The organism is Paenibacillus castaneae (assembly GCF_002884445.1).
Taxonomy (GTDB): domain Bacteria; phylum Bacillota; class Bacilli; order Paenibacillales; family Paenibacillaceae; genus Pristimantibacillus; species Pristimantibacillus castaneae.
Genome location: NZ_KZ614144.1, coordinates 511,300 through 568,970, shown reverse-complemented (window position 1 = coordinate 568,970; position 57,671 = coordinate 511,300). Strand labels below are relative to the sequence as shown.

54 protein-coding genes, 1 pseudogene and 1 riboswitch (1 of these 56 running past the window's edge) are annotated in these 57,671 nt (G+C 43.2%); of the genes and pseudogenes, 23 read left to right on the top strand and 32 right to left on the bottom strand.

Annotated elements, in window-relative coordinates:
* Positions 1–200: 200 nt before the first annotated feature.
* Positions 201–1,319: pseudogene (locus CEF13_RS02435) on the top strand (exosporium glycoprotein BclB-related protein); the annotation flags it as partial.
* Positions 1,320–1,443: 124 nt separating this feature from the next.
* Here the strand turns inward: CEF13_RS02435 and CEF13_RS02430 are convergent.
* Positions 1,444–2,031, bottom strand: coding sequence for a hypothetical protein (locus CEF13_RS02430; protein ID WP_102709256.1), 588 nt, complete (start codon positions 2,029–2,031; stop codon positions 1,444–1,446).
* Between the two features lie 182 nt (positions 2,032–2,213).
* On the opposite strand from CEF13_RS02430, the gene ilvA reads away from it, so the two are divergent.
* Complete coding sequence (ilvA, locus tag CEF13_RS02425) at positions 2,214–3,482, top strand: threonine ammonia-lyase IlvA (protein ID WP_102709255.1); 1,269 nt, start codon at positions 2,214–2,216, stop codon at positions 3,480–3,482.
* A 488-nt stretch (positions 3,483–3,970) separates the two neighbouring features.
* Here the strand turns inward: ilvA and CEF13_RS02420 are convergent, their stop codons facing one another.
* Entirely contained in the window at positions 3,971–4,948 is a 978-nt protein-coding gene (locus CEF13_RS02420; RefSeq protein WP_102709254.1) for an aldo/keto reductase, read from the bottom strand.
* A 185-nt stretch (positions 4,949–5,133) separates the two neighbouring features.
* On the opposite strand from CEF13_RS02420, the gene CEF13_RS02415 reads away from it, so the two are divergent.
* From CEF13_RS02415 to CEF13_RS02405, 4 genes are all read left to right on the top strand, one after another.
* Positions 5,134–6,327: an MFS transporter gene (locus CEF13_RS02415; RefSeq protein ID WP_243864685.1), complete on the top strand. Its 1,194-nt coding sequence runs from the start codon at positions 5,134–5,136 to the stop codon at positions 6,325–6,327.
* A 15-nt stretch (positions 6,328–6,342) separates the two neighbouring features.
* Complete coding sequence (locus tag CEF13_RS02410; protein ID WP_102709253.1) at positions 6,343–6,951, top strand: TVP38/TMEM64 family protein; 609 nt, start codon at positions 6,343–6,345, stop codon at positions 6,949–6,951.
* Positions 6,952–7,057: 106 nt separating this feature from the next.
* Complete coding sequence (locus CEF13_RS28665; RefSeq protein ID WP_166742865.1) at positions 7,058–7,201, top strand: hypothetical protein; 144 nt, start codon at positions 7,058–7,060, stop codon at positions 7,199–7,201.
* A gap of 23 nt (positions 7,202–7,224) precedes the next feature.
* Positions 7,225–7,524 carry a transposase gene (locus CEF13_RS02405; protein ID WP_102709252.1) on the top strand — a complete coding sequence of 100 codons (300 nt, stop codon included), beginning with the start codon at positions 7,225–7,227 and terminating at the stop codon, positions 7,522–7,524.
* Positions 7,525–7,618: 94 nt separating this feature from the next.
* Here CEF13_RS02405 and CEF13_RS02400 read toward each other — a convergent pair whose 3' ends face one another.
* Together CEF13_RS02400 and CEF13_RS02395 are read right to left on the bottom strand one after the other, a co-directional pair.
* A complete protein-coding gene (locus CEF13_RS02400; protein WP_102709251.1) occupies positions 7,619–8,692 on the bottom strand; it encodes an FUSC family protein in 1,074 nt (357 codons plus the stop codon).
* A complete protein-coding gene (locus CEF13_RS02395) occupies positions 8,689–9,816 on the bottom strand; it encodes a DNA alkylation repair protein (protein ID WP_102709250.1) in 1,128 nt (375 codons plus the stop codon). Before CEF13_RS02395 ends, CEF13_RS02400 begins: the two co-directional genes overlap by 4 nt.
* A gap of 354 nt (positions 9,817–10,170) precedes the next feature.
* Here CEF13_RS02395 and mscL point away from each other — a divergent pair, with 354 nt between their 5' ends.
* Positions 10,171–10,626: a large-conductance mechanosensitive channel protein MscL gene (gene mscL, locus CEF13_RS02390; protein ID WP_102709249.1), complete on the top strand. Its 456-nt coding sequence runs from the start codon at positions 10,171–10,173 to the stop codon at positions 10,624–10,626.
* The gene (locus CEF13_RS02385) at positions 10,619–11,254 is read left to right on the top strand and encodes an NUDIX hydrolase (RefSeq protein WP_102709248.1); all 636 of its coding nucleotides are present in this window, start codon (positions 10,619–10,621) and stop codon (positions 11,252–11,254) included. Before mscL ends, CEF13_RS02385 begins: the two co-directional genes overlap by 8 nt.
* 619 nt (positions 11,255–11,873) lie before the next feature.
* Here the strand turns inward: CEF13_RS02385 and CEF13_RS02375 are convergent.
* The gene (locus CEF13_RS02375) at positions 11,874–12,287 is read right to left on the bottom strand and encodes a hypothetical protein (RefSeq protein ID WP_102709246.1); all 414 of its coding nucleotides are present in this window, start codon (positions 12,285–12,287) and stop codon (positions 11,874–11,876) included.
* 179 nt (positions 12,288–12,466) lie between these two features.
* Here CEF13_RS02375 and CEF13_RS29110 point away from each other — a divergent pair, with 179 nt between their 5' ends.
* From CEF13_RS29110 to CEF13_RS02350, 5 genes are all read left to right on the top strand, one after another.
* Positions 12,467–12,892: a hypothetical protein gene (locus tag CEF13_RS29110; RefSeq protein ID WP_243864686.1), complete on the top strand. Its 426-nt coding sequence runs from the start codon at positions 12,467–12,469 to the stop codon at positions 12,890–12,892.
* A 124-nt stretch (positions 12,893–13,016) separates the two neighbouring features.
* Positions 13,017–13,913 (top strand): manganese catalase family protein, encoded by an 897-nt coding sequence (locus tag CEF13_RS02365; protein WP_102709245.1) that lies wholly within the window; start codon positions 13,017–13,019, stop codon positions 13,911–13,913.
* A 55-nt stretch (positions 13,914–13,968) separates the two neighbouring features.
* The gene (locus tag CEF13_RS02360) at positions 13,969–14,214 is read left to right on the top strand and encodes a hypothetical protein (RefSeq protein WP_146022667.1); all 246 of its coding nucleotides are present in this window, start codon (positions 13,969–13,971) and stop codon (positions 14,212–14,214) included.
* A gap of 196 nt (positions 14,215–14,410) precedes the next feature.
* A complete protein-coding gene (locus CEF13_RS02355; RefSeq protein ID WP_102709243.1) occupies positions 14,411–14,629 on the top strand; it encodes a hypothetical protein in 219 nt (72 codons plus the stop codon).
* Positions 14,630–14,867: 238 nt separating this feature from the next.
* Positions 14,868–15,614 (top strand): class I SAM-dependent methyltransferase, encoded by a 747-nt coding sequence (locus CEF13_RS02350; protein ID WP_102709242.1) that lies wholly within the window; start codon positions 14,868–14,870, stop codon positions 15,612–15,614.
* A 57-nt stretch (positions 15,615–15,671) separates the two neighbouring features.
* Here the strand turns inward: CEF13_RS02350 and CEF13_RS02345 are convergent, their stop codons facing one another.
* The 5 genes from CEF13_RS02345 to CEF13_RS02325 all read right to left on the bottom strand — a co-directional run bounded on the left by CEF13_RS02345 (position 15,672) and on the right by CEF13_RS02325 (position 24,562).
* On the bottom strand, positions 15,672–16,958 hold the full coding sequence (locus CEF13_RS02345; RefSeq protein ID WP_102709241.1) for a putative bifunctional diguanylate cyclase/phosphodiesterase: 1,287 nt from the start codon (positions 16,956–16,958) through the stop codon (positions 15,672–15,674).
* A 198-nt stretch (positions 16,959–17,156) separates the two neighbouring features.
* Positions 17,157–17,885: a response regulator transcription factor gene (locus CEF13_RS02340; protein ID WP_102709240.1), complete on the bottom strand. Its 729-nt coding sequence runs from the start codon at positions 17,883–17,885 to the stop codon at positions 17,157–17,159.
* Positions 17,886–17,987: 102 nt separating this feature from the next.
* Positions 17,988–21,848, bottom strand: a complete 3,861-nt coding sequence (locus CEF13_RS02335; protein WP_243864697.1) for a response regulator — start codon at positions 21,846–21,848, stop codon at positions 17,988–17,990.
* A 169-nt stretch (positions 21,849–22,017) separates the two neighbouring features.
* Complete coding sequence (mgrA, locus tag CEF13_RS02330; protein WP_102709238.1) at positions 22,018–23,013, bottom strand: L-glyceraldehyde 3-phosphate reductase; 996 nt, start codon at positions 23,011–23,013, stop codon at positions 22,018–22,020.
* Positions 23,014–23,116: 103 nt separating this feature from the next.
* Positions 23,117–24,562 (bottom strand): HD-GYP domain-containing protein, encoded by a 1,446-nt coding sequence (locus CEF13_RS02325; RefSeq protein WP_243864687.1) that lies wholly within the window; start codon positions 24,560–24,562, stop codon positions 23,117–23,119.
* A gap of 295 nt (positions 24,563–24,857) precedes the next feature.
* Here CEF13_RS02325 and CEF13_RS02320 point away from each other — a divergent pair, with 295 nt between their 5' ends.
* Positions 24,858–25,988 (top strand): foldase protein PrsA, encoded by a 1,131-nt coding sequence (locus CEF13_RS02320; protein ID WP_102709237.1) that lies wholly within the window; start codon positions 24,858–24,860, stop codon positions 25,986–25,988.
* Positions 25,989–26,067: 79 nt separating this feature from the next.
* A complete protein-coding gene (locus CEF13_RS02315) occupies positions 26,068–26,943 on the top strand; it encodes an aldose epimerase family protein (RefSeq protein ID WP_102709236.1) in 876 nt (291 codons plus the stop codon).
* 105 nt (positions 26,944–27,048) lie between these two features.
* Here CEF13_RS02315 and deoC read toward each other — a convergent pair whose 3' ends face one another.
* The 3 genes from deoC to CEF13_RS02300 all read right to left on the bottom strand — a co-directional run bounded on the left by deoC (position 27,049) and on the right by CEF13_RS02300 (position 29,834).
* On the bottom strand, positions 27,049–27,738 hold the full coding sequence (gene deoC, locus CEF13_RS02310; protein WP_102709235.1) for a deoxyribose-phosphate aldolase: 690 nt from the start codon (positions 27,736–27,738) through the stop codon (positions 27,049–27,051).
* 146 nt (positions 27,739–27,884) lie between these two features.
* Positions 27,885–29,084: an MFS transporter gene (locus CEF13_RS02305; RefSeq protein ID WP_166742867.1), complete on the bottom strand. Its 1,200-nt coding sequence runs from the start codon at positions 29,082–29,084 to the stop codon at positions 27,885–27,887.
* 297 nt (positions 29,085–29,381) lie between these two features.
* The gene (locus CEF13_RS02300; RefSeq protein WP_102716161.1) at positions 29,382–29,834 is read right to left on the bottom strand and encodes a cupin domain-containing protein; all 453 of its coding nucleotides are present in this window, start codon (positions 29,832–29,834) and stop codon (positions 29,382–29,384) included.
* Positions 29,835–30,039: 205 nt separating this feature from the next.
* Between CEF13_RS02300 and CEF13_RS02295 the strand changes: the two genes are divergently transcribed.
* The 8 genes from CEF13_RS02295 to CEF13_RS02260 all read left to right on the top strand — a co-directional run bounded on the left by CEF13_RS02295 (position 30,040) and on the right by CEF13_RS02260 (position 36,992).
* Positions 30,040–30,402 carry a hypothetical protein gene (locus tag CEF13_RS02295; protein ID WP_102709233.1) on the top strand — a complete coding sequence of 121 codons (363 nt, stop codon included), beginning with the start codon at positions 30,040–30,042 and terminating at the stop codon, positions 30,400–30,402.
* A gap of 47 nt (positions 30,403–30,449) precedes the next feature.
* Positions 30,450–30,941 carry a cation:proton antiporter regulatory subunit gene (locus tag CEF13_RS02290; protein ID WP_102709232.1) on the top strand — a complete coding sequence of 164 codons (492 nt, stop codon included), beginning with the start codon at positions 30,450–30,452 and terminating at the stop codon, positions 30,939–30,941.
* A gap of 2 nt (positions 30,942–30,943) precedes the next feature.
* A complete protein-coding gene (locus CEF13_RS02285; RefSeq protein WP_102709231.1) occupies positions 30,944–32,185 on the top strand; it encodes a cation:proton antiporter in 1,242 nt (413 codons plus the stop codon).
* A 183-nt stretch (positions 32,186–32,368) separates the two neighbouring features.
* Positions 32,369–33,043, top strand: a complete 675-nt coding sequence (locus tag CEF13_RS02280) for a response regulator transcription factor (protein WP_102709230.1) — start codon at positions 32,369–32,371, stop codon at positions 33,041–33,043.
* Positions 33,040–34,431 carry a sensor histidine kinase gene (locus CEF13_RS02275; protein WP_102709229.1) on the top strand — a complete coding sequence of 464 codons (1,392 nt, stop codon included), beginning with the start codon at positions 33,040–33,042 and terminating at the stop codon, positions 34,429–34,431. Before CEF13_RS02280 ends, CEF13_RS02275 begins: the two co-directional genes overlap by 4 nt.
* Positions 34,432–34,616: 185 nt before the next feature.
* Positions 34,617–35,531, top strand: a complete 915-nt coding sequence (locus CEF13_RS02270) for an ABC transporter ATP-binding protein (protein ID WP_102709228.1) — start codon at positions 34,617–34,619, stop codon at positions 35,529–35,531.
* A complete protein-coding gene (locus CEF13_RS02265) occupies positions 35,528–36,241 on the top strand; it encodes an ABC transporter permease (protein WP_102709227.1) in 714 nt (237 codons plus the stop codon). Before CEF13_RS02270 ends, CEF13_RS02265 begins: the two co-directional genes overlap by 4 nt.
* Before the next feature lies 1 nt (position 36,242).
* Positions 36,243–36,992 carry an ABC transporter permease gene (locus tag CEF13_RS02260; RefSeq protein ID WP_102709226.1) on the top strand — a complete coding sequence of 250 codons (750 nt, stop codon included), beginning with the start codon at positions 36,243–36,245 and terminating at the stop codon, positions 36,990–36,992.
* 51 nt (positions 36,993–37,043) lie between these two features.
* Here CEF13_RS02260 and CEF13_RS02255 read toward each other — a convergent pair whose 3' ends face one another.
* From CEF13_RS02255 to tuaD, 19 genes are all read right to left on the bottom strand, one after another.
* Entirely contained in the window at positions 37,044–38,765 is a 1,722-nt protein-coding gene (locus CEF13_RS02255) for an ABC transporter ATP-binding protein (RefSeq protein ID WP_102716160.1), read from the bottom strand.
* A complete protein-coding gene (gene infC, locus CEF13_RS02250; RefSeq protein WP_102716159.1) occupies positions 38,765–39,253 on the bottom strand; it encodes a translation initiation factor IF-3 in 489 nt (162 codons plus the stop codon). The genes CEF13_RS02255 and infC overlap by 1 nt, the downstream gene beginning before the upstream one ends.
* Positions 39,254–39,398: 145 nt before the next feature.
* The gene (locus CEF13_RS02245) at positions 39,399–39,917 is read right to left on the bottom strand and encodes a VanZ family protein (protein ID WP_102709225.1); all 519 of its coding nucleotides are present in this window, start codon (positions 39,915–39,917) and stop codon (positions 39,399–39,401) included.
* A gap of 628 nt (positions 39,918–40,545) precedes the next feature.
* Entirely contained in the window at positions 40,546–41,271 is a 726-nt protein-coding gene (locus tag CEF13_RS02240) for a hypothetical protein (RefSeq protein ID WP_102709224.1), read from the bottom strand.
* A gap of 166 nt (positions 41,272–41,437) precedes the next feature.
* Positions 41,438–42,343 (bottom strand): copper amine oxidase N-terminal domain-containing protein, encoded by a 906-nt coding sequence (locus CEF13_RS02235; RefSeq protein WP_102709223.1) that lies wholly within the window; start codon positions 42,341–42,343, stop codon positions 41,438–41,440.
* A 361-nt stretch (positions 42,344–42,704) separates the two neighbouring features.
* Positions 42,705–42,857, bottom strand: a complete 153-nt coding sequence (locus CEF13_RS28660; RefSeq protein ID WP_166742868.1) for a hypothetical protein — start codon at positions 42,855–42,857, stop codon at positions 42,705–42,707.
* A gap of 175 nt (positions 42,858–43,032) precedes the next feature.
* Positions 43,033–43,185, bottom strand: a complete 153-nt coding sequence (locus CEF13_RS28655; protein WP_166742869.1) for a hypothetical protein — start codon at positions 43,183–43,185, stop codon at positions 43,033–43,035.
* A gap of 47 nt (positions 43,186–43,232) precedes the next feature.
* Positions 43,233–43,317: riboswitch (cyclic di-GMP riboswitch) on the bottom strand.
* 199 nt (positions 43,318–43,516) lie between these two features.
* Positions 43,517–44,515, bottom strand: coding sequence for a GDP-mannose 4,6-dehydratase (locus tag CEF13_RS02230; protein ID WP_102709222.1), 999 nt, complete (start codon positions 44,513–44,515; stop codon positions 43,517–43,519).
* Positions 44,516–44,984: 469 nt separating this feature from the next.
* Entirely contained in the window at positions 44,985–46,427 is a 1,443-nt protein-coding gene (locus CEF13_RS02225) for an oligosaccharide flippase family protein (RefSeq protein WP_208414633.1), read from the bottom strand.
* A gap of 92 nt (positions 46,428–46,519) precedes the next feature.
* Positions 46,520–47,635, bottom strand: coding sequence for a glycosyltransferase family 4 protein (locus CEF13_RS02220; protein ID WP_166742870.1), 1,116 nt, complete (start codon positions 47,633–47,635; stop codon positions 46,520–46,522).
* Between the two features lie 261 nt (positions 47,636–47,896).
* Positions 47,897–48,979 (bottom strand): glycosyltransferase, encoded by a 1,083-nt coding sequence (locus CEF13_RS02215; RefSeq protein ID WP_146022665.1) that lies wholly within the window; start codon positions 48,977–48,979, stop codon positions 47,897–47,899.
* The gene (locus CEF13_RS02210) at positions 48,954–50,180 is read right to left on the bottom strand and encodes an O-antigen ligase family protein (protein ID WP_102709218.1); all 1,227 of its coding nucleotides are present in this window, start codon (positions 50,178–50,180) and stop codon (positions 48,954–48,956) included. Before CEF13_RS02210 ends, CEF13_RS02215 begins: the two co-directional genes overlap by 26 nt.
* Before the next feature lie 40 nt (positions 50,181–50,220).
* Positions 50,221–51,261 carry a glycosyltransferase gene (locus tag CEF13_RS02205; RefSeq protein ID WP_166742871.1) on the bottom strand — a complete coding sequence of 347 codons (1,041 nt, stop codon included), beginning with the start codon at positions 51,259–51,261 and terminating at the stop codon, positions 50,221–50,223.
* Positions 51,262–51,360: 99 nt separating this feature from the next.
* Positions 51,361–52,467, bottom strand: coding sequence for a glycosyltransferase family 1 protein (locus tag CEF13_RS02200; protein WP_208414610.1), 1,107 nt, complete (start codon positions 52,465–52,467; stop codon positions 51,361–51,363).
* Between the two features lie 787 nt (positions 52,468–53,254).
* A complete protein-coding gene (locus tag CEF13_RS02195; protein ID WP_102709216.1) occupies positions 53,255–54,154 on the bottom strand; it encodes an ATP-grasp fold amidoligase family protein in 900 nt (299 codons plus the stop codon).
* Positions 54,155–54,181: 27 nt separating this feature from the next.
* A complete protein-coding gene (locus CEF13_RS02190) occupies positions 54,182–55,267 on the bottom strand; it encodes a glycosyltransferase family 4 protein (protein ID WP_102709215.1) in 1,086 nt (361 codons plus the stop codon).
* A complete protein-coding gene (locus tag CEF13_RS02185) occupies positions 55,264–56,154 on the bottom strand; it encodes an NAD-dependent epimerase/dehydratase family protein (protein WP_102709214.1) in 891 nt (296 codons plus the stop codon). The genes CEF13_RS02190 and CEF13_RS02185 overlap by 4 nt, the downstream gene beginning before the upstream one ends.
* 48 nt (positions 56,155–56,202) lie before the next feature.
* Positions 56,203–56,823 carry a sugar transferase gene (locus CEF13_RS02180; protein ID WP_102709213.1) on the bottom strand — a complete coding sequence of 207 codons (621 nt, stop codon included), beginning with the start codon at positions 56,821–56,823 and terminating at the stop codon, positions 56,203–56,205.
* Positions 56,824–56,827: 4 nt separating this feature from the next.
* A protein-coding gene (gene tuaD, locus CEF13_RS02175) for a UDP-glucose 6-dehydrogenase TuaD (RefSeq protein ID WP_102709212.1) crosses the window boundary here: on the bottom strand, positions 56,828–57,671 show its 3' portion. It continues 539 nt past the right edge of the window; only the last 844 of its 1,383 coding nucleotides appear in the window; the start codon falls outside the window, past its right edge — the gene reads right to left on this strand; it ends in the stop codon at positions 56,828–56,830.

Sequence of the window (57,671 nt, the reverse complement as noted above, 5' to 3'; positions counted from 1 at the left end):
CGCTGAGTAAATTAAGCAATAACAAGAAACGTATCATAAGAAGATTAATCAGAAAATGGGCTGCAGAACGTCGCTGCGCTAGAAGAAAGAAGCACGGGGAAGAAACTATTATTGTGAATAAGAACACGAACACCGTATCTCAGAAAGTTAATGTTACGGTTAGAGCAGGTCGTAACCGCTATAAGAGTCGTAGAGGAGCTGCCGGCGCCACAGGTGCGACTGGCGCTACCGGCGCGGCTGGCGGTGCCACTGGGGTTACTGGTACCACTGGCGCTACTGGTGCCACTGGAGCCACTGGTGCTACTGGTGCTACTGGAACCACTGGAGCCACTGGAGCCACTGGTGCTACTGGTGCTACTGGTGCCACTGGCGCTACTGGTACGACTGGAGATCCTGGTGTCACCGGAGCTACTGGTGTTACTGGCGCTACTGGAGCCACTGGTGCTACTGGTGCCACTGGAGATCCTGGTGTCACCGGAGCTACTGGCGCTACTGGCGCTACTGGTGCCACTGGTGCTACTGGAACTACTGGCAATACCGGAGTTACTGGAGCGACTGGCACTACCGGCGCGCCTGGCGGCGTCATTGGGGCTACTGGCGCTACTGGAGCTACTGGCGCTACCGGAGCTACTGGAGCGACTGGAGATCCTGGTGTCACTGGAGCTACTGGCGCTACTGGAGCTACTGGCGCTACTGGAGCTACTGGTGCTACCGGAGCTACTGGAGCTACTGGAGATCCTGGTGTCACTGGAGCTACTGGCGCTACTGGATCTACTGGCGCCACTGGTACCACTGGTGCAGGAGCCATCATACCATACGCTTCCGGAGGACCTGCGATTTTGACGACTGTTTTAGATGGATTGATAGGAACTACTAGCTTAATAGGCTTTGGTTCTTCTGCTACTGGCATCTCACTTATCGGGGGAGCTATTGATCTTACGGGCACATTAGCAGGACCACTTATTAACTTTGCATTCTCCACTCCACGCGATGGGACGATTACTTCTCTTGCCGCGTACTTCAGTACTACAGCAGCAATCACCTTAGTAAGCTCAGCTGTAACCATTACAGCTCAGTTATTTAGCTCTGCCACTCCAAATAATATCTTTACCCCTGTTCCAGGCGCCCTTGTGACGTTGTCACCACCGCTTACTGGAATAGTAGCTTTAGGAACAATCAGCAACGGCATTGCGACTGGACTATCAATACCGGTTACTGCCCAAACTCGATTATTGCTAGTATTCTCTGCAACTGCCACTGGTGCTTCGTTAGTCAATACAGTAATAGGATACGCAAGCGCAGGCTTGACTATCGCTTAATTAGTAAAGCTACTTTAGAGCCACATGTTGTCAAGAATGAAGCTTTATCACTAAAACAGCCGAACAGGGTTTCTACCCTCCTCGGCTGTTTTGCTGTTTTGGTCTCTTCAACTGACTTCATTGATTAAAGTCTTATCTGAAATTGCAGCTTGAACAGTATTTTGATCTGCCCTTTCTCGAACTGAACGTCCTTTACGGATACCACATTCTGTGCTGGCAAATCCAGCGTAACAACTATTGTTTCCAGCTTGCTTAGCGGCAGCTCTGTTCCCTTTATGGATAACGACTCAGGTCTTAAAACAAGATTTGGCGACTGCCACTGAAGCGAATAAACCGCATCAAGCGCAGCTGGAATACGCTCTTTATAAGTGACGTTCAAATGAGCGATAAGCTTATTCTCTTCCAACTCGAAGGCAGCACCGTCCAAGCTTACATCCTTCGCTATTTCAATATTGGGATGATCGGAAGAGGAACTCGCATATTTGGCTTTCAAATTCATTTTGATCAGATCGTTAATGTCCGATTCAGTAAGAACCAGCTCTGGCTTTAATTTTCTGACCATATCCATTGCTTTGTCTTTCACATCAATCGGACTATAGCTCATATCGAGCTGCTCGTCCGGCGCAATATAAGAAAGCAGCCACCAGAGCGCGCCTCCCAGCAGTAAGAGGATAATAATTAATATGATAAACAATCTTTTTACTATTCTCATTATGTTAACTCCTCTCTCACATATGCTTAAGCACCTTAATCAATTACCACGGTAACAACAGTATAAGTTTACATCACTATAAAAATAAATCATACGAGCTGTACATGAATCTACAATGATAATGCTATAATGAATCAAATAATTCACGTTACTAACGAACAAATGAGAGAGGATGTACGCCCATGAATCCGAATAACGCACCTCACCACCGCATTGGACTTGAAGAAATTGTTCAAGCGCAAATGCATTTAAAAGATGTCATTACGCGTACGCCGCTTCAACATAACCGCGTACTGTCCGAGCGATACAACTGCAACGTCCTGCTGAAAAGGGAGGATCTGCAAATCGTCCGCTCCTTCAAAATACGCGGCGCCTATAATTTGATGTGTTCGCTTGCCCCGGAAACATTAGCAAATGGCGTTGTGTGCGCCAGTGCAGGCAATCATGCGCAGGGCGTAGCTTACTCCTGTCAAGCGCTCGGCATTCCCGGGAAAATATTTATGCCTAGCACGACTCCTCGCCAAAAGGTTTCACAGGTGTCCTTTTTCGGAGGAACCTTTGTGGAGGTTATTTTGACAGGAGATACCTTTGATGATGCATATGCTGAAGCGATTGCCGAGAGCAACCGGAGCGGAATGGCATTCATTCATCCGTTCGATGATCGCAAAATCATCGCAGGTAACGGTACCGTCGGACAAGAATTTATGGAAGCTGCAGAAACCGTTCCCGATTTCGTCTTCGTAACGGTCGGCGGCGGCGGTTTGGCGGCAGGCGTTGCCTCCTATGTAAAGATCGTATCACCATTAACGAAAGTGATTGGCGTAGAACCCGAAGGCGCCGCTTCCCTTCGTGTATCGCTGGATGCTGGCGAGGTAACTCCACTCGATCAGATTGACAAGTTCATTGACGGTGCAGCGGTCAAGCGAGTCGGAGACATAACCTACGCGCTGTGCAGAGATTTGCTCGACGATGTTATTACGGTGAACGAAGGCAAAGTATGTACGACTATGCTTGATCTATACAATGAGAATGCAATTGTAGCCGAGCCCGCTGGTGCATTGCCCATTTCCGCGCTTGAAGCATATCGCAGTGAAATAGAAGGAAAAACAGTCGTATGTGTTGTAAGCGGCGGCAACAATGATGTCGATCGAATGCAAGAAATCAAAGAGCGGTCGCTCATTTACGAAGGATTAAAGCACTACTTTATGCTAAGCTTCCCTCAAAGAGCAGGAGCACTAAGGGAATTTCTAGATCAAGTCCTCGGCCCCGATGATGATATCACGAGGTTCGAATACACCAAGAAATCAAACAAAGACAATGGTCCTGCCCTCGTCGGCATCGAGCTTAAGGATCGCAAAGATTATAATCCATTGGTCGAGCGTATGACCAAAAAAGGCTTCCAATTCATTGAGCTTAACAAAGATCCCGTTTTGTTTAATCTGTTAATTTAATCGGTTTGTGTTAGCTGCCTATTACTAAATAATAGAGGGTGTTCCAAAAGCATGAAGTTCGGAGAGATAGCTCACTTCGAACCGAAATGTTGGAAAACATGAAAAAATAGCCGTACAGGGTGTCTATTCCTGTACGGCTATTTTTCTGTTTTGGTCTATGGTTGCTTTCTTCATCAGATTAAACGATTTATGAGATGGTTATAGGCTCATATAGGATCATTGAACGAGTAGTTACGGACATGAGGTACGTTATATGAGTGAATTAGCTGTAAAAGCAAAGTTTACGGACATGAGAGCCGTTATTTTCATCGGATCGGGTCATATGTGGGGCTTTTCGAGCCAATAAGGGCTCTCATGTCCGTAAGCAGTTCGAAAAGTGGTTTTTGCAGCAAATAAGGGCTTCTGCGTCCGTTAACTTTTGCAGACCAAATAAATAGAAGAGGGTCTCCCAAAAGCCTATGGCTTTTGGGAGACCCTCCTTTTTGGGTTTACCAGGCGTAAGCGCGAGGTGCTTCGCCGCCTGGTCCTGGGAATATTTCGTCTATCCGCTTAAGAGCGGACTCATCCAGCTTAATCTCAACTGCACGGAGTGAGCGTTCAAATTGATCCAGCGTGCGTACGCCGATAATAGGAGCGGTTACAGCTGGATTAGCCAGCAGCCAAGCAAGTGATACGAGATCCTCTGGCTCCCCCAGCTCATCACAGAATGCTGCATATGCATCAAGCTGCTCGCGATGCTGCTCTAAGCGCTTGGAGTCTCCGCTGCGGCGACCGCCATCCTTGCGGCGGTGGTTACCCGCAAGCAAGCCGCCATCGAGCGGACTCCACGGAATCACGCCAAGACCTAGCGCTTGCGACGCTGGCAGCACTTCCAGCTCAGGCAAACGGCAGAGCAGATTGTATTTATGCTGCTCGGATACGAGGCCTAGTGAGCCTCTTGCCTTCGCTTCTCCCTGGGCAACTGCAATATCCCAGCCGGCAAAGTTACTGGAGCCTATGTAGCCGATTTTGCCTTGAGCTGCTGCAATCTCGAATGCGCCCCATAGTTCGCTCCAATTCACGCTGCGATCGACGTGATGCATTTGATAAAGCTCGATATGATCCGTTTGAAGGCGCTTAAGCGATGCCTCCAAATGTCTGCGGATCTTATAAGCAGATAGGCCTGCTTCGCGGTTAGGGCCATCATGCTCATTATGCATGTCGCCATACACTTTGGTAGCAAGCACAGTACGCTCGCGGCGGCCATCACCCTGCTTAAACCATTTACCGATAATTTCTTCGGTACGGCCTGCGTTCTCACCCCATCCGTAGATGTTAGCGGTATCAATAAAGTTAATGCCTGCATCCAAAGCCGCATCTAAAATTCGAAATGATTCCTTCTCGTCCGTGTCCACGCCAAAATTCATCGTTCCCAGACATAACCGGCTTACTCGAAGACCTGATCTTCCTAATTTCGTGAATTCCATACTAATCATCGCTCCTTCTATTTTCAATAGGATGGATTGCTACTACATTATACAAAAATTGCACATACTAACCAATCTTCATTTGTAAGAACATTTTATGTATCGTTTTTTGGAGATTTAATCTACTTTGCGTATAATGAAAATGGTAAGAAAACCCAAACAATAACTAATAAGGAGACCGTCCTTTGCATACAGATCAAAAATCTTGGTTTAGTGGGGAGATGCGACTCATCTCCGTTATCTTATTTATTGTGGAGTTTGTACGAGGAGCAGTCCTAATCAGCCTGCTCCCCATCTATGGCGCCAAAACATTAGGCTTGCCGCCTGACGTTATCGGAACTGCTATATCTGCGCACTATATAACGGATACAATGCTCAAAATGGCCATCGGATACTTGCTTGATCGATTTTCCGTCCGCCTTGTTGTTCAGACTGGTCTCGTCCTATCCTTGGCAGGTGTATATCTGCTGCAATTCGCCGATTTGCCTTGGATGTTTATTGGTGCTGCCGCGCTGTACGGCATTGGCATGTCGCCCTTATGGATCGTTTGCCTAACGAAGGTTTCCGAGGATAAGCGAGCAACGCAAATGGGCTATCTGTACACGATATGGATGGTCGGGCTTGGAAGTGGCCCTATTGTTTGTAATATTTTGCTCGATATGAGCGTATCGTTTACGTACCTGCTGCTGGTCAGCCTGTCTGTTCTCGCCTGCCTGCTGTCGTTCTTCATGAGCAAAGAAAAAGCGACTACGCCAAATCGATTGCCGATGCGCCAGCAATTTATTATTCTTAAGGAAAGGCTTCGTCATATGAAGCTGCTCTTGCCGGGAATGATTCTGCAAACGACTGGCGTCAGTATGCTCGTTCCAATCCTGCCCAGCTTCGCTGATAAAGAGCTTGGACTGTCGGGCACCCAATACTCAATCCTGCTCACTGCGGGGGGCTTATGCGCTGCTGCCGGCTTAATCCCAATGGGCAAATTATCAGACAAGCTCGGAGGAAAGAAATGGTTTCTCGTTGTCGGCTTCGCGATCTTTGCTGTCGCACTATGCCTGCTAGCCTCCCGCTTCACGTTCTGGTATTGTTTACTTATAGCGATTGCTCTCGGCTTGTCGTATGCCGCTATTCTGCCCGCATGGAACGCGCTGCTTGCCGCGTATGTTCCGCCTAAGCAAGAGGGACTGGGCTGGGGCATATTGTCAACGATCGAAGGTGTCGGTGTTATGATTGGACCAATAGCCGGGGGCTTCATTGCCGCCTGGCACGGTGAGATCTCTGTTTTTTGGATAAGCGCTGTGCTCTTTGGGCTTATCAGCATATTTTATTTATGGTTTCCTTTTCGGGCTTTTGGGACAAGCGAAGAAGCTACAATGAAGTAGAACGGGGTTATATCAATGAATGATTGGCATAATTGGCTGGAATACATAAAACACTTGGATATGGACTCCATTAAGTGGACGCTGGAAAGCTACTCCATGCTGGGACCGCTCCCAGGAATCCTGCTGCCTTACATCGAATCCTATCTCCCTTTCCTGCCGTTAATTCTCATTATTGCGGCTAACGCCAACATATATGGACTTGGCTTAGGGTTTTTGTTCTCCTGGATTGGCGTAACTGCAGGTGCCGTATCGATTTTCTGGATCAGTCGCACGCTCGGACGCAATGTCAAAGGGAGGCTGGAGAAACGATTTCCGAAATCGCAGCGCTTCTTCAACTGGGTAGAACATAAGGGATTCACTCCATTGTTTCTGCTCGCTTGCTTCCCATTTACACCGTCTGTTGTTATCACCATCGTTGCAGGACTTAGTAAGGTACCTTTCAAAACGTTCTTTCTCTCCATGCTGCTTGGCAAAGCAGTTATGATATTTAGCATATCGCTGATCAGCTTTGACATCGGCAATCTGATCCATGAGCCTTGGCGAATCTTCGTTACGATCACTGCTGTGCTCGTAATGTGGTTTGGCGGCAAACGATTGGAGTCACGTTATCAGGTAAATGGGTAAGGTATACATTCCGTCTCCGCTCATACATTTCTTCCTTTTGTGGCAAACTGTTGAGGATCTTCTTGTGAAGATAAAGCTCTACATTATACCTCAGGAGGGTGATTACATGTCAGGCAAACAGCCATCCGATCTGCAGAAAAAAGCAAGCAAAGCTCAATCTCTAGCTGATCGCAATGAAGCCAGTAAACATTCCGCAAGCGAGCTGCAATCAGAAGCTGACCGTGCGGCAGTGCCGAAGCATGGATTATAAGCATAGAAGGGCTGGTTGAACCAATGAGCAACGAAGACAAACATCATGAGATGCAGCCAATTACTGGTGAGACTGTCGAAGCCAAAGGCGTTTACCAAAACGAGTGGGGCCGCCAAGAGCAGCTGGAAATCGGAGATAAATTCCCTGCTGATCCTATGCTCGGTTCGACGGAATGGGAGCTGGTCGAGGTCTATTTCAATAATCATCACCAGGGACATACCGATCCGCGCTTAGTTCCGCATGATGATGACAACGATCCCGAAGCGCATATGCAGCATCCTCGCCGCCACGAAGGCAGCAATAAGAACGATGACGACATGTAGCCATGTTTCACCGGTCATTCCATCCTCAATAAATGATTGAAAAAATGGCAGGCCGCAAGGACTAAGCTAATGCTTGTCTACGGCCTGCCATTTCTTATAAAATTCCTTCATTCGTCTCGCTTTTAGCTTCATCGCGAACGCGATGAGCTTGGCCTTCGCGTTGATTCACTTGATCGAGAAGCTTGTCCAAGCGGCGAAGATGATACCCATACTCGAAAATACCCGATGCGACAAATACAAGCCGCTTATTCTCATCCGGACTTTCCTGAATATAAGCCGTCAAATCCTTCACCAGCCTGTCCTCACGCTCTTCCTCTGGCTCTATCCACGCATTCGGCTTCATCTTGCCCTCTGCTTTTAGCAAAATATGCTCATGATACTTCGTTAAATCCTCAATCTGGCGATCGAAGCGATCAGACCAATCTACAGCGCTTGAAGAGGCAAAATAATGTTCCTCTACAACGTCAATAAGGTCCGCGCCTTTCTGCAGCGTCTTAATCATTTGCTTAGACACGATTAACTGCCGCGCATGGCTTGTCCGCGCCCGCGCCAGCATCTTCCGCTCCTCCTCAAATACGGTGTAGCGCTCCTCCAGCTTACGCAATATTCCAAGCAGCTTATCCTTCTCCTGTCCGTATACCTGCTCCTTCATTTCATTCGATACGGAAGTTCGCAGCAGCAGGGAAAGCTGGCTGTAGGCTTGATGCACCTGTTCAGTGAACTGACGTCTTGGCCGGGGCGGAAATACGAGCACATTCACAACAAAAGAGGAGCCAATACCCGTAAGCACCATCAAGAAACGGCTTATCGCAGCGTCCCAGCCTTGTCCATGCGCCTCCATGATGGCTACAACGGTAACAAGCGTTAAACCGATTGTGCTTTCCATCTTCAACTGAATACTAAGAAGAATAACGATAATACAAACAAGTCCTACCGCAATTGGTGTATGTCCAAACAGTCTTACCGCTGCTATGGCAATGAGAGCACCGACTAAATTGGTCTGCACTTGGTCCGCTACGCGCTGCCATGACCGATAGATAGACGGCTGAATGGTAAATATCGCAGCTACTGCAGCTATTAGCGGAGAAGCGAAACCAAATAATCCGCTCAGGTAAATAGCTAATGCGACCGCCATTCCTGTCTTCAATACCCTAGCACCTATGGTCATAGAGAATCAGCCTCCAATACTTGCAGCTCACAAGCAGCCATCTCTCTTCCATTTACCCAAAGCGTGACCCGATGAAAACCAGCGTAATGCTTGCGCGTGGTTAAATCAGCAAACCGATGTATGCGGGAACCCTTAGCGACAGCTCCTCCGGCAAACTCACGATCAGACAGCAAAAACCGCTTGAGCGACGTTTTGCCGCTGAATTTCACGAAATCGATGCCGTATTCAATACGCAGCTTTACACGCTCGCCCTCACGTACATGCACCTGATAATGCAGTGCAACCTCTCCCCCAATGGTTAGGCTCTCCGTTGACAGCTTTAAAGAAGCATGTGAAACAAGCGGCTGCACTTCGTCATCCGCCTTCTCATGGGAGGAATAGCCGAACAAAGCCATGATGCGAGGATTAGCATGCTTAATTAACGTACGGCAGCCATGTCGCACAATCCAATCCGTCCGAGCATCTGCTCCAAGCCATGAAGCGGCCAGCACAATAACGAGCTCGGGATGATCCTTCGCAATATCATTTAAATTGTTCGCAACGCTCTTGCGCACATAGAGTGATGGGTCACGCTTCAGCTTGTCCAATATCGGAATAATGAGCGCTGGGTCTTGTTTGAATATCGGCAGCGCCTGCGCCCAAGGAAGACGCGGTCTGATGCCTTCGCTCGCAAGCCGCCTGACATGCTCATCCGAATGCTCCGCCCATTCCAGCATACAGGCAGCCATCCTCTGCGGATCTTGCAAAATGAATGCTCGAATGGCAAATTCAGAAGTTGAGTATTTGGTGAATCTTTGAAGTGCCGCCAATGAAAGAGGCCAGTACTGCGGTTCTATTCCGTACACCTCTACAAAGTCAGGAAAGAACAAATACGGCAATCCGGTACATTGCTCATCTATACGGTACAATACAGCAAGCGCCTCTTCATAGGCTTTCGGGAGTGAAGCGCCAAGCGCCTCCGTTATTTTTCTAGTTCGTGCCTTCAGCTCAAGCTGCTCCCAATTGCCGCTTCTTACCCGCTCCACGAAAGCAGCCTCATCAAATGGGCTCCACGCCGTTTTCACCAGTGCGGCAAATTGTTCAATAAATAATCCGTCATATATCGCCTTAAGCGGTTCCGCCAACGTAAATCCCCTCCTTCAGCTATTATACAAAAAAATGCTCATTCTTATCTGCTTATCGTAAAAATACTGAAAGGTACACGCTGCCCTTGGATAAGCCTCTAACCCTGCGCTAGTTTAAATGGAAGCAGATAATCGCACTACTTTATTCCATTCCTGTACACTTACTTGCTGCCCTACGGACATAGGATCCGTTATTTGTGAGCCGCCACACACCCCATGATTAAGAAATATCCAATCATTTCTTAGAGCCTAAAGTAACTTTCGCATCTATTAATCTTCGGCTATTATAATAGAATACCCTGCTCAATAAAAGCGGGCTGATCAGATGTATGAGGTTTATGCTTAGGAGGAACTATGTTGAGAATTGTGAAAGAGTTTAAAGAATTTGCGATGAAAGGTAATGTCATCGATCTGGCAGTCGGTGTCATTATCGGAGGCGCATTCGGCAAAATTGTAACTTCCCTCGTCAATGATATTATTATGCCGCCTATCGGTACTATTCTGGGGAAAGTAGACTTTAAAGATTTGAAGCTTTATCTTGTAGATACAAGCAACTACCCAGACTTATCGAAAGCCCCTGCCATTGCCTATGGTCAGTTCATAAACGTTATGCTGGACTTTTTAATTGTTGCTTTCTGTATTTTTCTGCTTGTTAAAGTCATCAACATATTGCGTCGCGATGAGAAGAAAGCAGAGCCGCCGGTCGAAGTAACTGAGAAGGACTGCCCGTACTGCTTGTCCAAGGTGCCAATTAAGGCAACGCGCTGCAAGCACTGCACTTCTCAGCTGGGGGAAACCGCACATGGCTGAGGAGCTATTCGACATTTATGATGAACAGCTGCGTCCGCTCGGCACTGCCACCCGCTCACAGACACATATGAACGGCTACTGGCATCGTTCCTTCCACTGCTGGCTGACGCGCCGCGAGGAGAACCTCCGGTTCGTACGCTTCCAGCTGCGCCAGGAAAGCAAAGACACAAATCCCGGCTGCTATGACATTACGGCAGCCGGGCATTTGACTGCTGGAGAGACGATTCGCGAAGCAGTACGCGAGCTTGAAGAGGAGCTCGGTCTGCCGGTCGAATTTCAGCAATTGATCCCGCTTGGGCAAGTTCGCGAGGAACTCAGCGGAGAAGTGAACGGCGTTCCCTTCATTGACCGTGAGGTAAGCGACGTATTCGGACTCGTCTGCTCGGTGCCGCTGAACCAGCTGCGGCTGCAGCCTGAAGAAGTGGCCGGTGTGTACGAGGCTGACCTTGACGAGCTGATTGCGATGTTCGAAGGCCGGATAGCTGAGGTCCATGTAATTGGCGTCGAGCTCTCTGACGGGCCAAACGAGCTGATACCTGCCGTGCGTACCGTAAAGGCGAGCCAATTCGTGCCGCGCGCGGCTTCTTTTTATGCGAACGTGCTGCGGTCTTTGCATGGCTGTACTTAATTTGAGCATCATTGTTTGCGGAGGAGCTGCGGGCACCTCCTCCTGCCTGCTCCCAATTCCGATACCATTGATCAATAAGTCCGTGTATGTTATAAAACTCCGTAAGACCCGGCGCACGGTCGAAATCATTCAGCTCTGGCTGATTGAAGATCTGCGCCCCTACTTCATGCATGCAGCCATGCAGATTCGTCTCTATAAAGCTTCCAAGCTCATCCAAGTTAGCGAAGGAGCGCGGATTAAACTGCACCCTTTGTTCAGCAGCAGCATTATAGCAATAGGAGCGCCGGATGCCATCTGGAATCTGGCTCCAAGGTGCAATTAAGCTTCGGTCATATCCCTGACTGTCATACCAGTTGTACACCCGATTGATATAATCCCGATGAAATCGCAAGAAACGTTCTCCATACCCCGGCGGCGGCACACTGCCTGGCATCAAATGATATCTATGATGCCAATCACGATGCTCGTTTAACAGCGCCTGTGGAAAATTAGGTATATAAGACATCCTCTTTCCCCTCCTTGCATATTCTTGTTTACTTCCATTTCCTTAGTTTATGCAGCAAACATAAAGAAGGACCATCCTATTGGTATAGGACAGTCCATTTAAAGCAATGAAAAACTAGTAGCGTTGGCCAAAAGAACGATTTGTCCTGCGGACGCAAATATCAAATGTTACAGTTACGTCTTGGTTTCTGCCAAATGAACAGAAGATTCTTACACAATCCTTGTCATGCGTGCAGAAGAAGTTAACGACACGGCAGTGGAAATCGATCAATGCTTGAACAGCTCTTGCATCACGATTGCGAATGGCTCTGACAAGCTGCTCGGCAACCCTCTCGTCCTTAAACTGCCTGAAAATATCGCTTATATCCCTGCCTGCTTCCTGCATGGCTTCTACTGCTGGGTCAACGCGTCGACCACTGCTTTGATGATTTTCTCTGCAATTACAGCTCGAAGATGATACACTTGCACGACTGCTGCTTTTACCGGAAGATCTCACACTGCGAACTTTCATTTTTAGTTTGGCGGACATTTCATTCCCCCCTTTCTATTAATCTTAATTCTATTCTATGTCGTTCTAATAATTTGGTATGGACAGGTAATACCTAACAAAAGCTGAAATCTAAAAGGGCGTTCCTATAAGTAATACGCATACTGCAATATAAATCTCGCATACCTATATGACATACCCTATGAATGGAGGCTGTTTGTATGTCTGAACATATAATAAATGCGGGCTATATTGGAAACAGAGGCGACGTTGCGAATACGAGCAACATGAATAATATGGGCACCTTAGGCAGCATGGAGAACATGAGCGAGGGCAGTATGAGTAATATGAATAAGATGGGCTTCAAGGAAAGTACGTCTCCGATGCTTTATGAAGCGGACCCTAAGCATACGGCCATGGTTATGGAGGTGCGTGATCGCATCATGAGCATGTGCGGAGGCTATATGCATAAATTTGTATGCGTTCAAACGCTAGACGGGCACGTCTACGAGGGAATGATTGTGCATATTGATCGGACCGCCCTCTACTTGCAATGCTCGATGCGTGATCCGCGTGCCTTGATGAATCCATACAATGCCGTACTCCCATTAGTACTTTATGAGCTGCTTGTCATTTCCTTGTTATAAGGAGTTGACGAGCTTATTTGACATGAGGCTGTCCCATTCCACAATATTCGGTCTATGGCTGCGAATGTTGTCATACATATGGATAGATAGATTGATTTATGGTTCGAAAGAGGTGAGCAGACTCGTGATTGAACGATTGAATCGACTTCAAATAGAGCTTCCTCCATCTCCATATGCTGATGCGAATGCTGCAGCAGCTGTTCAAGAATTGCTTGGCGGAAAGTTCGGAGAAATGTCGACGCTGAACAATTATATGTACCAATCCTTTAATTTTCGTGAGAAAAAGAAGCTCAAACCGTTCTATGATCTTGTTTCCAGCATAACGGCTGAGGAATTCGGCCATGTGGAGCTTGTATCAACGGCTATCAATATGGTCATTACCGGAACTACCTGCCCTGGCGACCCCAATTCAGCACCGCTTGAGGAAGGCGTCAATAAGCGCAACAGCTATTTTTTCATTAGAACTGCTCAAACCTCTATGCCCGGTGATTCTATGGGCCGCGCTTGGACGGGAGATAATGTATTCAGCAGCGGCAATCTCGTGCTGGACCTGCTTCATAACTTTTTCTTGGAATGCGGCGCTCGCACGCATAAGATGCGCGTCTATGAAATGACCGATCATCCTACAGCCCGCGCCATGATTGGCTATTTGCTCGTTCGGGGCGGCGTGCATGTGCTGGCATATGCGAAGGCATTAGAAATAGCGACAGGTGTAGATGTGAAGAAGCTTATACCCATACCGGATCTTAGCAATAACCGCTTTGAAACCGCTCGTAAATATGAAGCCATGGGACTCGGAAATAAGCTTTATACATTTAGCCAGAATGATTACAAAGATATTGTCCTCATCTGGAATGGGCAGAATCCGCTGACAGGGGCTCAGCTTGAGGTCATACAAGGAGCGCCGCAAGGAGCGCCAATGCCTGATTTGAGTGAATTGCCGGAGGAATTCGCACCTGGCATCTCACAGGAGGATTTCATAGAAATTGCACGCCGGCTGCAGAAGAACGCCGGCCTGTAGCAGAAGAATCAGCAACAGCAGGCCTCCTTATTCGCGCAAAGCGGTTGGGAGGCCTTTGTCTTCATCGTCTCTCGGAACCATGGCGGTGTTTCACTTCTCATTAAACGTGGTAAGCTATTTAATAAAGGGCTGGTTCATTCAGCTGTTCAGCTTATTTGCTACGATACTGATTGTATATTCATCAAATATGATGCGCACCGCCGACAACATACGTATTCCTCGAATCATATGGCGCAGTTTCTACCCGCTTCATCTAATGGTCCTTGCTATTATTCTCAGCTTTACAGGTAATCCGAGCTAATTCTGTATGTATAAGCACAGTCATAACTGCACATAACAAGAAGGTTCTTAGCAAATCCCCCCATCTCAGCTTACCGTTCCTAAACAGATGTGTTAGAAATTTGTAAGTAATATAAACAATATTCTTACCCGATTTTCATAAGAGGCTAAAGGATATACGTTAGAATGGGGGAAATCGATCGGAGGTGTTATAGGAAATGATGAAAATCGTTACCTTCAAAAGTCGTTCCGTCCCTGTCTATTACCCTAACGAACAATCCGCATCTATAGAACTGCTTAATCATAAATTGTACGAACTGGAGTTAGATTTTGATTTCCGCAAAAAATGGAGACGCATTAAGTCCGTTGAAATGGTGCGTGATGTAGCTATTTTCCAATATAACGACGGCACAAAGCTTTATCTGGAAGTATCTTAATGATGATAATGAGAAAAAAGATCTGAAGGCGCACGCTGCATGTGAGCCGTCAGGTCTTTTATGTTTTTATAAAATAATATACAATAAATACAATCTTTCCTATGAGGTGAACTGGATGTCATTCTGCAGCGTTCGAGGTATTTAGTTGTCGGGCTGGGTCAAACGCGTACCAGCTGTCAAGGGGTTTCTATGCCCTTTGGACCCCATCTAAACTAAACCTTGAGAGGCGGAGAAGTTCATGCAGAAGTTTGATTATTTACGTTTTTATGAGAAGGTTGGACAAATAAATGGTTGGGATTTCAGCCGTGTCAAATGCACATCCGAAGGCGTTGAATGGGATTTGTACCAAGAAGTAGCCCAAAGATGCGATCAATCCGATCTGCTGCTTGATATAGGCACGGGCGGAGGAGAAGCTTTATTAACCATCGCGCATGCAGCCTTGGCACTGATAGGCATCGACCAGTCAGCTGGAATGATCGAAACAGCCAATCGCAATGCTAGGCTTTCCGGTAGAAAGAACATACGCTTCCTACAAATGAATGCGGAGAAGCTCCAATTTCCTGAGCAATTCTTCAATTTAGTATCCTGCAGGCATTCGCCCTTTAGCGCAGCGGAAGCAGCACGAGTTTTAGTAAAAGGCGGCTTCTTTCTTACTCAGCAAGTAAGTGAAGCCGATAAAACTAATCTGGCTCAGACGTTTGGCAGAGGTCAAAGCATGAACGCTGACGGCACTCTGAAGATGAAATATGTTGCAGAATTACAAGAGGCAGGCTTCTGCGACATCCAATCTTTTGATTACGACGCAACAGAATACTATGAGACCGTTGAAGACCTTATGTTTTTGCTCAGAAATACGCCTATTATTCCAGGCTTCGGGCAATCCCCCATTGATTTCGAACGGCTTCAGCATTTCATAGAACAATACCAAACAGATAAAGGAATACAAACAAATTCAAAGCGCTTCATGATTATAGCTAGAAAGTAAAAAATGATGAGGCAGTCCCCTGTACAATGTACGAGGACTGCCTCATTTTCATTCAAATTAAGCATGCTCATACTGATCTACTATGGATTGATCTATTACTTCCTGCGGCATTGGCTTCCCGAACAGAAAGCCTTGCGCAAAGTCGCAGCCCCACTCACGCAGCAGCGCATATTGTTCCTCATTCTCGACGCCTTCCGCAGTAACCTCAAGGCCAAGCCTATGAACCAATTTAATGATGTCTTCAACGATGATGCGTTCCGCGCTTTGAAGCTCGATCTTTCTAATAAACGATTTATCAATTTTCAAGCATTGAATCGGCAATTGCCTCAGATTAGCAAGGGAGGAATAGCCTGTACCGAAATCATCAATCACTATGCGAACGCCTGCAGCTCGAAGCGAGCTGAGTGCTGCAATTGCCGCAGCTGAGTTATAGATCGCGATGTGCTCTGTTATTTCCAGTTCAAGAGCTGAAGGCTGGAGCTCATACTCCTCCAATACATGAAGTACTGTTCTATAGAAGGAGGGATCCTGGAGCTGAAGCGGAGACAGATTAATCGACACGACCAAGCTGCTTAAACCGCATTTTTCCATTCCCGCAAGCATCTTGCATGCCTCTCGCAGCACCCATTCTCCGATCGGTATGATCAACCCATTATGCTCCGCAATAGGAATGAATTCCGCGGGGGGCACCTCGCCCAGCTCAGAATGATTCCAACGAATCAATGCTTCAAATCCCCTCAGTTTACCATCCTTCACATGGAAAACCGGCTGATAGCATACATGAAACTGGCGTAAATAAAAAGCTGGCCGCAGTGCTGCCTCTATGCTTAAACGCCGATTCAGCTGGCGTGTATCCTCCATATTGTAGAAAAGCGCTCGGTTCCCGCCCTGCTCTTTCGATTGATGCAAGGCAGACTCCGCACGACATATGAGCTGTTCGCTTGTGCGGCCATCCTGAGGGTATAGCGTTGCGCCAATGCTAGTAGTGAAATAAAATTCGTTTCCGTCAACATCAATGGGACGTTCGATGGCATTTTTGATCGCTTCCACAGCCGGAAAGCCGTTATTCTCATCGTGTTCGACTGGCATCGCCACCAAGAATCTATTTCCTCCAATTCGGCATACTGCCGAAGCTATTGTTCTTGCGGCGGCTAATCTCTTACTCATTATACAGAGCATATGATTGCCGAAGTCCGTTCCCTTCGTTTCATTCACACGATAAAAACGATCCAAATCGACCATTGCCACTACCAGCCGCTTACCTGCCGCACGTACCACATTTACCGCCACTTCCAGCTGCGCAAAAGCTTCCTTACGCCCAGGTAATCCGGTCAACGCATCCATTTTGTTACATCACCTTCCGAATATTATTTGAATTAAACTTATTTTCCCATATAAGTATTAGATAAATTAATAAGATACCTTTAGATGAATGTTAGATATTTTAATATCAGTCCTAATACTCGTAGCCTTACAAAAAAAAAGACCCTTCCGCAAATCCGGAATGGTCTAATTGTAAATCCATATTTAATGATGGAACGCTTAATTGTGGCTCTTATTGGAATGCTGGGCCGTGTATTTGTAACCAAATCCCCAAACGGTACGTATAAGCCGAGGCTCCTTCGGGTTCTGCTCAATTTTTTTGCGCAGATTGACGATATGTACGTCGATAGCACGGTCTGTTACGAAGGAATCAAACCCGCGAATCGCATTTATAAGCTCTTCTCTACTAAACACCTTGCCCGGATAAGCTAGAAAGAGCTTCATAAGCTCGTACTCCGAGAAGGTCGTTTCAACAAACTGACCGCGAACAAGCAGCAGTCTTCGCTCGAAATCAAGCTCAATCGGCTCTCGTTCATCTGTCGCTTCCAACGTCACTGCAACCTGCTGTGCTGTCTCTGCTTGCATCGTATTCGAACGTCTGATTAAAGCTTCCACTCGGGCTGTCATCTCATGCATACTAAAAGGCTTGCACATGTAATCATCCGCACCGGCTTTCAACGCTTGCACCCGCTCGGATACTTCACTCTTCATCGACAGTATCATAATCGGCACATTAGAGCGCTTACGAATAAGCGAGCATACCTCCATGCCATCCAAATCAGGCAATATCAAATCAAGCAGCACTAAATCAGGGTCGAAATCGACAGCTAGCCGAAGCCCATCATCCGCCCGGTATGCTTGCATAATCGAATAGCCCTCTTCTGATAAATACATGGAAAGCATATCACTCATCATGACGTCATCTTCGATTACCAGAACTTTGTACATTGTCGTCACCCTTTTTCAGGATTGAAGGTTTCTGTCGAATTTTGACTATAGTACTACTATACAGTACCAACTATAAAGGGACAACAATTTGTTAGAATTTTGTTAGGATTTTTTATCCAATAATTGTTCAGCGTTACGAAGCCCTTCCAGGAGCTCTTTCAAAGCACTCTCCAGCTGCTCGATGGCAGCCATCAGCTCCTTCATATCCATATCTGGCTTCTTCAAGATGCGCTCCACTTCGCACGCCGTCTCCAATAGCTCATATGCGGATAAATAACCAGCTGCTCCCTTTAATGTATGCGCCATGCGTTTAACAGTCGTTAGCTCTGATTGCCTGACAAGCATCCGCAGCTGCTCGATAAACGTATCATAATCAAGCATAAACTGCGTCATCATATGCAGCAGGATCGGCATCTTTCCATTAACACGTGCCAGAGCGCTCTCCACATCCATGCCCGCTATCAGCGGCAATATGGAGGCGGATTGCTCCACACGCGGCCTGTCATGCCCTTTCGCTGCTTCCATGCTTGTGTTAGGCGGCATAGATTGATTAGAGCTTTGCTTCAGCCAATAAGAAATGACCGTATGGAGCCGTTCTGAAGATATTGGCTTCGTTACCACATCATTCATGCCGAGCTTCTGATAGCGCTCATGATCGTTTCTAAGCACATTCGCTGTAACGGCAATAATCGGAATATCATCATAGATGGATTGGCTGCGTATGATTCGCACCGCTTCGGATCCATCCATAATCGGCATATGAATATCCATTAGAATGAGATCCCAGTGCTCGCCCGCAAGCTTCTGCAGAACCTCTTGGCCATTCTCAGCCAATCCAACCTCATAGCCCTGCTCCTTTAAAATTTCAATGGCGACAAGCTGGTTGATCTTATTATCCTCCGCGAGCAAAATCCGTGTATGGGCATTGGATTCCAGCAAAGCTGCAATAGGAGCAATGCTCTCCTGACCGTATCCATCTGTTGACTTCTGATCCAGCGCGCTCTCGAGTGCTCGAAGCATGCCCGTTCGCATAATCGGTTTTATTAACAGTGTTAAAGGCCGCTGCTCCGCTGTTAGCTGCATCATTTCATCGCGGCCGTAAGAAGTGGTCATCGCAATGGTCTTGACCCCAGCCTCCTCCGCTTCCTCGTGGAATTCCAGCCAGGTTTCTGCACCATACATATCAGGCATCTCCATATCAAGCACAATGAGCTTAGGCAATGCACCTTTCCCAATTCGGCGGAGACGGTCCCTGGCCATTTTCCAAGATGAGAATGCGATTGGGGTTAGGCCAAATTCCTCTATGATGCGGCTCCAATGCTCACGCATATCCGTATCATCCTCCACGATCCAGACCGGCTGCTCTCTCATATCCTGCTTAACCTGCCGCAGCTGCTCACTGTACTTGTGGATAACGGCAAACGGCAGCGTGAAATGAAATTGGCTTCCTACGAGCGCCTTGCTTCTCACTTCAAGCTTGCCGCCCATAATATCAACCAATGATTTGGATATGACAAGCCCTAGGCCAGTTCCGCCAAACTTTCGTGTCGTCGAACCATCTGCCTGGGTGAACGGCTTGAACAGCTTCTCGACCTGCTCCTCACTCATGCCTATGCCTGTATCCGACACGATGAAGGAAATACTCACCGTATGATCCGTTTCCTCCACAAGCTTCAGCTGCAGCTTAACCCTGCCTCTATTGGTGAATTTAATGGCGTTCATGCACAGATTGAGCAGAACCTGCTCTAGGCGCATCGCGTCGCCAATAATCGTCTCTGGTAATTTCTCCGGTGTATCTATAATGAATTCAAACTGCTCCTTGCCGCCCATAAATACACTTAATTGATCAGTCAAGCGATGCAGCAGCTCATCCGGCTGGAAGGGCAGACGTTCAACGTCAACCTTGCCCGCTTCAATTTTGGAGAAATCCAAAATATCATTAATAATGCGAAGCAGCGTCTCCGAGGATGTATGCATCTTGTCCATATAGTCCTTTTGTGAAGCTGAAAGTCCTGTTTTGCGCATGAGTTGAGCCAAGCCTATAATACCATTAAGCGGTGTGCGTATCTCATGGCTCATTAACGCAAGGAATCGGCTCTTCGCCTGGTTGGCTTCCTCCGCTTCCAGCGTCGCACGAACAAGCTCCTCTTGCACCATTTTTTGTTCCGAAATATCGCGGGCGATACAAGAGTAGAACAGCTCTCCTGTATCCTCATCCTGATGTGCCACGACAACCATAGATACATGCAGCGGCTCTCCATTGCTCTTAACCAGCTGCGTAACACTTTCCCAGAAACCGGATTTCCTTGCCTCTATAGAGCCCCTAACAAGCTCCGCATACATCTGAGGCTGTACATGCTTCTCTACGGCGAGGGTACCGTTCGTCATATCGCCAAGACCCAGCATCTCTTTGCCTGCCCGGTTCATATAGACGACGTTGCCATCCGAATTGACGGATGCAATTAAATCCTTGGCCGATTCCAAAATATCAAGCAAGCGTTTCCGCGTTTTCTCCATTTGCTTCCGATCGGAAACATCCAGCACCATGCCGACGACGCCGGAGAAGCGCCCATTGCGGTCACGCAGCCCGTTCGAGCTGTGCAATGTAGGAATTCGTGTGCCATCCTTATGAATAAACGTCCATTCCCGCTCATAAGAGAAGCTCTCGCTGCGAAGCTCCTTAAACACCTCAAGTCCCGGCGGCACCGTCCGTCCAAGTCTGATCGACAGCTCTTCAGCTTCCTTCTCGATCTCATCCAAATCCATGAACAAGAGCGGCGTGGCAATTCCAGCCAGCTCCTCTGTTTTATAGCCAAGCATTTCTTCCGCTGTTTTGTTGAGATAGGATACTTTATAATGATCATCAAGTACGATAAAGCCATACTGGTTCTGATTAATAATAGCTTCTAGCCGGTCGAACATTTCCTGCAAATGGATCATCATCCCGTTAACGGAATGTGCCAGCTGACCAACCTCATCATGCGGCTCAACCTCCAGATGCTCGGCCTCGAAGCGCCCGGCTGCGGCCTGCTCCGTAACCCCAAGAATCCGCACCATACGTTTAATTATTCGTTCAAAATAAAGAAAGAAAAAAATAATGATAATGACCTCAGCAATCGCAATGGTCGTGAATATGCGCCAAAAAATAGGAGGCAAATTTTCTTCCAGCGCAGCCTCCGGCACTTGCAGTGCGAAGCGCCACGGCGTGCCGCCTACTTTAGTATGAAATACGGCAAATTTATTACCATCCATTCCAAGTCTCGCCATGCCGGACTCAGACTCCAGCATCTGCGCTGCAATCATAAATAGGGATGATTTTTTATCCATTATATTAGCGCCGCCCAATGTCTCTGGCTCGGGCGCGGAGCTGTAGATCATTAATCCTTCATCATTAAACATACGGATGACGGAGCTCTCGCCTTCCATTTCAATATAAGCCCGTAATGTGGGGAATAGAATAGAGGCATACACGACTCCCGTCACTTCCGTCTCCGCTCCATAAACAGGCACAACGATCAGCATCTGAGGCTTATCGGAGAACGCTGGTTTATAGGGATCCGTAATGACGACTTCGCCCTTGATCGCTTTCTGGAAAAAAAGCTCCTTCGACATATCTATCCGCCCACCGTCTGTACGCAGAGCAAGTCCTTTGCCATCGATATATCCAATTGAATTATAAATATAACTGCTTCGAATGAGTTCTCGTCCGAAATAACGCAGACGCTCTTGATCCGTTCCAAACCGTACTAACTCCGTACGGCTGATCACAAGCACCTCCGCTCTGCGAATATCCAACCAGTTCCTCAGAATGTTAGCGCGGTTGGTTAGCTTGCTGCTTGTCTTATCAATCTCGGATTGAATCATAGCCTGCTTAACTGCTGAGTAATTGCTGATTCCAGCAATAAGCAAAGGGATAAATGAAATGAGAACAATGAATATTAAACCCTTTGTGCGCATTGACATCTTATTCAAGCTGCTTTCCCCTTTCAATCCGCCTATATACCAATGTCGAACTTTGACCATATTATACCTTTTAACTACAAATAGGAGAAGAAAAAACGCTAGAGCCGGCTGCGGTATCGCAGGCCTTTGCTCTAGCGTTAAATGAGTTATATAGAAACCTAATTCATAATTATTCAGCAGCCAGAATCGATTCAATAAGGTTAAGCTCTTCCTCGCTGAAATCAAGACGGCTGAGCGCCGCGACATTATCGTCAATCTGCTCCACCCGGCTTGCGCCAATTAAAGCGGAGGTGACTTTGCCGCCTCTGAGCACCCATGCGATAGACATTTGGGCAAGTGTTTGTCCACGCTCTTGTGCAAGCTCATTAAGCAGTCGAACCTTGCCCAGCTTGCTCTCCGTAATATGATCGGTATTCATAAATACGCTTGGACCAGCAGCGCGTGAATCAGAAGGCACACCATTCAAATAACGATTGGTCAACAAGCCGCCTGCTAGCGGCGCGAATACGATCGAGCCGATTCCTTCATTCTCCAGCACATCCTGCAGACCATTCTCGATCCAGCGGTTAAACATAGAGTAGGAAGGCTGATGAATCAGGCATGGTGTTCCAAGGTCCTTCAAGATGGCAGATGCGCGAGCAGTTTGCTCCGCTGAATAATTCGAAAGAGCGATATAAAGTGCCTTTCCTTGTCGAACCAGATGATCAAGCGCAGCCATTGTTTCTTCAAGCGGCGTCTCAGGGTCCGGACGGTGATGGTAGAAGATATCAACGTAATCGAGATTCATGCGCTTCAGGCTTTGGTCTAGGCTGGAAATCAAATATTTCCGTGAGCCAAAGTCCCCGTAGGGCCCTTCCCACATGTGAAAGCCCGCTTTCGTTGAGATAATCATCTCATCGCGGTAGGCTGCGAAATCCTGCTTCAGAATTTGGCCGAAGGTCTCCTCAGCAGAGCCTGGAGGCGGTCCATAGTTATTCGCCAGATCGAAATGAGTAATGCCAAGATCGAATGCGCGGCGGACCATTGCCCGTCCGTTCTCATGGCGGTCAATGCCACCAAAATTATGCCATAACCCGAGTGAGATGGCTGGCAGCTTCAAGCCGCTGCGTCCAACGCGATTATACTTCATGCTCTCGTACCGACTATTTGCTGCCACATGAGTCATTATGAGTTTTCCTCCTGCCTTCTTTAGGATATAAGCTTCTATTTGAGTCAAGCTCAAGCTCACAGCTTCTATTATACCGAATGCCCCAGGATTTGGAATATCATTATCTTGCAAATTTGCGATTTAATTTGAGGTGCGGACTGTTGCGCACCGTTTCTTCGAAAAACTCCGGCTGCTCCTGAACAAGCCGCTTCCACGCTTGTACGCAAAGCGGATCAAAGTGCTTGCCGCTTTCCTTCACGATAATTTCCATCGCCGACTCATGCGACATTGCCTTGCGGTAGGAACGCGAGGATGTGAGCGCATCGTATACATCTGCAACAGCTGTAACGCGTGCGAGGAGCGGTATTTGTTCTGCTGCCAGCTTATCCGGATAGCCGCTGCCGTCCCATTTCTCATGATGGGAACGAATAACCGACAGCTCTTCCGGCATAAAACCTAGACGCTTGCACAAATCATAGCCTGATACCGGATGAACCTCGATTACTGCGCGCTCCTCCGGCGTAAGCTTTCCGGGCTTGTTCAAGATGATGTCCGGTATGCGCAGCTTGCCTACATCGTGGACAAGGCCGCCTTGCGCTATCGCTCGCAGATCATTAGATGACAAGGAAAGCTCTTCGCCCAGCTTTAGCGCATATAAGGCTACACGATAATTATGTCCAGCCGTATACGAATCACGAGCCTCGGTTGTCATGACCAGCTCTCGCACGCTGTTAGACATATAGGTATTGATCCAATCAATCGGATTCGCACGAAACATCAGCTTAACCGATGCCGATATGGATCTGGAGCTGACATATTGACTAACAATGCCGCTAACCATAATGATAACAGAGGCTAGCAGCAGGAAATGATACATCCACCAGCTAATATTCCACACTTCGCCGCTTACAACAATAAGCTGGGCAATAATCATCCAGCCTGAGCTATAAACAATTGCCAGCTGCAGCGGAAAGCGAGAGGACAAATAGGTTTGCATGTATCTATACATCGTCCATCCGTTCATCCCGACGATAAACAGCGTTGCAACCCATTTCGAAGAGCTTTCATTGAGATGAAATACATGTATGATATCTGGATATTTCCAAAGTATGATGCAGAAGAAAAGCAAAATAATCGTCCATACAGGAAGAAGCATACGCTGCCACATGGCGAACCATTTAATTATCGGCCTATCCACGGAAAGAGAAGAAAGCCACAGCCATATGACGGCCAGCAGGATGCTTAGCTGCGCAGCATTGCTTGCAATGGCAGTATGATGCATGAGAAATCCAGGAGTAGATAAACCATGAAGGATAAACATCATAGCGAGTGATACGTAAGACAGTGATAAGAAACTAATCTTAATATTTCGAAGTTGGATAGCAACGACGCCTACAGCAATCGCTAGTGCGAGCGCCAATGCAGCAACAGCACTAACAATATAGAAATGTTCATGCGGCGCATTAATACTTTTGTCGAACGGTGATTCCCGCAGCGCCAAATAACTTACAAACGGTATGAGCATAACTAAACACAGACGTATAAAGACTCCCGTATTTGTAGGCAAGCCGATTCCTCCTATAAATCATTCATAGTTATTGGTAGTAAGCAACTGCCTAGTGGCAGACCGATGTCTTTCATGCTATGGTGAGGAATATGGAAAATTAGGTTTTTTCTTAGGTTGTTTATCCATGAGCTTTCACGAATATTGTAGGATAATGTTGGAATATATGCTTCCTATATAATAACATTCCGAGCGTCTCTGATAAATAGTGAAGTATTTTTATTTTAGATTAAGGTTTTTTCAATTCCGATTTGTTATAGTAGTTGAAGATATACAAAACGAAGGGAGTTAATATTTAATGAATAACAATGAATCGCAGTCCAAAAAAGACGCAGAAAACGAGTTGGCTGCGAACGAGGACCGCAACACAAACGAAAATAACGAACAGCAGGACATGCTATCGGAACAAGATGCTGCTATCGAGAATGAGCTTCTGAGCAGATCAGAAGTTGCAAGCACTGCAGCTGTGGATAATGGCTTTAATGCACCTATCCCAGCCGCCGCACCAGCAGCAAAAGGCGGAAGCAATATGGTATGGATCGCAATTAGCGCCGTACTCGCTATCGCACTAATCGTCGTGCTGCTTCTACCGTCACTTGGCGGCAGCAATGCTACTGTGGCAACGGTAAACGGTGAGAAAATAAGCAAGGACAAGCTTTACGATGCATTAGTTGCCGCTGGCGGCCCTGCTACGCTTGATAATTTGATTACAGAACAACTAATCCAGCAAGAAGCTAAAGCGGGAAGCATAACGGTTTCTGATGCCGATGTCGACGCAGAAATTAAGTTGATTAAAGAAAACTTCGGTACAGATGAGGAGTTCAATTCTGTACTTGCTCAATACAACATGACGCTTGACAGCTTAAAGAAGGATACAAGAATCAACCTAACCATCCGTAAAATTTTGGAGCCAAAAACGAAGGTTACGGATGAAGATGTTAAAGCCTACTATGATGCGAACAAGGAATCACTTGGTACGCCTGAACAAATCCAAGCCTCGCATATTCTTGTAGCTACGAAAGAAGAAGCGGATGCTATTCTAGCCGAGCTTAAGCAAGGCGGCGACTTCGCTACAATCGCTAAGGAAAAATCAACAGATACAGGCTCAGCCCAAAATGGCGGCGACCTTGGCTTCTTCGGTAAAGGCGATATGGTAGCCGAGTTTGAGACAGCAGCATTCGCACTGAAAGTGAATGAAATCAGCGGTGTCGTTCAATCACAGCATGGATTCCACATCATTAAGAAAACAGCTGAGAAGGCTGCCGTTGTTCCTACGTTTGAAGAGAAGAAAGAAGATATTCGCAAGCAGCTTGTTGCTACAGAAGCAAACGAATTGTCTCAATCTTGGATGACTGAAATTCGTGAGAAAGCAAAAATCACGAACACGCTTGCTCCAGAAACAAAAGCTTCTGACGAAGCAACTAAGTAAATAGCATAAGGGGCAGTGTCCGCAGGTTCTAATTGACCTCATGGATGCTGCCCTATTTTCTAAATATGGAGGTTACATAATGAGTAATTACGAAGTGCGCCAATATCAAGATACGTTTACATTGTACGAATTAACGGAGCAGAGCAGCAATTCACGTGTAGTGGTATGTCCAGAAAGAGGCGGTATTGTGATCGGATGCCAGCTTCATGGGACAGAGCTATTCTATTTGGATAAAGCGACTTTTGATAATGCTGCAGCCAATATTCGCGGGGGCAACCCGATACTATTTCCGATTTGCGGCCAGTTGGACAATCAAGCCTACGAATGGAATGGGCAAACTCATTATATGGCTAACCACGGCGTCGCTCGCACATCGGTATGGGAAGTCGTAGACACGCAAAACAACGACGAGGCTTCCATTACCATTCGCCTTCGCAGTAATGAGCAAACGCTGCAATCCTATCCTTTTGCTTTTGAATTGTTGTTCACATACGTACTGAAAGATGGGCAATTGCATACGCGCCAACAATACCGAAATCTAAGCGAATCGGATACGATGCCGTTCTATGCTGGGTTCCACCCTTATTTTGCGCTTGATTCGAACAAAAATATCGCTTATGAATCTGATGCAACACGTTATATCGACTATAACGACAATGTGGAGAAGCCGTTCACAGGCATGATTGATTTGGAAGGACTTGTTGAATCCGTGTGCCTGCTCGATGCGAAGAAAAGTGAAATAGCATTCCCTGTCTCGGCTGATACACGCGTGCGTCTAACCTATGATGATATATTCAAATACGTGGTGCTTTGGTCGGTGAAGGATCGTCCATTCTTATGCGTAGAGCCTTGGATGGCCATGACCGGCGAGCTCAACCGCCAAGATGAGCTCATCATGCTGGGTGCCGGCGAGGAGCTGAAAGCTAACTTCACCATTAGCTGCGAACAAGTCTAATGCCCGCCTGCCAGCCCCTATAAATACGAAGAAGGCTGCGCCGTGCATAAGGTGAATGTAACCTTATGTACGGCGCAGCCTTTTTCTGTTCCTATGCGAAATAGCTTAGTAGCCTTCGCCTATACCGCCGGTGACGATGGCAATGCCGGAGCTTGCGCCAATGCGGGTTGCACCCGCTGCAACCATTCGCAGAACGGTATCGCGGTCGCGCACGCCGCCTGAAGCCTTGACGCCAAGGTCAGGCCCTACGGCACGGCGCATAAGCGCGATATCCTCCACAGTCGCTCCGCCTTTGCCGAAGCCTGTTGATGTCTTCACAAAGTCGGCCCCTGCCTTTTTGCAAATTTCAGATGCGGTTACCTTCTCTTCGTCGGTTAGGAGTCCAGTCTCCAAAATAACTTTTAGCAGAGCCTTTCCTTTAACAGCCGCGGCAACGCCCTCTACATCACGCTGAACGCCTGCAAGATCGCCTGATTTCAGCAAGCCGATATTGAGAACCATATCGATCTCCGTCGCGCCATCTTCAATTGCGAATTTGGCTTCAGCCGCCTTCGCTGCCGTCGTTGTTGCCCCCAGTGGAAAGCCTACCACTGTAGTAATGCCAACACCCGAGCCCTTCAGCTCTTGAGCGGCTGTTGCTACCCAGCCTGGATTAATGCATACCGTTGCGAAATGATATTGACTAGCTTCACGACAAATTTGTAAAATTTCATCCTTCGTCGCATCTGCCTTTAATATCGTATGGTCGATCATTGCTGCTAGTTGTTCTGGCGAGTAATTGGTGCTGCTGCTCATCCTTAATTCCTCCATTTTGAACATGCTAAATTAGTCATTTCCAGCAAATGCTCTTGCTGCGCATCTCATCCCTATCCTATCCAAATAAGGAATAGTGATACGCCTATGTCGTCAATTATACGAAGCATTGCAGCAAACAACAATGGCTACAGCCTCTCTATTGCTGCCGTTGATGAGCGTTCCCGCTTCAAGCTGCGCTCATACATAAAATACACCGCCAAAAAAATAATGAGAAATACACTGGAAACCAAATACATCGTCGCATAATTGGACCATGTTGCAACTAACCCGAGCAGCATCGCTCCGCTTCCTATGCCGATATCGAAAAAATTATAGAAAGTAGCGGTAGCCACCCCTCTTCGCTGCGGCTCCACTCGGTCGATTACCCATGCCTGAAGCGCTGGGAAAATCGCACCGAAGCCCGCTCCATAGAAAGCAGCGGCTGCCAGCAGCATCCCCGTAGACTTTGTCATGAAGAGCAGCAAACAGCCTACGATACAAAATAGCGCAGCGGGGAATAAGACCCAGAACCTGCCCTTTGTATCAAATATTCTGCCGCTGACAAAGCGGATCAGAAATTCACTAATGGCTAACACGAGAAAGAAATAGCCGATATTTTGCACGCCAGCTTCTTTGCCGAACAACGTAATAAAGCTGATGATACCGCCAAGCGACAAGCCCACCAGCGTTCCGAGCAGCGATGGCATAAGCGCCTTCGGCTCGATAAACCGCAGCATGAACGGCGTATGTGCAGATATGGCTGCTTTCGCTTCCGCTCTCTCCGCCTTCGAATCACCCTTAACAAATGCTGTGAAAACAAGCGCCAGCAGCAGAATACATGCGCCTACAATGAATAATGCCGTGAAGCCGTACTCCTCCATAAGCCAAATGCCGAGAAAGGGTCCTAATGAAATAGCAACAGCATTTCCTGTACCAAAGAACCCCATTCCTTCGCCTCTGCGCGATGCTGGTATAACATCCGAAGCGACCGTACCGTATAGCGTTGTAGAAATACCAAAGCCTACGCCATGCACAATTCGCAACATAAGCATCATCGATATGGTAACTGCCGCATAATAGCTGGCGGTTCCAATGAGACAGATTGCGACACCAGCGAGCAGCAGCATTTTTTTGCCGAATTTATCGGAGCCCATGCCAACAAAAGGACGCAGCAGCACCGCGGAAAATGTGAAAAAGCCAATGATAAGCCCGATCTGGGCGTCCGTACCGCCTTGATCCGCTGCGAACACGGGAAGCGTTGGGAGCAGCATTTCCAAAGACAAAAATAAAAAAAGGTTTGACAAAATAATCAAAATAAAAGGCTTTGTCCATAGCTTTTCTTTCATAGGATGTGTTCCTTTCATGCCTGCCTAGGCTGCGTATAAATTTTTCAATAATAATATCTAATATACAATTTTAATATGCCGATTAATACTACGGAAAAGAGGCTCTGGAAGGGAATGACGCAGGAAAGGGCGCTCGCCATCTTGGAGGAAGGCAAGGGTACGCAATGGGACACTGAGCTGACAGAGCTATTTATAAGATCTTTTGATGAGAAGTAAATGTGGGATAAGAGTATAAGATAATGTAAGAGCCATCCTTGGGGGGAATTTCCCATGCAGGATGGCTCTTATACGTACCGTTTATCGTTTAATGAGCTTAAAGTCATCGTAATGAAAGCCTGGTGCCACCACACAGGAAACAAGCACTGGCTCATCGCCAAGAACTGTCGACATCTGCCATTCATTCGCTGGCACTAAAGCCTGCGGCTGATGACCTGCCGCTACGTCTGGACCGACAATAATTTCTTTTCTGTTCTCAGGTGCAGCTTCTGTTCCGCCAAGCGTCAGCAGCAGGGGACTCCCGGAATGCCACATCCACAGCTCGTCCGAATAAACCGAATGCCAGTCTGAAAATTCACCCGGATGCAGCAAGAAATAAATTGATGAAGCTGAAAATCTCGGACCTGAATATGGAGCTCCCAGAACCTCCTGCGGTATTTCGAAGCCAGCCTTCCAAATCTCTTTGTACCATCCACCTTCAACATGCGGCTTCAAATCAAGCTGCTGCACAAGCGGTGACAGTTGTTTCACCAAAGCTCCCATCCGTCTTCCTTCTTTCTCTCTGTATTAAAAAATGTGTTTACTCATTTTATAACGCTACGCATGTATCGTCAATTCAGTAAACAAGTGGGTATAGAGGGATAGTGCACATTTTACATCAATAAATATAAGAAACTTCCTTTTTAATTTCATTATTATAAGTTATACTTATATTATCTAATGAGTTGGAGGTGGACAGATGAATCATAGTATGTACGCTTATGGCCGATTTGCATGCAACCGTTTATTTAGCGTACTTATTATTATTCCGCTGCTTTTTGCAGCTCTGTTCGCCTATGAAGCAGGCAATAACTTCGAGCTAACGGCAGGCTCCAACCGTTTCCACTCGGTTTCCAAATCCTCATACAAAGCATTTAGCAAATCCAATTCGACAACGAAGTCCTTCCTGCCCGAAAATATCCATTTAATCGCGTATAGTCATGCGCTTATGCAAATATTCACGCTATCCCTTACCCTTTCTGCGCTTCAAACCTCTGTTCCGCAGCGGCTGCGCGACCTCCTGCTCCATCCCATTAAATTCACCTCGCATTTTGTTGGCTAATATACTCATTTTGTTTAGGCATATCCAACAAATGAGGAGGCAACAATATGAATATTAGAGAATCTGATCTGCCGGGTATCGGCCGCAAATACCAAATTATTACGAGAAGCGGTGAGAAATTTGTTATTATCATCCACGATGATGGACGCCGCGAAATGTACCATTTCGAACATGAAGATCCGGACGACAGCATTTCCATGGTAACCCTCGAGGACGAAGAAGCAAGACAGGTTGCTGCCATTGTCGGCGGTATGACGTATAAGCCGAAGTCGCTCGAAACCATTGAGGTCGCACTAGACGACTTGACGATGGAGTGGTACAAAATCAAATCCGATGCTTCCTGCATTGGCAAAACGATCGGGCAATGCGATGTCCGCCAAACAACTGGCGCAACGATCATTGCCGCTGTTGAGAAGGATTCCAAGCATATAAATCCTGGTCCCGACTATGTGTTCAAAGCGGATACCACTCTTATCGCTGCAGGAGAACGTGTACACCTGAAGCTTCTTAAGCAGTTGCTTCAGAACGGGAGTCAATAATTATGGATCACATGATATTAGAAATTGGTCTTGCTGTTATTCTTATCGCTCTAGTCGGGCTGTTGGCTTCAAAAATACGTTTTTCTGTCATTCCTTTCTACATCCTAATCGGCATGGCAGTAGGACCTCATGCGCCGCGAATAGGCAATTTGGATTTTAGATTTATTCATAGCATGGAGCTCATTGAATTCATGGGGCGGCTTGGCGTGCTGTTCCTGCTCTTCTATCTCGGTTTAGAGTTTTCTGTAGGCCGCTTAATGAAATCGGGACGCTCAATTGCAATTGGCGGAACGATCTATATCATCATTAATTTTACGCTTGGACTATTGTTTGGCTGGATGAACGGCTTCCCTGTTGCAGAAATGATGGTCATCGCCGGCATTACGACCATTTCGTCGAGCGCTATTGTAGCGAAGGTGCTTGTCGATCTGAAACGAACAGCAAATCCAGAAACAGAAATGATTCTTGGCATTATTATGTTTGAAGATATTTTCCTCGCTGTCTATATTTCAGTCCTATCGGGACTTGTACTCAGCGACTCATCTACTTTAGGCGGTGTGCTGCTTTCCGCTTCGTATGCATTAGGATTTATGCTCCTCTTCCTTGTTATCGGCAGGAAAGCTGCACCTCTTCTTAATAAGGTATTGAATATCCGTTCAAATGAGCTTTTTCTCCTCCTTATATTCGGTTTTCTGTTCCTCGTGGCCGGCTTCTCCGAAACGATTCATGTGGCAGAAGCAATCGGTGCTTTGCTTGTAGGACTCGTGCTTGCAGAAACCGTTCATATGAAGCGGATTGAGCATATGATTCTACCCTTCCGGGATTTCTTCGGCGCTTTGTTTTTCTTCAGCTTCGGCCTTTCGATCAATCCGCTCGAACTGGGCGGAGCGGTGTGGCTCTCACTCGGAGCCGTTGTCATTACGTTGATCGGCAACATCGTCGCGGGTATGCTTGCAGGAAAAAGTGCCGGCTTGTCGCCAAAATCATCGGCGAATATCGGTCTGACGATCGTGTCGCGCGGCGAGTTCTCGATCATTATGGCGAATCTCGGCAAGGCTGGCGGCCTGCTTGAGCTTTTGCAGCCGTTTGCGGCGCTCTATGTACTAATCTTAGCTATATTGGGCCCGCTTCTTACCAAGGAATCGAGGCTCATATACAAAGGTATGAACGCCATCTTCAAATGGGATAAAAAGAAAGTGCCAAAAAAAACTGTGCCAGTGAAGGACCTCACTGGTGAAGGCTAAGTAACGGATATAGTGTAATAGGCGGAAAGCCTGGCTGATCTCCCTGCGCGGGAGAGCGTCAGGCTTTCTTTGCGCGCAGCGACGTTTCATTCCAATACCCTCCTTTACTTGGCTAACATTGGGACTGTGGCTTATAATCGAACCATATATGAAAAAGCTAATTCGGAAAGGAATCATACTACAATGAGCGCAACACTGCTATATATTGAGGATGATCGTGAGATCGGCAGCTTTGTTTGTCGGCATATGCAGGAGCAAGGCTATGAGGTGAACTGGGTAATGAGCGGGGAGCAGGCACTTGAGGCCGCGGCGGGCTGCAAGCTCGTTATATTGGACATTATGCTGCCGGGATTGGATGGGTTTACGGTGGGCCAAAGGCTGAAGAAGGCGGCTCCAGACATACCGATCCTTATGCTTTCAGCACGCACGTCCATCGACGATAAGCTCCAAGGCTTGCAGTTCGCCGACGACTATCTGACCAAGCCCTTTCATCCCGATGAATTGACCGCTCGCATCGAAGTGCTGCTGCGTCGCACGGGCGCGCGTAACTCCGAGCCATTAGCCATCAAGCACCTGCTTGTGCACGAGCAGCAGAACCTTGTCGAGAACCAAGATACAGGTGAAGAAATTACCTTAACGGGCAAACAATTTCATATATTCAGCTATTTGCTGCGTCATCTGGGGCAAATTATGACGAAGGAGCAAATCTATGAGTCCGTGTGGGGCGAGTCTTATATCGAAGGGGACAAAACATTAATGGTCCATATCCGCTATTTACGGGAGAAAATCGAGCGGAATCCAGCTGCTCCCGAAATCATTGAAACGGTGCGCGGCATCGGCTATCGGATACGAGCATGAGCAAGCTGAAGCAGTGGCGTTCTCGCCGCATTAAATTCCGCCAAACGTTGTTGTCCCGCTATCTGCTCATTATTTTGTTCGCTTTTTTGTTTATACCGATTATTTTCCCATTGGCTTCCATAATCTATATCATCTTAAACCAACAAAGCAATAACCATGACACTGATTATTTGAAATATGGCAGTACCAGTGCTTTGACTGCAATGCTGTATGAGGAAGCCGCAAAGCTGGATGAATCCGCAGCGCCGCAAATTGATCGCAAGCTGAATGAACTGAAAGAGCAGTATCCAGACGCCTCCTTCTTCTGGGTGGATGCTTCGGGAACTACAAGGCTTCAGCTGCCGCAGCAGAAGAAGCTTCCTCAGCACTGGACGCCTGCGGATGCGATACAGTTCATGAAGGATCATGTTGACAGTGATCCGTTTACAGTCGTTGCTTTCATTGGTCCTAATAAAGCAGGGCCAGCATTCATAGTGCTGCAGGTGCCGCGCTCTATTACTCGGCAAGCAACGCCCGTTGGAAGCGGAACGCCCTTCTATATTGCTTTTCTATTCATCATGTTCGCCTTCTTCGTCCTTCTGTCTTTGCTCTTCTTTCGTCATATTCGCAAGCGGCTGCTGCAGCTCCAGATCGCAATGACCATTCAAGGAGAAGATGGCCTGCCGGTGCCGATTAAATGGCATAAGGAGGATGAAATAGGCCAACTGGAGGCTGCCTTCAATGACATGGTCAGTCAGCTGCGCGAAAGCAAGGAACGAGAGCGCGCAGAAGAAGAGCTTCGAAAAAGTCTAATCGCCAACCTCTCGCATGATTTGCGGACACCGTTAACCGTCATGAACAGTCACCTCTATTCACTGCGGAATGAATCGCTCAGCGCTGCCGGACAAGCCGCCGTTAAGCAAATGGAGCTCAAAATAGCGAGCGTAGGCAGCCTCATGGAAAACCTGCTGTCCTACACGCTAATGACCAGCGGCCGATACCCGCTCAAGCTGGAACAGCATGATGTGCTGCGATTGGTTAGAGAAAGCGCGGCGGCTTGGTATCCGCTTTGGGAGCAGGAAGGGATCGACGCAGATATTGATTTGAAAGCGGAGAAGCTGCTTTGGAATGTAGATAAGGAAGGCTTCCGGCGCGTGCTCGATAATTTATTTCAAAATGTAGTAAGGCATGCAGCAAGCGGCCAATATATCCGAATTTCAACCGGGGAGCATCATTCACGGACAGCGCTAGTCATTAGTGACCGCGGGGGTGGGCTTAACACAAGCTCTAGCAGTAAGGGAGCAGGGATCGGCCTTGCCATCGTTGATTATCTCATTCATGAAATGCAGCTCGACTGGCAAACAGACAGCTCAGAGAGCGGAATGCGTATTACTATTTTTCCAAAATAAGCAGCATCTCTCTGCTCCATTCATTAGCTTATTGGATCGTTAACTATTCACATCATTAATTTTTCACTGGCTGAATTCCCCCTACCAATGGTTTTGGGGATTCAGACTTTTTTTAAACTAAATTTAAACTTGGCTGACCTTGATTTTAACCTTCATCCGTTACAGTAGTTGATGAGGTGATTAACGTGAATGAATGGGTTATTGAAACGAAGGGACTAAGCAAGCGTTATAAAGGACGTTATGCGGTTTCCAATCTGAATTTAAAAATTGCGAGAGGGGATATCTACGGATTCCTCGGCCCGAACGGTGCTGGCAAAACAACCACGATCCGGATGCTGCTCGGACTTATCAAGCCGTCGAATGGATCTGTTCATATTTTTGGCAAAGCGCTGAACAAAGACAAGCTTTCTATTCTCCGCAGAATTGGCTCGCTTGTCGAATATCCGTCGTATTACGGTCATTTGAGTGCTGTGGACAATCTAGAAGCGATTCGCCGTATTCTAGACGTACCGACTGCTCGAATAGCCGAGGTGCTTGATATCGTTGGTCTAGCGAAGGAAGCGCGTCGTCCGGTCAAAGGCTTCTCGCTTGGAATGAAGCAGCGTCTCGGCATAGCGAGTGCATTGCTTGGGAATCCAGAGCTGCTTATGCTGGACGAGCCGACGAACGGACTTGATCCATCAGGCATATTGGAAATTCGCGAATTAATTAAACAAATGCCGAAGCAGCATGGCATTACCGTTCTCATATCGAGCCACTTGTTAAGCGAGGTAGAGTTGACGGCCGGGACGGTCGGTATTATTAGGCAAGGTGAGCTGGTGTTCCAAGATACCATCGAAAACCTGCACCAACAAGCGAAAGGTTCTATCTCCCTCTCCGTATCGGAGCCTGAGCTGGCGATGACTCTATTAAAGGAGCATGGAATAAATGCAATCATGAATGATTCGTCCATTCTGCTGGAGCAAACAAATAACGAAACGATTGCGCGTATGGTGAAACGGCTTGTTGAGCGAGATCATTCGATTTACCGTGTTGAGGAAAAAAGAAAATCATTAGAGGATCTCTTTCTCCAAATTGTCGGGGAGGGAAAACGGGCATGATGGGCAAGGCGCTTTCATCCGATTTTTTGAAAATACGCGGCAAGGGTCTCTGGTTTCTCGTCTTTCTAGGGCCTATCGGACTCGTTGCGATGCAGGCTCTCAACTTCGGGCTCCGCTACGACTATATGACTCAAACCTATGCCGGACAATTATGGGAGACTCTGCTCCAAAATATACTTCTTTTCGTACCGCTTGCTCTCTTTCTTGGCATTACGCTTGTATCATCGCAGCTTGCCAACGTGGAGCATAGCTCCAATGCATGGAAGCAGCTGCTCGCGCTGCCCGTATCCAGAAGCATCGTATTCAGCTCCAAATTCACGCTTTGCGTTATTTTGCTGACTGTTTCTTGCCTATTGCTGGCGATTGGCACAACTGTGCTTGGTTTATCGCTGAAATTCAATACTGATATACCGATCGGCGATATCGTACGACTTTGCTTTATGCCACTCTTGGCATCCTTTCCAGCGCTGGCACTTATGCTATGGTTAAGCTTGACAATCAAAAACCAGGCTATACCCGTTTCGTTTGGGATTGTAGCCGCCATTACTTCACTTTTTACCATAAACCTGTCAGAATATCTCCCTATCAATTGGCCTATATTTGCTTATTTAGGACCGAATCAGGAGCTGTTCGCGGGGGCTGGATTAGCGCTGGGCGCAGCTATTATGCTGATCGGCTTGCTTCATTTTAACGGAAAGGATGTGGGTTGAAATGAAAAGTTTTGTTCGACTCGTTGCTTCCGAACGTCTGAAGCTGTCCAAATCGTTCATCTGGCTTCTCGTTCCGTTAAGCCCACTGCTAGCCTTGGCTATCGGTTTGCTGGTTTCATTCGATTCTTATGATATCTCTGAATCACAAGCTAAATATGCTATGTTGGTATCCGCCATGTCTAGCTTTCATAGCATGCTGTTCCTGCCCATCCTGACTGGTATTTTCTCCGCCTTCGTCTGCAGATATGAGCATGGCAGCGGAGGCTGGAAGCAGCTGCTGACTCTTCCCATATCACGGACCGCTCTTTACTGTGCCAAATTCATTGTCGTAGCCACCCTGATTGCCCTTACACAGCTGCTATTTTTCGGGGCTGTCTGCCTAGCAGGCGCCTATCATGGCATCAGCTTCGACATCGAGTGGGCACCGCTTCTGATGGCGATTGGTGGCAGCTTCCTCGCCTGCTTGCCGCTTGCCGCGCTGCAGCTGCTTGTATCCGTTAGCTGGAGCAGCTTCGCCGCTCCGCTTGCAATCAATGTGATGCTGACAATACCGAATATACTGGTCCTCAATTCTGCCAAGATCGCACCGTTCTATCCGTGGGCACAGCCCATGCTGACGATGCTTACTTTCAGTAATGATAGCTTCAATGGCTCTGCTCCAACCATTTCGAATATGCTCATTACGATAGCGGGAAGCTTCTTCGTCTTCTGGGCGGCAGGTCTTCTGTATTTCAATCGTAAAGAGGTGTAAAAAAAAACAGGCTTTCCCAAAGGTCATATGCGACCTCTAGGAAAGCCTTTGTCACGCTCTGCTGCCAAACTGGGCTTGATGCAAGCGGCTGTAAATGCCGCCAGCTGTTACAAGCTCCTCATGTCGGCCCTGCTCAGTAATTCCTTGCTCTGTCACGACGACAATACGGTCGGCATTCTTAATCGTCGCCAGCCTGTGCGCGATAACGAGCGTCGTCCGGCCAACGGACAGCTCTGCCAGCGATTGCTGGATCGCGGCTTCTGTTTCCGTATCAAGCGCAGATGTCGCTTCGTCGAGAATAAGAATGGGTGGATTCTTGAGGAACATCCGCGCAATCGCGAGCCGCTGCTTCTGCCCGCCAGACAGCTTCACGCCGCGCTCGCCAACAACCGTATCGAGCCCTTCTGGCTGCGACGTGATAAACTCCTCCAGCTTCGCTCGGCGAGCAGCCTGCCAAATATCTTTATCATCCGCGCCAAGCTTCCCGTACGCAATATTCTCTCTAATTGTTCCTGCAAACAGGAACACATCCTGCTGAACAATTCCGATTTGCTTACGCAAGGATTCCAGCTTGAGCTTCCGTGTGTCATAGCCATCAACTGAAATGCTGCCACCATCAATTTCATAAAATCTTGGCAGCAGGCTGCAAAGTGTCGTTTTGCCAGCGCCGGAAGGTCCGACGAAAGCAATGGTCTCGCCAGCACGAATAGTCAGGTCGATATTCTGAAGCACCTTAGCTTCTCCCTCATACCCAAACGTTACCCCGCGGTATTGAATATCCCCGTGCAAACGGTTAACCTCGATCGCGTTCGGTGCATCTGCTACGTCTGGCGCGGTCTCAAGCAGCTGCACATAGCGCTTAAAGCCAGCGATTCCCTTCGGATAGCTTTCAATTACGGCATTAATCTTTTCAATCGGCTTAAAAAAGATATTTGTAAGCAGCACGAAGGTCAGAAATTGACCATTTGTCAGCTGATCATCAATGACGAACCAAGTACCGCATATGAGTACAAATAGCGATACGAGCCTCATCAGCATGTAGGTGATGGATGAGTTCAGGCCAATTATTTTGTAAGAAATAAGCTTCGCTTCACGGAAACGCAAGTTATTTACTTTGAAAAGCTTCTTCTCATGCTTCTCGTTGGAGAAGGCTTGAACAACGCGGATACCACCAACCGTATCTTCGACGCGCGCATTGAAATCAGCCATATCCGAGAACAGACGGTTTGCTGCTTTGGTCATTTTACCGTTGAACAGCAGCACTAGCCAAATAATGATCGGCACGATCACGAAAGTCATAATGGCCAGCTGTAGGTTAATATAAGCCATAATGCCAAAAGCGCCTACAAGCGTCATCGCGGCGATGAACATATCCTCTGGACCGTGATGGGCAACCTCCCCAATCTCGAATAAATCATTCGTCATGCGGGAAATGAGATGACCTGTCTTCGTATTATCGAAGAAGCGGAAGGATAGCTTCTGTACATGATCGAACAGCTTCTTGCGCATATCCGTCTCAATATTAATGCCCAGCATATGCCCCCAATAGGTCACCACGTAAGATAAAATGGTATTAATCACATAAACAATTAGCAATACAGAACATGCTACGACGATCAATCCCCAGTTCCTGTCGGGCAGGAGCTTATCAATAACATAGCTGACCGCGAGCGGAAAGCTCAGCTCTAGAAGCGCGAGTATAACCGCACAGCAGAAATCGAGCAGGAACAGCTTCTTGTAAGGCTTGTAATAGGAGAAAAATCGACGAAGCATCATAGAGGCAGCACCTGTACCATAGCTGCCTTACCGCTGACTTGAATGCCGGATTGCTTCTTGCCGCTCTCAGCTAGATCCTTCAGCATACGTTCGAGGAGCTCCTTCGCCTTCGGGCCTTCCTTGCCTTTCAGACGCACCACAAGCTGAACAGCGTTGCCGGCAGCCAGCAGCTTCACTGCTTGGCGCAGCTTCGTGTCATAATCATGCTCTTCAATATGCGGCGTCAAGCGCAGCTCCTTCACCTTGCCAGGCTGCTCGTTCCCTTTCGCGCCACGCTTCTCTTGACCCGCCTGCTGCTTCGCTTGTCCCTTGCTGACCAGCTTGCATGGCGGCGGACTGCTCATCAGCGAGGTGCATACCAAATCCACCTTCAGCTCGCGCGCCTTCGCCAAAGCCTCATCCCTAGTTACGATGCCGAGATCCTCGCCGCGCAATCCGGTTAAATGTACCTCGGAGGCACGTATTTTTTCGTTCATTATGACCATCGATGCCATTGCTCTCTCTCGCTCCCTTATTATAAATGCAGAAAGCAACAGCACTCACGACTCAGGCTGCTGCTTCTGTTATTTCCAAATTCTATTATACTTTATTAACAGATATCAGGTGTGGGACATAATGATTATAGCCATTCTATGATCTGCGCCTTCTGAAGAGCTTCACTATTCCAAGGAGACAGAAGCATATGATGAGACCAACACAACCGCCTGCAAAATCGAGCACGACATCTGTTGCATTCCCTGTACGGTGGGAAGAACCAGACTGATTCCATTCATCCAGCGCGGGAACCACGACTGCAATGACTAGTGTCAGCGCAAGTGCAAAATACCAGCGTTTCGGATTAAATGAGCGCAGAAGCATAAACCCAATAGCAGCAAAGGTCGCGTAGACAAACAAATGTGATCCTTTGCGGAACAGAAATTCAATAAATTGAAACGGATTAGTATGGGAATTAACAACACTCTTATTGTATGTAATGGTGATGTCAGGCAGCCATCTTACTAAATCACTATATTTGAAATAACTGCGTAATAAAGGCTGAATACTCTGCTGCTCATACGTCTGAGAAGATAGCGTAAAAAGAAGAATTAACCAGCCTATAAATAAAATCCCCCATGCCAGGGTAGGCAGCCATTTGTATGTATTTCGCAATAGTACAGCACCTCCGGTATTAAAGCTCTCCTACTATCATACTAGAATTTCACGCTACAAACAAAATTCATCCTGGTAGATTGTGTACGAGTAGCTTTCTCCCTGTATTGATGCAAGCTGAGAATGATATCAACTAGGACCTTATACTCTATAAAAAGGTAATAAAGTCCTATTCACAACTAGTAAATAATTGTTTTTTTTGGTATTATTAATAATAGTAGATTAATAAAGAGGTGATTATATGTCCAGCTATCTTATGTTTGTTGAAATAAGGACTCCTTTAAAGCTATTTGGTATTCGACTATTTAAGGATGAGCATGGTCATTACTGGTACAAATTTAAAAGTAATAGGAGAAAACGATTTAAATGAATCTATATAAAAAAAGCATTGACTCCTGTCATTCCCCAGCGGTATTTGCTACTAACTCTCATATAGATACCTAATTATCTCTAACCCACAATTTAAGCTGTTTCGATAACACTCTCAGCGAGACCAAACAAAAAAAGGCACTCGAATGGGTGCCTTAAACCTTTTATCCAATTGGGGCCCTGCGTATTTCTGATATCCTGAATCGATTGCATTAAGACTTTAGCTCGATGAATGGTATATAAGAGCTCGGACATATTATTATTTTAGAACACTAGCGATTTCGGTCAAAGCATCAGAGCTGGTTTTCTCCTTGGCCGCTTCATATTCCGAGCTCCAGTCCGGCAAGCCATCATGACTAATATCTGCTGCGCTATAATCACTTTTGGCCTGGCTAAGGAGTTGATTGAATTTCCCATCGCAATTCGCTTCCTCAGCGGCAACCTTCACTATAAATTTCTTCTGAATCGTTCGCAGCGAGGCTTCTTCATCCCCACTAAGCTCCTGCTTGATCTGCTGAACCAGCTTATTGCTGGATGCCGTACAGGCAGCTCTCAGCTTCTGCATTTCTCCTGAAATTTTCGCATCAATTTCTTTCTTGCTAGGCGGTTTCTTTGTCGGAGCTTCAGTATCCTTTACCGTTTCATTGCCAGTCTCAGTTGGATTAGAACTCGGTTTCGGACTCGGTTCATGGCTTGGCACTGGTATTTCTTCATCAACTTTCTCAGTCTGCGGCGTTACTTCTGGCGTTTCTTCTATGCCTGAGTTGAGATCTGAAGGAGCATTGGATCCAGCAGGTGTTTCAGAAGGCTCCTCCTTAACGGTCTCAGAACCTTTCTCCAATTCAGCCGTCATCTGATTAACAGTATTCCATTTTGAGCTGAGCTTAACGACATTAACGACCACGATTACAATGACAACTACAGATATACCTATTATGACTAGTCGCTTCAACCATTTTTGATTACCACTATTGTCTTCTTTCATTAGCTATTATGTCACCTACTTGCAATTAATTTACAAACTGAAATATAACGGCAGCAGTCTTACAAACTATTATACATGATTGGAGAAATGTGGATGAATTTATAAGAAGATTATCATTTTTCAAATAAAAAATTCCCTGAGCCCACGCGTCAGGGAATTTATAGGTTTACTTAATATATTCGCGGCTAGCCGCAATGTCAGCTTCAAATGTTTTACGGTATTCTGCAATAATATCCGTGCTATATTTGCCAGCCGTTAGCTGGGCTCTAGTATTATTCATAATATCTTCAAAATCCGATGAGCATTTCGAAAGCACTTGATTAGCCTGCGCCATAAGATCATCGCGAGCTTTATCTGTCGTTGCATCTAAATACTTAGCTGCTAAAGTAATTAAAGATGTTTTGCAGCTATTACGTAAAGCTTGCAGCTTCGTTTCCGTCTGACTAGTAATTTGCTCGTAAGTAAGCTTTGTTTCACCTGTTCCTCCAGTAGTGCCTCCCCCGCCGATTCCAGGTAATGAAGTCCCGCCGCCGTTATAGCCTGCTGACTGTCCGCTTACCGTTTTCGTGACAGGATCCCAATTAATTGTTGTCCCCATTGATTCAGACAAGAAGCGAATAGGCACATAGATAGAACCTTTATAACCATAGATCGATTGTCCCGCAGGCAATGGGGTTACTTTGCCATTGAAGACAAGAGTTGCTTTGACGGGTGAAATCGTAATATTAATACTCGCTTGCGGTTTCTGGCTGCCTGAAGCTGCACTTTGTAATTGCTTTTTCAGCGCTTCAAGCTCCTTTTCTGTTGGATCCGAAATAGTAGCCTTCCCGCCATCCCAATTTACTGATTTCTGCAACGCATAGGAGATATAACGAATCGGGACATATGTACGTCCTTGATAGATGAAGGAATACTGGCCTTCCGGCAATTTAAGCGCTTGCCCATCAAACATAAGATTAATTGGCTGCGTTTTTGTTTGGATCGTCGTCGTTGCCGCCGCTGCAGATGCGGCAAGAACGGAAGATAGCATCATAAGAGCTAAAAAAACGGATAGTATACGTGATTTTTTCATGGGGCCTCCTTGGAATAATAAAGATGACTATATGAGTGAGTTTGCAATGATAGTGCGCATCCGCTCTAGCTTGAGCTTTCGCACTTTCATACTGTGCGCTCCAATCAGGCAGGCATTGATCGCCTAGTTCTGCTGCCTTATACTCACTTTGAGCGCTGCTTATTAATTGATTGAATTCGGCATCACAATCAGCCTCTGCTTTGACCAAACTATTACTCTTTGCCTGACATGAGGGCTTTAGCTTCTGAAGTTTAACTGTTATAGAAGAATCAATTTCTTTTTTCTGAGACTTACCTACCACAGCAGCAGGTTCTTTATCAGGCTACTAGCCCTTGTCTACATTATTAGACGTATGTACTGGTTATAAAGTTGCAGTTGGCGTTTGTTCTGGTGATACCGTTGCAAGTGGAGATGGTTCAGCAGCATCTTCTGGTTGGGACGATTCTACTTCCTCAGGTACCTGCTCACTTTTGACTTCCGTTGTTTGCTCCGGTTGGTCGATGTGTTGGTGCAACGAGTGCACCTGCAATAATCATAAGTGTTATTCGAAATTTTCATTGTTTTGGTTTTATATGAAGCATTCATTCCTTCATTAATTTTCAAATAAAAAAGCTGACGCTTCTTAGTGACGGGGCGTCAGCTACGTATATAGCGTATTCATATCTATTAATTACACGCTACTTGCTTGTTCATGAGACCGCCGCTAGTTTATTTTTGTGATAAACAATTCTCAAATAAATCTCCATGCGCTTTTTCTCATCTAAGCAATCTTTCCACAGCAATTCATTGAATCCCATACAGAGCAGATGCCATTCACGTACAACCTTTGTGCGCATGAACATAATAATAACCTCCATGTTTCCACATAAACCACGCGGGAGGCACGATATTCGGTAGCTGGCTGGCAGTCTTTTAAAAGATAAGCCCCTGTAGCTTTGCGTCACCACTTTTCAATGGTTTTGCCTTTATCGTGTGGGTTATGCAGTTGTTTTGTATTATTTAAAGCTTCATCCTAATCAACAAACTTATTAATACCATCTTCAATATGCCACATTGGATCATATCCCAAATGTCACTTAGCCTTACTAGTATCTGGTTCACTTCTGCTTCCTATTTCGCAGCATCCTTCACTTATCAGAAATCCTCCGATGAACCTCACAGAAGTATTATTATTTATTTTTGAATATTTCCCACGTTTCTCATCCAATTAATAAATTCACTAATTCCATCTTCAAAATGCCAAGACGGGTTATATTTCAATACTTTTTTCGCCTTGCTAACATCTGCAAAAGTCCGATTTACATCCCCAGGCTGCATAGGCATTTTATTAATTTCAGCGTTTCTTCCTAGCGAATCCTCTATTGCTTCGACCATTCTTTTCAAGCTGATGGTATTGGATTCACCAAGATTAAATACTTCATATTTCTTTTCACCTTCACTTGCCCATTCAACAGCTTTAGTAACCCCATCAATAATATCTTCAATGTATGTATAGTCTCTTTCCGAGGAACCATCACCATAATAAGGAATAGGCTGCCCTTCAGAAATTAACTTTGTAAACTTATGTATAGCGAGATCTGGACGTTGTCTTGGACCATATACAGTAAAGAAACGCAAACATGCCATATTGATATTGTACAAGCTATGATAAGTATGGCACAAAAGTTCACCCGCTTTTTTCGTCGCAGCGTACGGGGAGATAGGAAAATCAACAACATCTTCCTCAGAAAAAGGTACTTTCTTGTTGTTTCCATAAACAGAGGAAGAAGAAGCAAACACAAAGCTCTTTATATTATGCTTTTTGCTCATTTCTAGCAGGTTTACTGTCCCATTAATATTAACATCAGTGTAAAGAACCGGATTTTGAATAGAAGGTCTTACACCTGCATAGGCTGCAAGATGTACAATCGTATCCACTTTATTTTCTTCAAATACATGATTCAAAAAATCGATATCTCGAAAATCTCCCTCTTCAACCTTATAGCAATCATCAGTCAAATTGAGCTTTTCAACTAATTGTTGTGTTTCCTTAACATTGTTTCTTTTGATTTCTGGATCATAATAGTCGTTAAAGCAATCAATATTAATAACTTTATGCCCTTTTTGCAATAATGCTTCGCAGAGGTGGGAACCTATAAAGCCTGCTCCTCCTGTTACAACGATGGTATCCATCTGTTCACCTTTATTCTATATATTTTTATATAAGTTGTCTTAAGATTTATAAAACTATGGTAAGGATATACCAAACTGGATATCAGTTCACAGATAGACAGGGACTAAGTAAATTAAGTGACAGGGCATACTCAACATCGTCGAAGTACTCTGCAAATGATTGAAATTCGATGGGATTAACAATGCGATTTATCATAACTTTTCCGAAATTCGCAAGAAATTCGGCAGTTTATATAAGAGATAATACCCTCTATTTCATTATTAGCCATCTTAGGGTCAGGTTTTTATCTCTGCGATCTTTGATTCGATATATATGGATAAAAAAGTGTTGAATAATTAGCTAATTCAATAAATTCATTCAATTGTTTAATACCCATCCCATTATTTCAATTACTGCTTTATTTCACCCTACTCATTGTCGCTAACATCGATATTAAAGGGTTGAAAACAACTCACAGGCGAGTTGTTTTCAACCCTTTAATTTCTTAATAAAGTATTTATAAACGAATCCAAGAACCACTAAAATATTGACAGCTACTATACCCAAACGAATAAATAAATTCATTTCTGTTATTGTTACTAAAGCTTCCCCTATAATAACTCCCCAAAGCAATACAATTTCTTTCGAAAAAACAAAAGATTTAGGTATTATTTTTTTTATAATATATATAGGAAAAAATACAATCGTATTTATTACATATGCAGTTAAGAAAGCCAAAGCAAAACCAATAGAACCTAAATCTCGAAGAATATAAGAACTTACAATTAATACAATCCCCCAAAATAAATTACTTAAAAATGATAACCAAACCAAGTTATTAGTCATTAATACTCTTCCAATTCCTGAATTATATGATATCAAAAGTGTTGTTAATGCCACAATTACCAATGTAGTATTATAACTTTGTGAGATATATTCACTGCCGTATAAATAAGATATAACATCTGGAATATTAACTAATGGAATAGAAAGTACGATAACTATTATCCAAGAAAACCACATATTGATTTTATCCAAATTTATATCATTTTTATTTTTAGCAGAGACAAGAATCGGTAGCATTACCATACTAAATGTTTGGGGTAATAACATTAATAAGGTTTTCCATTGATTAGCTGCGTTATATATTCCCAATTCTGTATATCCATTCGGAATTTTAACAAATACAGTATTAGCAAACCATGTCACAGGCCCTACCATAATACTCGATAACATTGAAGGAAGAGAGAAGTACCAAAAAATATTAATCTCTTTATAAAATTCTTTATAATTAATTTTCATATTGTTTTGTTTAAGTGTTCTTCGTATTAAATATGTACAAACAATATTATTAATTACACTAATCGCAATGCCCACTGTTACTAAACCAATTAACCCATAATAGTAAGTAAAATATAAAGTCAAAAAGCATGATGATATCCCCATCAATACATCTACTTTAGCAATATGGGAGAATTTTTCGAATCCTGAAAGAGAGCCTCTTTGTACACCATTAAAGGTGTTAAATAATAACCCAATTGCTGCTATTTTAAGATATATTGCTATACTCTTATTATTCAAATGGTTAATCGCTAACCAATCGGCTAACAAATATACCAATACCATCATTATAATTCCTGATAACACAGCAAATAGATTAGTTAAACCAAGCACTCGTTCGACCTTATTCTTATCATTTGTTTTATATTCAGCTATAATTTTTGTTGAGGTCATGCCTAGTGCTAAACCTGCAAAGGTTGCAAACATTGATACTGTACCATTTATAATACCATATTCGCCAAATACTGTAGCACCTAACATTCTCGCAACCAATATACTAGATATCATGGTAAAAGACTTTTGTCCGATAATTCCAACAACATTCCAACTTAATCCTTTTAGTAATCTACTAGTAGTTGTTTGATTGTTCAGGATTTTAATTATTTTATCTCTTATCCTATAAATGTCTCCATCACCCCTGTACTTAACAGTTCCCTCTGCTTAACTCATCCTTGCGCCCCACTTTAATACATTATATGATCAAGCACCTTATTCCATTTTTCTCCCCATATTTTATCATTAAAAGCTTGAGATACCGTTAGATATGCGTTCTCTGCAAGCTTCTCACGAAATTCTTTATTTAAAATTAATTCTTCTATTACATCATAAAGCTGATCCTCGTTTGGATTTATCAACCGACCATTATAATTATCCAACAGAATATTTGTCATTCCTCCTACATTTGTAGCAATTACAGCACATTTTGATGCCATCGCTTCCAATAATGATAGTGAGGTTCCTTCCGATCCAATACTAGGAATTATAGCTATATTATATTCTCCATGGATCACAAGGCTTTTTTCGCTTTCATACGTAATAAAGTTTACTTTAGGGTTTTCTCTAAATATTTTTTTTAAATAATCCTCATCAGGTCCTGTTCCTGCAAAAGTAAATTCAACGTTATCATATTTATCTAGTATATTTTTTACTGCACTTGCAAATAGCCTCGTTCCTCTATAAATCTGAAATCGTCTTGCGAATATTATTTTAATTTTTTCTGTAGCTTTATTTGCAATGGGATGTTTGTTATTTGTGGAATTGGGTATTGTATAAATATTTTTGTCTACTACATAAACCTGAGTTCTATACCAATTAATAAAATTGTAATCAACACATACTATATTTTGTAATTTATTAATTCTTTTTAATAACTTATAACTCCTCATTGCTTTTCTAAACACTTCTAATATTAAGTAATTATATCTGCGCTTAGCCCCTGTAATATCCCAAGATATCCCGTGCTGAATTGCAATTACTCTCTCTGTAAATGCAGGAGTGAATATTTCTTCAGTTGCAAAAATAATAATATCATTGACATTAAATTTTTTTTCAATAAACTCTAACAATACTTTGCATTTATTCTGCTCAGTACTTTTACCCCTAACATCAATACCATAGACGTCAATATCATTATATTTCTTATGAAAATCACCGTTCGCAAATTGTACTATCACTGGTGTCTCATTTCTTTTCTTAATAACATCAGTTAGTTGTCTTATATAAGTTTGAATTCCACCAACTGTTAATTCCTCTCCTTCTAAGTCAAAAAAAGAACGATATAAGATGTAAACTTTGTTCATGATTATCTCCATTCTTTCACTAAGCTAAGATATTGAATCGGAATCAATATCTTTCAGTTCACCTTTAGTCAAATAATGAATGTTAGGTGTGTAAGCTAAATGTATATTAAATATAACTATGTATGAAGTCTGATATCTCATAGTAATAAATAATATTCTATTAGAACAACAATAAAGTGATCGGCCAGTAATATGACCTATAAAAAAATCTATAAAAAGATCTATAAAAAGATCAATAAAAAGATCAATTAAAGAAATAGACTATTTTTTATACTTAACTAATACAATTAAACGTAATAATCGATAAAGTTTTTTTGTATTTATATTGTTTATAAATCGTACTACTAGCCTTTGAAATAAGCTTGTGCATTCGTCCACTGTAAAAACTGTGTCTAGTTTCTTTTTCGCAATTTGCTCACTAAGCCATATTATTCGTTGTCTTCTTTTTAAACCTGATTTTTTATTAAAGGAAAACATCATTGCCCTAATAATGTTACCTAGATATTCTCGTCGAATCAATATATTGAGCTCAGAATTATTAGGATTCCATTTATTTACTATTTCAAGCCTATACTTATAAAGTTCCTCAACGATATCTATATAATTATCTGGGTATTTTTCTAATTCTTTTTTCATATCGTTAGCATAGTAGTTATAAAGCACTTCATCAATAAAACAAACTCGTTCGGCTATTTCGACATACCTCGAAATGAACACCTCATCTTGATGTCTTTTCAAATCCGGAAATCTAATATTGTGCTCACGTATTTTATTCAGATCAAAGAACTTATTCCACGGAGCACCCTGTATCCCAAATTCACTACTCATAAAAAAATATAGATTGTAATTTTCTCTTACTTCCTGCCCTAAGCATATTTTGTTAGCATACTTTTTTATAGCCTCTCTGTCGCCCAATATAGTTTTATACCCAAATATAATCAAATCGCTTCGATATCTTTGCATTGCTTCTACAAGTATTTCAATTGCATTAGTCTCAATAACATCATCTGAATCGGGGAAGTATATGTAATCACCAGTAGCTTTTTCAATACCTATATTTCTAGCTGGACCGCTCCCTTGATTTTCTGTATGAATTACCTGTATACAATCATTTTCTTTTCGGAGTTTTTCACATATTTCAAGGCTATTATCTTTAGAACCATCATCTATAATAATAATTTCAATGTTACTATACGTTTGAGAAACTATCCTATTTATACTTACTAACAGCGATCTTTCCATATTATATACAGGTATAATAACACTCACTTTTTTCACAATTTCATTTCCTCCTGAAATATGAGTTACTCTATGGGTTTTATAATCTAGTTTTTTTCGTGACAAGTAAATATTCACCTTTGCTTTTTTTAGGTTGAATTATCGTAAAATATATTAGCAACCAAAAACTTGGTGTCGACCAGAACTCTTGTGAAAAGAATAATCTTGGTATACTAATTGAAAATAGTAACAGTATAAAAACCCGACTATCCAATGTGTGTCTTTCACCTCTAAAGATATTTAGTATACTTTTCATCAAGATAATAAAAATTGGCAAGGAAAAGACTATACCTAATTCACACAACAACTGAAGAGCAAAATTATGGGGGTAAGTACCATATATTTCTTGAAACACTCCTATTCCATACCCAAAAAAAGGTGAATCAATTATTAATTTATATGCCCAATTAACAATAGTATCTCGTCCATTGTCTACATTACCTTGTTCAATATATAAAGAATACGTTTTTTCGATAGAATATAGAGAAATATTAAACTTCTCTAAATTCAACATTATTTTTATTAAAATAGTATTAAATTGGGAGACCACAATTAAAGCTAATGAAACTACAACAACGCTTATACTAATAATCTTGATACTCAATTTTCCGTTTTCACTTTTTTTTATATACCACAGTAAAAACAAGAAGATAATCAACGATAAGAAAGCACCCCTATTACCAAAATTCACCAATCTTATTATCAGAACCAGATTTGTAACATATGCAATATAGTCTATAAATTTAGCATTATTCCTATAGAATATAAAATGTATTAATGATGCTATTACACATACCAAAACTGCATAGGATAGTCCCATTCCAAGAATATTAGCATCTGTTAACTGATTATCACTAGTATTACTAAAGAAAAAATAATTTATGTTCGTATATACAAGTAGCGATGTTAACATTACTCCCCGCACAACATATTCAACTTTAAAAGGTAAAATAATTAGTAAGAGAGGTACTAATCCGTATAAGAAGAAATCATAGACGTAATATAAAGTATAGCTCTCACTACCTCTCACAACATAAGATCCAACAAGTAAAAAAACCATATATAGGGTAAATGTTACAGCTCTAGTATTCAATAATATTTTCATTGATTCTCTAGTATATAAAACAACAATATAGGTTAGAGCAACAGGAGCTAGCATCATTACCATGTTCGTTATATTAATTATATATAAGTTATAACTTAGTATTGTTTGAATAATAATATTGTAAGCGATGAGTATTCCTATCATATAGCTGTTTATCTTCATTTATGCCACCTCTAAGCTTTTCCTTATTCCCAAATTCTACTCACCTTTTTAACCTCATATATAATTTTATATTTTTTCTCCTTATCGAATGCTTTAACCAATAATATATTGCAAGAACTTTCTTTTCTTTTTTCTTAAAACAAAACAATATTATCTTAGAATTTAAGCCTATAGGTTCAATATTCTTCAAGGCTTCAGTAGTAATATCATCTTTCATAATTGATTCTATTACCCTTAGGCCTTCCTCTTTAGAGATATTATTCGAATTGAAAGTAGCAGAAAGCGTGATTTGGATGCATTTTAATATAAATCCATTAATTTGATTTTCATATTTATTTATGAAATACTTATCATTAAGCAATTCCTTATATTTAATAAACCATAGACGCATAATTCCCCAATTATCACTTCTGTATTTCGTCGTTAGAGATATATTAGATTCTTTCCAGTAGTTATATAATTGCAAGTCAAGAGTTGCCATACTTACAATATATTTTGTATAATTCAAGTTAAAGATAAAATCCTCGCCTAGTGAAATATTCTCATCAAATCTAATATTGTATGTCTTTATAATGTTAGATTTATACAATTTATTCCATGGAGGATTCATAAAAGATGAATTTCTACAATCTAATAGCTTAAAGTAGATTTCATTCTTACTCGAATATATAGCGTCGTTCATCCGAGCTCTTTCTTCAAGATTATTATTAGCATCTATGCTAGTGTGACCACAAATGATTAGATCCACATCATGATCGGTGATATACTTAACTAGCAATTCAACCATATTAGGTTCAATATAATCATCTGAATCCACAAATTGAATATAATTCCCTGATGTATTGTCTATTCCAACATTACGCGCATGACTCACACCCTTGTTACTAATATGAATAGCTTTTATTCTATTATCCTTATCAGCAAACTCATCACATATAACACCGCTACTGTCCTGCGATCCATCATTAACAAGTACTATTTCAATATTTTTATAAGTTTGATTTATAATACTATTTACACATCTCGCTAAGTACTGTTCCGCATTATATATTGGTACAATAATTGAAATTAATTCATTCATCATATACCTCTCTACTCGCTTATTAACTATAGAATCAACTTCATTAAATTTTCAACTATATTAAACTCAATTCATAATCTCTTATTTCACCTGATTTTACTAGTAAGACTTTTGATAAAATGCTTCAAGTTCTATTACCTGTTCTAATATATCAAAACCAGATGCCTTTATACTCTCATAAGTATTAGTTTTTTTATGACCTTTACATTTCAATATTGCTTTAGCCCAAGTCTCCGCATCATTATTTAAAGAAATTTTTTGTATTAAATCTGTAACAAATGCTTCATTTGGGATCGTATCCGACACTATAGTACGCACTCCAGCTGCTTGTGCTTCAATTGCTGCTATACCAAGTCCCTCGTATAACGAAGGAAACACAAATACATCCATTGACTGCAGTAAACTAGGAATATCAGCTCGAACTCCAGTAAATATAACGCTTTCCAATAGCCCCAATACTAATGCTTTTTTTTCAATTTCCTGACGGAGTATTCCATCGCCAACAAGCAATAATACTGCAGTGGCCTCTTTATCATGAATTAATTTAAATATTTCTAATAAGAATTTGTGGTTTTTCGGCTTATTAAATCTCCCAATATGTCCTATTACAAATTTCCCTTTTAAATTCATCTCTTCTTTAACTATCTCTTCAGTTTTTTGATTATAAGTATATAACGATGAATCTATAGAGTTATTGATAACTCTGAAGTTATCTTTGGAGATTGCAGTTGATCCAAACAACCAATTACCAGCCATTAGAGAACATGCAAAATTATGTGTTGAGTAATTTTTCAACTTAGATTTAGTATATTCCCTAAATGGCATTTTCAAATCAATAGGCCCATGCATAGCATGACTATGTGCTATTCGAATTGGAACACTTTCTTTCATTGCAGCACGTAAGGGATACATACTATAAGTATTAATGTGCGAATGAACTATTCTATATTCTCTGTGCTCACTAAAGAATTTTTCCAGCGCCCTTAAATAATGAGAATGTTTAAATGGGTTAATGGAAGGAACATGATATATCCTTCCCCCTAATGATAATATTTCGTCATCATAATAACCCTTTTCTGATCTATGTGTAAGAAAATCAAATTGAACCTTACTTCTGTCTATATTTCTATAAAAATTCATAATTAATGTTTCTAAACCTGCAGCATCCATTTTTGTTACCACATGCAAAACCCTTATCAGCGCCATCAAAATAATACCTCTCTTATTTCCATAAGAATATATCTATTACATACTTTATAATTCAAATTTCCCAAAGCAATTCCTTATTATCAATTTGGCTATATTTGCTTTTGATCTGCTCACTCTAACGCTTAAACCCATACATTACAACTTCAACATTCGATGAATTATTATACAAGTTGTTATGATTGCTTTCTACAGTATTTGGATATACTAAATCACCTATATCCAAGGTAAGTAAGCGTGTCATTCTTGTAGCTGAATATTGGGCTAGCAAGCTTCGGACATCGATGTCCGACTTTGCGGCAACGTACATCGAAAACGCGGATCTCTGCTCCGTACCCGTAGAGAACAATCGTTATCGTGTCTATGCCTACGAAAGACCTCTTGCAGACACAGAGAATGTTCGGGTGTTGTTATCATGGGAAGACAAGTTTGATGCGACAGCATCCCCGTTTTGTATCATGTGTAAAGATCAAAGCCTGGTTCTCGTTACGATCCTGAGCATGGCATTAATCGTTTCTGGGCTATACAATTTCTTATCCAAAATCTCTTAGAGTTTCAAAGAATTCAATGGTCGAAACCTTCACCCAAGTTAACCCTTGGTGATGTCGTCCGAAGATTTCGTCATGGGAATAAAGCGCAATTACTGCTGTTTGTCTATGAACAAGCGATGCAAAAGAAGCCGCTGTTCGACATATTACGAGATCTTAACATGATCTCATAACGCCCCTAGGACCACTAACGCTACCAGTCTGTCTGTTTTAAGCTCAGATTATTATTTTTGCAAGAGTCAAGTAGGTAATACAAACTGTTCACCTAAAATAAAATCAAATTCATCAGGTTCAAACGATGTATAACCACTGGCATTATAAAATGTTAATTCTCCAAAGATAATTTTCCCGTCAACGTTATAAAAGTCGACTCTTACATGTGGAAAATCCTCAGAAAGCTTTGTCGCTATTTCTATCATTTTCTCAAAATTTTTAGGCTTATCCAGCTCAACAGTAATCTCTCCGAAATCAGTTCTTCTATATGGCATTTTATTAAAATTTCTATTATAAAAACCAAGCTTTCCATTTTCATGATTATCCGCATAATCTATCATGGTATATAAACAAAATACCTTTCCATCAAAACAAAAAAACTTATAGTCTGGAAGATCATTATTTATATCCCGCTCAATAAGTTTCTCGATGATTATTTTAGGATGTATATCATAATAACACCATTCTCTTCCTGGTGAGTACCTTTTAGGGTTTAACCAAACTTGTAATTGTTTCTTAACTGCATTAATATCCATTAAGGTTTTGTCTGTTATAAATATATTTGTTCCTGAAGCATTATTTACCTTTATAGCAAATGAATTTGGTAATAATTCAAAATTGATTTCATTTACATTCTCATATACACCATACAATTCATTTAATATATCTCCATAACCCTTTTCCTCGATATAACTTCTCACTTCATACTTATCAGAACATTTCGTCATTAATTTATCTCGATAATTTAACTTGTACCACTGCAGTTTCTCCGTATATCTTTTAGGCTCACTAAGATTTAGTTTTCTACCATTTTTAATTCTATATTGAAGTTTAAGTATTGGTTTATCAGGAATGAGATTAAATAAGCCTATTAATTTTAAGCGTAAATCTTTATTCTTAATTACCTTCTTATAATCTACTTTCATACGTCCCACCTCTTTGTATTTATAACCCTAATGTGTTTTTGCTACCTCACTTAGATATGCATTTACAACTTCCTGTCTATCAAACTGCTTCTCTACCTTAGCTCTACCGTAAAGTCCCATTGCTTTTTTTTGTTCATAGCTTAAACCAATAAATTCCTCAATCTTTACAATTAGATCAGTAACATTCCTTTGTTTTGCAATATATCCATTTTTATTCACATCTACTATTTCACGACAACCGCTTCTATCAGTTGTTATAATCGGCCTACCACTCGCTGCACTCTCCAGCAAAACATTTGACATTCCCTCGGGGTAATATGTTGGATGAACGGTACAATGTGTCTTTTCAAGAAAAGTTCTTATGTCTCTTTGCATACCATGATACTCAACTATACCTTTCAATTCCCTAAATTTGTCCTCATAATCCTCTTCGCAAAATCCAATAATATGAAATCTTGTATTTACATATTTCTCCCTAATATATTTAGCTGCTTCTAAATACTGGTCTATTCCTTTTTCCTTCATAATTCGCGATATAAATACAAACTCTATCGTATCTTCAGGAGGGTACTCTAATACAGTAAAATGGTCTAAATTAACACCTGATCCCGGAATTAGCCTATGCTTGTCTACGGCTATATTTCTGTTTATAAAAAACTGTTTATTTTCTTCGTTCTGAAAAAACAAACAACTAATTTTTCTAAACGCATATTTATAAAGAAGAACTGTAACCTTCTGCATAATTCCATCATTTTCAACTGCTGTTCCAAGACCAGTTATATTTGCTATATAAGGAATATTCAATGAAGCAGATGCCATTCCGCCATAAATGTTAGGCTTAATCGTGTAGGAAAGAACAATATGTGGTTTAATTTCCTTCATTATTTTTTTGTAGTATCGCAGTAATTTTAGTTCCTCTATTGGGTTAGTCCCGTGCCTTGCTATCGTTGCCTCCACATACTTGCATCCCAATTTCCTAAGATCATCTATACGTTCACCATATGGAGAAGAGATATAGACTTCGTATCCATCTTTTAGTAAACGTTCTACTAACTCTTTTCTGAAGTTGTATATTACAACATCATGGTTCACCAGTATCAAAACTTTTTTCATGTTTCACTTCGCTCCGTTAGTAGTAATGAGTTCTCTAGATTACTCACCCAATAACTTTCTTTATATATTGACATTTCCTTCTCATATGTAAAGGTTCCAAATACTTTGTTTACCGTATTAACTTTATTGCCAATGCTAATTATTAATGGATTGAATAGTTTTGTTAATACAATTTTTTTCCCATAAACGTTTCCAATCTTATTAACCATATCTGATGTATTTACGTATTCCTTATTCTGTGGATGAAAAATACCAAACTCATCATTATGTATCATTAGCTTTATAAACTCACTGAGATTATCTATATAGAGCATACTACGCTTGTTATCTATGTTGGGAAAAATGGGAGCTTTCTTAGCCAGTTGAACTAATTTCGGGAAATTTCCCTTTGAACCTTTCCCATAAATCATTGGAGGCCGTATGATTACGACATTGAAAATTTCATCTTGAAGTGATGTTATACCCATCTCTGCTTGTAATTTACTGTCTCCATAAAAACCACTTGGATTAGGCTTTGTTTGTTTTGTTACTTCAACATTCGGTAATTTTGAATTACTTTCACCAAAAACAATCATGCTGCTCATAAATATAAATTGTTTAACACCCTCTAGCTTAGCTTTCTTAGCTAGTTCGATTGTTAAATCTCGATTAACCTTATAATACAAGGCCTCTTGATCAGACTTTGCGTCGACATGAGCAATACCTGCAACATGCAAAATAACATCATAGCTAGAAAACGACACATGTTTCCAATCATTCGTACGGCAGGAGATGAAGTCGATTGAGTAATTATTATTAGCTTTGACCCAATTCGCAAACGAATTACCAACGTAACTGTTTTTAGCTGTAATAAGTATTTTCTTTTTTTCTATGCCCGCTTTGTTCATTTCTCGTCAAACTCCTGACTCCTGCTATAACAGATTAGTTATAAATTTTTAACTCTCTAGTCTACTCTTCCCTGCTACGCTGCTCGTTCCACCTTCAACTACACCATCGCTTTTAAGAACACTTACAACGGTACCCATAAAACATTTTATATCCATAGAGAGACTCATTTTCTCAACATACTCTCCATCTAGCTTAGCCTTAACCTCGATTGGCAGCTCATCGCGACCATTAATTTGAGCCCATCCAGTAAGACCAGGCATTATATCATTAGCATTGTATCTCTCTCTCTCTGCAATTAGATCATATTGATTCCAGAGAGCGGGGCGCGGTCCAACAATCGACATTTGCCCTGCAATAATATTTATGATTTGGGGTATCTCATCGAGAGATGTCTTTCTAAGAAAGCCTCCAATACGGGTTATGTAGGCTTCAGAGTTGGACAGTAAATGTGTCGGGGTATCCTTTGGTGTGTCTACTCTCATTGTGCGGAATTTTAAAATATAAAAGTAGTTTTTATTTATGCCGAATCTTTTTTGTTTAAATAGTACAGGACCCTTTGAATCTACTTTAATAGCTAAAATTAGAGCTAGGAAGATAGGTGACAATACAATTAAACCAATAAGTGCTAGTGAGAAATCCATTATTCGCTTTAATTTCAAGTAAGCCATTATCTTATACCCCCGCCTCAAAGCTATATCCTAGTTTTTCTAGTTTTTCATTTGCTCCTCGAAAACTGTTATCTTCCCTATAGACATTAGGTCTCCCAATAGACGAATATGTAAATCCACGTGCTCTCATCATTTCAGGATCAAAGCAGTTTCTGCCATCAACCATAATAGGCTGTTTCAATAATTCTTTCACCTGATCTAAGTCCATTGTTTTTACCTGATTCCACTCGGTCAAGATCAAGCACACATCACAATTCATAACAGTTTCATATGGGTCATTCTCGTATTTGATTTTTTCACCAAAGTGAATCTTAGCTTCTTTAGAAGCTATCGGATCGTAAGCTTTTATTTTTGCGCCTTGCTGCAGCAATTTCGGAATAATAGAAAGTGACGGAGCATCGCGCATATCATCCGTATTCGGTTTAAATGCCAGTCCTAGAATACCAATGGTCTTCCCTCTAAGGTCTCCAACAAGCTCTTTAATTTTTTGTATTACAACTACTCGTTGTTGTTCGTTTGTTTCAATAACTGACTTCATAAGTTGGAAATTATAACCTGATTCTTCAGCTATATGAACAAGTGCATGAGTATCCTTAGGGAAACAAGATCCACCATAACCGATGCCCGCTTGTAGAAATTTTGAGCCTATTCTAGAATCCAATCCCATACCTGCTGCAACCTCATTTACATCTGCTCCTACCCTTTCGCAAATATTCGCGATGGAGTTTATAAATGATATTTTTGTTGCTAGAAAAGTATTAGACGCATATTTGATCATCTCTGCGCTTTCTAAGTCAGTAACGAAGATTGTTGTCTGAAAAGGCTCGTGTAGCTCTTCAATGAGCTTT

Bases quoted from the DNA above. Each gene is read 5' to 3' on its own strand.
- CEF13_RS02430 (WP_102709256.1), bottom strand. From the start codon at position 2,031: ATGAGAATAGTAAAAAGATTGTTTATCATATTAATTATTATCCTCTTA.
- ilvA (WP_102709255.1), top strand. From the start codon at position 2,214: ATGAATCCGAATAACGCACCTCACCACCGCATTGGACTTGAAGAAATT.
- CEF13_RS02420 (WP_102709254.1), bottom strand. From the start codon at position 4,948: ATGGAATTCACGAAATTAGGAAGATCAGGTCTTCGAGTAAGCCGGTTA.
- CEF13_RS02410 (WP_102709253.1), top strand. From the start codon at position 6,343: ATGAATGATTGGCATAATTGGCTGGAATACATAAAACACTTGGATATG.
- CEF13_RS28665 (WP_166742865.1), top strand. From the start codon at position 7,058: ATGTCAGGCAAACAGCCATCCGATCTGCAGAAAAAAGCAAGCAAAGCT.
- CEF13_RS02405 (WP_102709252.1), top strand. From the start codon at position 7,225: ATGAGCAACGAAGACAAACATCATGAGATGCAGCCAATTACTGGTGAG.
- CEF13_RS02400 (WP_102709251.1), bottom strand. From the start codon at position 8,692: ATGACCATAGGTGCTAGGGTATTGAAGACAGGAATGGCGGTCGCATTA.
- mscL (WP_102709249.1), top strand. From the start codon at position 10,171: ATGTTGAGAATTGTGAAAGAGTTTAAAGAATTTGCGATGAAAGGTAAT.
- CEF13_RS02385 (WP_102709248.1), top strand. From the start codon at position 10,619: ATGGCTGAGGAGCTATTCGACATTTATGATGAACAGCTGCGTCCGCTC.
- CEF13_RS02375 (WP_102709246.1), bottom strand. From the start codon at position 12,287: ATGTCCGCCAAACTAAAAATGAAAGTTCGCAGTGTGAGATCTTCCGGT.
- CEF13_RS29110 (WP_243864686.1), top strand. From the start codon at position 12,467: ATGTCTGAACATATAATAAATGCGGGCTATATTGGAAACAGAGGCGAC.
- CEF13_RS02355 (WP_102709243.1), top strand. From the start codon at position 14,411: ATGATGAAAATCGTTACCTTCAAAAGTCGTTCCGTCCCTGTCTATTAC.
- CEF13_RS02350 (WP_102709242.1), top strand. From the start codon at position 14,868: ATGCAGAAGTTTGATTATTTACGTTTTTATGAGAAGGTTGGACAAATA.
- CEF13_RS02345 (WP_102709241.1), bottom strand. From the start codon at position 16,958: ATGGATGCGTTGACCGGATTACCTGGGCGTAAGGAAGCTTTTGCGCAG.
- CEF13_RS02340 (WP_102709240.1), bottom strand. From the start codon at position 17,885: ATGTACAAAGTTCTGGTAATCGAAGATGACGTCATGATGAGTGATATG.
- CEF13_RS02335 (WP_243864697.1), bottom strand. From the start codon at position 21,848: ATGTCAATGCGCACAAAGGGTTTAATATTCATTGTTCTCATTTCATTT.
- mgrA (WP_102709238.1), bottom strand. From the start codon at position 23,013: ATGACTCATGTGGCAGCAAATAGTCGGTACGAGAGCATGAAGTATAAT.
- CEF13_RS02320 (WP_102709237.1), top strand. From the start codon at position 24,858: ATGAATAACAATGAATCGCAGTCCAAAAAAGACGCAGAAAACGAGTTG.
- CEF13_RS02315 (WP_102709236.1), top strand. From the start codon at position 26,068: ATGAGTAATTACGAAGTGCGCCAATATCAAGATACGTTTACATTGTAC.
- deoC (WP_102709235.1), bottom strand. From the start codon at position 27,738: ATGAGCAGCAGCACCAATTACTCGCCAGAACAACTAGCAGCAATGATC.
- CEF13_RS02305 (WP_166742867.1), bottom strand. From the start codon at position 29,084: ATGAAAGAAAAGCTATGGACAAAGCCTTTTATTTTGATTATTTTGTCA.
- CEF13_RS02295 (WP_102709233.1), top strand. From the start codon at position 30,040: ATGAATCATAGTATGTACGCTTATGGCCGATTTGCATGCAACCGTTTA.
- CEF13_RS02290 (WP_102709232.1), top strand. From the start codon at position 30,450: ATGAATATTAGAGAATCTGATCTGCCGGGTATCGGCCGCAAATACCAA.
- CEF13_RS02285 (WP_102709231.1), top strand. From the start codon at position 30,944: ATGGATCACATGATATTAGAAATTGGTCTTGCTGTTATTCTTATCGCT.
- CEF13_RS02280 (WP_102709230.1), top strand. From the start codon at position 32,369: ATGAGCGCAACACTGCTATATATTGAGGATGATCGTGAGATCGGCAGC.
- CEF13_RS02275 (WP_102709229.1), top strand. From the start codon at position 33,040: ATGAGCAAGCTGAAGCAGTGGCGTTCTCGCCGCATTAAATTCCGCCAA.
- CEF13_RS02265 (WP_102709227.1), top strand. From the start codon at position 35,528: ATGATGGGCAAGGCGCTTTCATCCGATTTTTTGAAAATACGCGGCAAG.
- CEF13_RS02260 (WP_102709226.1), top strand. From the start codon at position 36,243: ATGAAAAGTTTTGTTCGACTCGTTGCTTCCGAACGTCTGAAGCTGTCC.
- CEF13_RS02255 (WP_102716160.1), bottom strand. From the start codon at position 38,765: ATGCTTCGTCGATTTTTCTCCTATTACAAGCCTTACAAGAAGCTGTTC.
- infC (WP_102716159.1), bottom strand. From the start codon at position 39,253: ATGGTCATAATGAACGAAAAAATACGTGCCTCCGAGGTACATTTAACC.
- CEF13_RS02240 (WP_102709224.1), bottom strand. From the start codon at position 41,271: ATGAAAGAAGACAATAGTGGTAATCAAAAATGGTTGAAGCGACTAGTC.
- CEF13_RS02235 (WP_102709223.1), bottom strand. From the start codon at position 42,343: ATGAAAAAATCACGTATACTATCCGTTTTTTTAGCTCTTATGATGCTA.
- CEF13_RS28655 (WP_166742869.1), bottom strand. From the start codon at position 43,185: ATGTTCATGCGCACAAAGGTTGTACGTGAATGGCATCTGCTCTGTATG.
- CEF13_RS02230 (WP_102709222.1), bottom strand. From the start codon at position 44,515: ATGGATACCATCGTTGTAACAGGAGGAGCAGGCTTTATAGGTTCCCAC.
- CEF13_RS02220 (WP_166742870.1), bottom strand. From the start codon at position 47,635: ATGAACAAAGTTTACATCTTATATCGTTCTTTTTTTGACTTAGAAGGA.
- CEF13_RS02210 (WP_102709218.1), bottom strand. From the start codon at position 50,180: ATGAAGATAAACAGCTATATGATAGGAATACTCATCGCTTACAATATT.
- CEF13_RS02205 (WP_166742871.1), bottom strand. From the start codon at position 51,261: ATGAATGAATTAATTTCAATTATTGTACCAATATATAATGCGGAACAG.
- CEF13_RS02200 (WP_208414610.1), bottom strand. From the start codon at position 52,467: ATGGCGCTGATAAGGGTTTTGCATGTGGTAACAAAAATGGATGCTGCA.
- CEF13_RS02195 (WP_102709216.1), bottom strand. From the start codon at position 54,154: ATGAAAGTAGATTATAAGAAGGTAATTAAGAATAAAGATTTACGCTTA.
- CEF13_RS02190 (WP_102709215.1), bottom strand. From the start codon at position 55,267: ATGAAAAAAGTTTTGATACTGGTGAACCATGATGTTGTAATATACAAC.
- CEF13_RS02185 (WP_102709214.1), bottom strand. From the start codon at position 56,154: ATGAACAAAGCGGGCATAGAAAAAAAGAAAATACTTATTACAGCTAAA.
- CEF13_RS02180 (WP_102709213.1), bottom strand. From the start codon at position 56,823: ATGGCTTACTTGAAATTAAAGCGAATAATGGATTTCTCACTAGCACTT.